Here is a 56,922-nt window from a genome sequence, read left to right as displayed (position 1 = left end):
GCCCGTCCCGGCGGCTGACGTACTGGGGCGGCAGGACCCAGGTCCGCGGCTGGCTGCCGGACGGCCGGGTGCTGGCCGTCAGCACCTACGGCCAGGCCAGCCTGCGCCGTACCTGGGCCCGCGCGATCCCGCTGGACGGCGGCCCCGCCGAGACCCTGCCCTACGGCCCGGTCGGCGACGTCGCGTTCGGCCCGCGCACCGTGCTGCTGTCCGCGCCGATGGGCCGCGAGGCCGCCTGGTGGAAGCGGTACCGGGGCGGCACGGCGGGCAAGCTGTGGATCGACGCCGAGGACGACGGGGAGTTCGTACGGCTGCACCGGGACCTCGACGGCAACATCGAGTACCCCTTCTGGGTGGGGGAGAGGCTCGCGTTCCTCTCCGACCACGAGGGCACCGGCGCGGTGTACTCCTCCCTCGCCGACGGCACCGACCTGCGCCGCCACACCCCCCTCGGGGGCTTCTACGCCCGGCACGCGGCCACCGACGGCACCCGGGTCGTCTACTCCAGCGCCGGTGAGCTGTGGACGCTGGACGACCTGGACGGCGCCGAACCCCGCCGTCTCGACGTACGGCTCGGCGGCCCGCGCGCCGACCTGCAGCCCTACCCGGTCGACGCCGCCCGCTGGTTCGGCTCCGCCTGCCCCGACCACACCGGCCGGGGCAGCGCCGTCGCCGTGCGCGGCGGCGTGCACTGGGTCACCCACCGCTCCGGACCCGCCCGCGCGCTGGCCGCCACCCCCGGCGTCCGGGCCCGGCTGCCGCGCGCCTTCCGCGCCGACGGCGAGCAGTGGGCGGTGTGGGTGACCGACGCCGAGGGCGAGGACGCCCTGGAGTTCGCGCCCGCCACCGGCCTGCTGCCCGGCGCCACCCCGCGCCGCCTGGCCGCCGGACGGCTGGGCCGCGTCCTGGGCCTGGCGATGGCCCCCGACGGCAGCAAGGCGGCCGTCGCCTCCCACGACGGCCGGGTGCTGCTCGTCGAGCGGGCCACCGGCGAGGTCCGCGAGGTCGACCGCAGCGAGGACGGCGACGCCCGGGGCCTGGTCTTCTCGCCCGACTCCGCCTGGCTGGCCTGGTCCCACCCCGGCCCCCGCCCCCTGTCCCAGCTCAAGCTCGCCAACACCACCGACCTCACGGTCGCCGAGGCGACCCCGCTGCGCTTCCAGGACTACGCCCCCGCCTTCACCCTCGACGGCAAGCACCTGGCGTTCCTGTCCACCCGCTCCTTCGACCCGGTCTACGACGAGCACGTCTTCGACCTGGGCTTCGTCGAGGGCACCCGCCCGCACCTGATCACGCTGGCCGCGACCACGCCGTCGCCGTTCGGCCCGCAGCGCCACGGGCGCCCCTTCGAGAGCTCCGACAAGGAGGGCACCCCCGACAGCGAGGGCGCCCCCACCACCCGCGTCGACCTCGAAGGACTCGCCGACCGGATCGTGCCCTTCCCGGTCGAGGCCGCCCGCTACTCCGGCCTGCGCGCCGCCAAGGACGGCGTGCTGTGGCTGCGCCACCCGGTCACCGGCGTCCTGGGCGCCTCCCGGGCCACCCCGGACGACGCCGACCCGGGCCCCGAGCTGGAGCGTTACGACCTCGCCCAGCAGCGCGTCGAGCACCTCGCCTCGGACGCCGACCGCTTCGCCGTCAGCGGCGACGGCAAGCGCGTCCTGCTGTGGACCGACGGCCGCCTCAAGGTCGTCCCCAGCGACCGCCGCGCCTCGAACGACGACGACAGCGACACCAACGTCACCGTCGACCTCTCCCGCGTCCTGGGGACCGTCGACCCGGTGGCCGAGTGGCGGCAGATGTACGAGGAGACCGGCCGCGTCATGCGGGACCACTTCTGGCGGCCCGACATGAACGGCGTCGACTGGGACGGCGTACTGGACCGCTACCGCCCCCTCCTCGACCGCGTCGCCACCCACGACGACCTGGTCGACCTCCTCTGGGAGGTGCAGGGCGAACTGGGCACTTCGCACGCCTACGTCGTCCCGCGCGGCGGCCACGGCCACGGCCCCCGGCAGGGCCTGCTCGGCGCCGACCTCTCCCGGCACGCGGACGGCACCTGGCGCGTCGACCACGTGCTGCCCTCGGAGACCTCCGACCCGCAGGCCCGCTCCCCGCTCGCCGCACCCGGCGTCGCGGTACGCGCCGGGGACGCGATCGTCGCCGTCTCCGGCCGCCCCGTCGACCCGGTCACCGGCCCCGGCCCGCTCCTGGTCGGCACGGCGGGCACCCCGGTCGAGCTGACCGTCCTGCCCGCCGGCGGCGGCGAGGCCCGGCACGTCGTGGTCGTCCCCGTCGCCGACGAGGAACCCCTGCGCTACCACGCCTGGGTCGCCGGCCGCCGGGCCCGCGTCCACGAACTGTCCGGCGGCCGGCTCGGCTACCTCCACGTCCCCGACATGCAGGCCCCGGGCTGGGCCCAGATCCACCGCGATCTGGCCGTCGAGGTGGCCCGCGAGGGCCTGGTCGTCGACGTCCGGGAGAACCGCGGCGGCCACACCTCCCAGCTGGTCGTGGAGAAACTGGCCCGCCGCATCGTCGGCTGGGGCGTGCCGCGCGGCATGCGGCCCTACAGCTACCCGCAGGACGCCCCGCGCGGCCCGGTCGTCGCCGTCGCCAACGAGTTCTCCGGCTCCGACGGCGACATCGTCAACGCCGCGGTCAAGGCCCTCGGCCTCGGCCCCGTCGTCGGCACCCGCACCTGGGGCGGCGTCATCGGCATCGACAGCCGCTACCAGCTGGTCGACGGCACGCTGGTCACCCAGCCGAAGTACGCCTTCTGGCTGGAGGGCTACGGGTGGGGCGTGGAGAACCACGGCGTCGACCCGGACGTGGAGGTGGAGCAACGCCCCCAGGACCACGCGGCGGGCCGCGACCCCCAGTTGGACGAGGCGGTACGCATCGCGCTGGAGGCACTGGAAGCGGCACCTGCGAAAACACCGCCAGGACTGCCGGCCTGAGGGGCTGGGTGAGCGGGCACGCTGCTCGTCCACGTCGTTCGCCGTGACCACTCAGTGCCCCTCGGGGTGCCGACGCATCAGGACATTGGCATCCGTGATGGTGGTCAGGTCCCCGACCGCCCGCGCGCGCTCCCGGACGTTCGCCAACTCCCGGCAACCGGCGCATCCTTCGGAAGGCGCGGGCTCCGGCCGGGTCTCGTGGTACGGGAGTTCCACGGGTGCGCCCGGGTATGTCCTCGGCTCGCTCATGTCGTCACCTCCGCGGCGTCCACGCGGCGATGACGGCGCAAGACGGCTTCGCGTTCCGCCGTACTGGCCCGCTCCCACGCGATCAGCCAGTCGACGGCCGTGCGCGCTGTCGGCGTGCTGGTCTCCGAGGGCCGGTTGCGCAAGGTGATTCCGCGCGGGTTCTTCGTGGTCTGAGCGGGAAGAACCCCGGGCGACCGCGCGACCGGCCGCCGATGACCCGCACCCGGCGACGATACGATGCCCCCCCACGACCTGACCCGCCCGAAGGAGACCCGCACATGCCAGGGGAACCCCAGGAAGACTGCCTCTTCTGCAAGATCGTCGCCGGTCAGATCCCCGCGACCATCGTCCGCGAGACGGAGACGACCGTCGCCTTCCGCGACATCAACCCCCAGGCCCCCACCCACGTCCTGGTGATCCCCAAGGCCCACTACCAGGACGCCGCGGCCCTCGCCGCCGGCGCCCCGGAGATCGCCGCCGACGTCCTGCGCGAGACCCAGGCCGTCGCCGACGACGAGAAACTCGACAGCTACCGCATCGTCTTCAACACCGGCGCCGGCGCCGGCCAGACCGTCTGGCACACGCACGCCCACGTCCTCGGCGGCCGCGGCCTCCAGTGGCCCCCCGGATAAGCCGTGTCCGTACGCGAACTCGTCGTCCTCGGCACCGCCAGCCAGGTCCCGACCCGCCACCGCAACCACAACGGCTACCTGCTCCGCTGGGACGCCGAGGGCATCCTGTTCGACCCCGGCGAGGGCACCCAGCGCCAGATGCTGCGCGCCGGGGTCGCCGCGCACGACCTGAACCGGATCTGCGTCACCCACTTCCACGGCGACCACAGCCTGGGCCTGGCCGGCGTGATCCAGCGGATCAACCTCGACCGTGTCCCGCACGAGGTCACCGCCCACTACCCCCGCTCCGGGCAGCGCTTCTTCGACCGCCTCCGCTACGCCACCGCCTACCGCGAGACGGTCGCCCTCACCGAGGCCCCGGTCGACACGGACGGGGTCCTGGCCCGCACCCCCGCCTACACCCTCGACGCCCACCGCCTCTCGCACCCCGTCGAGTCCTACGGCTACCGCCTCACCGAGCCCGACGGCCGCCGCATGCTGCCCGACCGGCTCGCCGCGCACGGCATCAAGGGCCCCGACGTCGGCCGCCTCCAGCGCGACGGCTCGCTCAACGGCGTCTTTCTGGACGAGGTCAGCGAGGTCCGCCGCGGCCAGCGGTTCGCGTTCGTCATGGACACCCGCCTGTGCGACGGCGTGTACGCGCTCGCCGAGGGCTGCGACCTGCTGGTCATCGAGTCGACCTTCCTGGACGAGGACGAGACCCTCGCCGTCGAGCACGGCCACCTCACCGCCGGGCAGGCGGCCCGCGTGGCCCGCGACGCCGGGGTGCGCCACCTCGTCCTCACCCACTTCAGCCAGCGCTACTCCGACCCGGAGGGGTTCGAGCGGCAGGCACGGGCCGCCGGGTACGAGGGCGAGCTGACCGTGGCGTACGACCTGCTCCGGGTACCGGTTCCGAAACGTCGGTAAAGTCCCCGTATCATTCCCTGATGCCCCTCCCCAAAGCCGAACTCCACCTGCACATCGAAGGCACCCTGGAGCCGGAGCTGGCCTTCGAGCTGGCCGCCCGCAACGGTGTCGCCCTGCGCTACCCGGACACCGGGGCCCTGCGCGAGGCGTACCGCTTCGCCGACCTCCAGTCCTTCCTGAACCTGTACTACGAGCTGATGGCGGTCCTGCGCACCGAGCGGGACTTCGCGGACCTGGCCGACGCCTACCTGGCCCGCGCCGCCGCGCAGGGCGTGCGGCACGCGGAGATCTTCTTCGACCCGCAGGCGCACACCGCCCGGGGCGTCCCGCTGGGCACGGTCGTCGAGGGGCTGTGGCGGGCGCTCGGCCGCAGCCGGGAGAACCACGGCGTCTCCACCCGGCTGATCCTGTGCTTCCTGCGCGACCAGCCCGCCGACGCGGCCCTTCAGACGCTGACCGCCGCCCGCCCCTACCTGGACCGCATCACCGGCGTCGGCCTGGACTCCGCCGAGGTGGGGCACCCGCCGGGCAAGTTCCGCGAGGTCTACGCCGAGGCCGCGGCGCTCGGTCTGCGCCGGGTCGCGCACGCCGGCGAGGAGGGCCCGCCGGCCTACATCACCGAGGCCCTGGACCTGCTCGGCGTCGAGCGGATCGACCACGGCCTGCGCTGCGCCGAGGACCCGGCGCTGGTGGAACGCCTGGTGCGGGACCGGGTCCCGCTGACCCTGTGCCCCCTGTCCAACGTCCGGCTGCGCACCGTCGACACCCTCGCCGACCACCCGCTGCCCGCCCTGCTCGACGCCGGGCTGCTGTGCACGGTCAACTCCGACGACCCGGCCTACTTCGGCGGCTACGCGGGCGACAACTTCGACGCCGTACGGGACGCCCTGGGCCTCGGCGAGGACCGGCTGCGGGAACTGGCCCGCAACTCCTTCCTCGCCTCCTTCCTGGAGGACGACGAGGAGCTGCGGGCGCGGTACCTCGCGGAGGTGGAGGCGTACTCCTTCCCCCCGGCCGAGTAGGGGTCAGCGCACCGCTTCGCCGGCCGTGCCGTAGTCGCCCCGGACGGGCGCGGCCGCGCCGTCTACCTCGATCTCCACCACCGGCTGCTCCGGCGCCCCGACCTCCGGCACCGCCCCGCTCGGCGTGCCGGTGGTCGCGGCGACCACGGCGGCCGCGTGACCGCCGCGCCGGCGGACCGCGCCGGGCAGCAGCGGACGCCCGCCGGTGTGCAGGGCCACGGCCGTCATCGGCACGGCGATCAGCAGCAGTCCGGCGCCGAGGACCACGCCCATGCCGGCGAACCCGGCCTGCGCGGACAGCACGCCGCCGGTCAGCGGCCCGGCCGCCGTGCCCAGCGAGGACGCCGACCCGATGAGCACCGCCCACCGGCCGCGCGGGTCGAGCGAGGCGGCGAGGCCGATCAGGTAGGACAGCACCACCGGGTAGAGCGCGTTCCAGGCGATCTCCCCGGCCGTGAAGGACACCGGTCCGGTCGCGGACGCGGTCAGCGCGATGCACCCGGCGATCAGCACCGTCCCGGCGCCCACCGGCACCGCGCGCCCCAGCCGGGCGCCGAGCGCCCCGGCGGTCAGCACGCCGACCAGTCCCGCGCCCAGCGCCGCCGCCAGGACCGCGCCGAGCGCGGCCTCGCCGAGGTGCGCCTGTTCCAGGCCGATCCGGCTGCTCACGCCCCACAGCGAGTTCTGCGCGAGCGACCAGCACACCATCGCGCCGGCGAGGACCAGCCCGGAGCGGCGGCGGGGGAGCGGGGCCCGCTCGTGGCCGGCGGTCGCGGTGCGGGCCGGGCCGGGCAGCCGGCCGGTCAGCGGCCACACGGCGAGCGCGGTCAGCGCTATGGCGGCCAGCGGCAGCCCGTGGCCGGACCCGAGGTGCGGGACGGTCAGGTAGACGGCGGCGGCCAGCGCGGAGACGGACAGCAGGCCGAGCGTGGACGCCCGGTGCGGGTCCTTCTCCGCGGCGATCCGGGTGGCGGCGACCGTCGTCGCCGTACCCGACCCGAACCCGCCCACGACCGCGCCGGCCACGACGGCCGGCACGGAGGCGGTGAGCGCGGCGGTGCCGTAGCCGAGGGCGGCCAGGGCGAGGCCCAGCCGGGCCAGGGTCCGGGCGCCGGCCCGCTCCACGCGGGAGGCGAGCAGGAAACCGGCCGACGCCGAACCGAGCAGCAGCGCGCTGCCGACGGCACCGGCCTGGGTGGCGGTCAGGGGGAGCCCGGCGTCCAGTCTGCCGACGGTGGTGGGCAGCAGGTACGGGGCGAGGTACCCGGCCGTGAACAGGGCGACGAGGGGCCAGGGGGTGGTGCGGGCGAACACGGGCGTTCCCAGGGCATGCGAAAGGAAGCGGTCAGGAAGCTGCGAAGAAAGAAGGGGCGGCGATCGTCGACGGACACGAGCGCGCGGGCAATTTGTATCAAGAGCGGGTAGCCCCCGACGAAATCAGACGATGTGATGTAGATCACCCTTCGGTTTGGGGTTCTGGGAACCGGGTACAAGAGGCGCTCCCCGCCCGGCCCGCGCGCCAAGCGCCCCGGTCCGCCCCGGTCCACTCCGGTCCGCCCCGGTGCCAGCCGCGACGGCGGACGGGCGGCCGGCGCGGTGGTGCACACTGGCCTGATCCGCACCGAGTCAGGGAGCGCACACCGTGACCGCGTCCATCGCGCCCTCCGGAGAGGGGCACCACCGGCACCCGGGTGCCGGCCCGTCGGCCGACCCGCTGGCCGCCCTGCGCGCCCCCGGCGACCCGCCCGTCGACGTCTACCTCACCGGCACCGTCTTCCTCGACATCATCTTCACCGGCCTCGACTCCGCCCCGGTGCGCGGCACCGAGTCCTGGGCCCGCGGGATGGGATCGAGCCCCGGCGGCGTCGCCAACATGGCCACCGCCCTGGCCCGCCTCGGCCTGCGCACCTCGCTCGCCGCGGCCTTCGGCGACGACCACTACGGCGACTACTGCTGGGACGCCCTCGAACAGGGCGAGGGCATCGACCTGTCCCCCTCCCGCACCGTCCCCGGCTGGCACTCGCCGGTCACGGTCTCCATGGCGTACGAGGGCGAGCGCACGATGGTCTCCCACGGCCACGAGGCCCCCGCCGGGGAACAGCCCGCCCCCGGCCGCCCCCCACGCGCGCGCGGCGCCGTCGCCTCCCTGACCCCCGGCGTCCGCGCCCCCTGGATCGCCCGGGCCGCCGCGCAGGGCACCCGCGTCTTCGCCGACGTCGGCTGGGACGACACCGGCGCCTGGGACCTGGCCGCCCTGCCCGACCTGGCGCACTGCGAGGCGTTCCTGCCCAACGCCGAGGAGGCGATGCGCTACACCGGCACCGACTGCCCGCGCGCCGCCGCCCACGCCCTCACCGAGCACGTACCGCTGGCCGTCGTCACCCTCGGCGCGCAGGGCGCCTACGCGGTGGACCGGCGCACGGGGGAGACCGCCGAGGTTCCCGCCATCGCCGTGGAGGCCCTCGACCCGACCGGCGCGGGGGACGTCTTCGTCGCCGGGTTCGTCACCGGCACCCTGGCCGGCTGGCCGCTCGCCGACCGCCTCGCCTTCGCCGGGCTGACCGCCGCCCTCTCCGTCCAGGAGTTCGGCGGCTCCCTGTCCGCGCCCGGCTGGTCCGAGATCGGCGCCTGGTGGCGCGAGGTCCGGTCGGTCGACGGCCAGGACCCGGCGGCCCTGTCCCGGTACGCCTTCCTGGCCGGCCTCGTGCCCGACGGCGGCCCCTGCCACGCGGCCCGGCCGTGGCCGCTGCGCCGCGCGGTCCCCACGATCGGCTTCCGCCGACCGCAGTGACCACCCACGGGCGCCCCCAGCGGTGCGCGACCGCGGTGATACGAAAACTCCTACGGTGTTGTCAGCCCACCGTCGTACCCTGGAACACGCGAGGCCGCCCTCAGCGGGCGGCCATGACGAGGAGGAACCGCAGGCCTTGAGCGCCGGCCCATGACTCAGACACCCACAGCTCACACCCCCGCGCAGCGGCAGGCGAGTGCACGGTTCACCGTCCCCGCCCAGCACCCCATGGTGACCGTCCTGGGGTCCGGAGACTCCTTGCTGCGCGTGATCGAGAAGGCCTTCCCGGCGGCCGACATCCACGTCCGGGGCAACGAGATCAGCGCGACCGGCGACGTTGCGGACGTCGCCCTCATCCAGCGCGTGTTCGACGAGATGATGCTGGTGCTCCGCACCGGGCAGCCGATGACGGAGGACGCAGTGGAACGCTCGATCGCCATGCTCAAGGCGAGCGAGAACGGGGAGAGCGACGGCCAGGAGACCCCGGCCGAGGTGCTCACGCAGAACATCCTGTCCTCGCGAGGCCGCACCATCCGCCCCAAGACGCTCAACCAGAAGCGGTACGTCGACGCCATCGACAAGCACACCGTCGTCTTCGGCATCGGCCCCGCCGGCACCGGCAAGACCTACCTGGCCATGGCCAAGGCCGTCCAGGCCCTCCAGTCCAAGCAGGTCAACCGCATCATCCTGACCCGCCCCGCGGTCGAGGCCGGCGAGCGCCTGGGCTTCCTGCCCGGCACCCTCTACGAGAAGATCGACCCCTACCTGCGCCCGCTCTACGACGCCCTGCACGACATGATGGACCCGGACGCGATCCCCCGGCTGATGGCGGCCGGCACGATCGAGGTGGCGCCGCTGGCCTACATGCGCGGCCGTACCCTCAACGACGCCTTCATCATCCTGGACGAGGCCCAGAACACCAGCCCCGAGCAGATGAAGATGTTCCTCACCCGCCTCGGCTTCGACTCGAAGATCGTGATCACGGGTGACGTGACCCAGGTCGACCTGCCCGGCGGCACCAAGTCCGGGCTGCGCCAGGTCCAGGACATCCTGGACGGCGTGGACGACGTCCACTTCTCCCGGCTCTCCTCCCAGGACGTCGTCCGGCACAAGCTGGTGGGCCGTATCGTCGACGCCTACGAGAAGTACGACAGCGACCACGGCACCGAGAACGGCGCGCACAAGCCGCGCGCCAAGTCCTCCGGCGCCAAGGGCACCAAGGGGAAGTAGACCAGCACGACCATGTCGATCGACGTCAACAACGAGTCCGGAACCGAGGTCGACGAGCAGGCGATCCTCGACATCGCCCGCTACGCGCTCGCGCGGATGCGTATCCACCCGCTCTCCGAGCTCTCGGTGATCGTCGTGGACGCCGACGCCATGGAGCAGCTCCACATCCAGTGGATGGACCTGCCCGGCCCCACCGATGTCATGTCCTTCCCGATGGACGAGCTGCGTCCGCCGTCCAAGGACGACGACGAGCCGCCGCAGGGCCTGCTCGGCGACATCGTGCTCTGCCCCGAGGTCGCCGAGAAGCAGGGCAAGGAGGCCGAGACCCGGCACACCATGGACGAGGAGCTGCAACTGCTCACCGTCCACGGTGTGCTGCACCTGCTCGGCTACGACCACGAGGAACCGGACGAGAAGGCCGAGATGTTCGGCCTCCAGGCGGCCATCGTGGACGGCTGGCGCGCGGAGAAGGGCCTGACCGGTCCGTCCCCGGCCCCGACCGTCTCATGAGCCTGCCGCTCGTCGCCGGCGCCGTCGCCCTGATCGTCGTCGCCTGGCTCGCCGCCAGCGCGGAGGCCGGGCTCGCCCGCGTCTCCAGCTTCCGCGCCGAGGAGGCCGTACGGTCCGGGCGGCGCGGCAGCGCCAAGCTCGCCAAGGTCGCCGCCGACCCCACCCGCTACCTCAACGTGGCGCTGCTGGTCCGCGTCGCCTGCGAGATGGCCGCCGCCGCGCTGGTCACCTACGGCTGTCTCAACGAGTTCACCAACACCACCGAGGCGCTCCTCATCGCCATCGCCGTGATGGTGCTGGTGTCGTACGTCGCCGTCGGCGTCTCGCCGCGCACCATCGGCCGCCAGCACCCGCTGAACACGGCCACCGCGGCGGCGTACGTCCTGGTCCCGCTGGCCAGGATCATGGGCCCGGTCCCGCCCCTGCTCATCCTCATCGGCAACGCGCTCACCCCCGGCAAGGGCTTCCGCCGGGGCCCCTTCGCCTCCGAGGCGGAGCTGCGCGCCCTGGTCGACCTCGCCGAGAAGGAGTCCCTGATCGAGGCCGAGGAGCGCCGCATGGTGCACTCCGTCTTCGAGCTGGGCGACACCTTGGTCCGCGAGGTCATGGTCCCGCGCACCGACCTGGTGGTCATCGAGCGCTACAAGACCATCCGCCAGGCCCTCACCCTCGCCCTGCGCTCCGGTTTCTCCCGCATACCGGTCACCGGCGACAGCGAGGACGACATCGTCGGCATCGTCTACCTGAAGGACCTGGCCCGCAAGACGCACATCAGCCGGGACGCCGAGAGCGAGCTGGTGTCGACGGCGATGCGCCCCGCGTACTTCGTGCCCGACACCAAGAACGCCGGCGACCTGCTGCGCGACATGCAGAAGGACCGCAACCACGTCGCCGTCGTCATCGACGAGTACGGCGGCACCGCCGGCATCGTCACCATCGAGGACATCCTGGAGGAGATCGTCGGCGAGATCACCGACGAGTACGACCGCGAACTCCCGCCGGTCCAGGAGCTCGGCGAGGACCGCTACCGGGTCACCGCCCGCCTCGACATCGGCGACCTGGGCGAGCTGTACGGCCTGGAGGCGTTCGACGACGAGGACGTGGAGACCGTCGGCGGCCTGCTCGCCAAGGCGCTGGGCCGGGTCCCGATCGCCGGGGCGTCGGCCCCCGTCGACCTGCCCGACGGCCGGACCCTGCGCCTGACGGCGGAGGCCGCCGCGGGCCGCCGCAACAAGATCGTGACGGTCCTGGCGGAGCCGGAGTGACCCCGCGCGCCCCGCGCGCGTCCCGCCTCTCCCGTGACGCGGCCGGGGAGGACCCCCCTTCGGCCCCGACACCTCCGTCCTCAAGGCGCCGGACAGGACGTCCGCGCTGAGAGCCCTGGGCGCGCGCCCGCACACGGCCGGCTCCGCGCGCGGGCGCGCGGAACCGGCGTCCGGGCCCGGCACCCGCGGGCCGGGGACACCACCGCCGAGCCCCTCCACGCGGCCGGAGCCGCGGAGGTCACCTCCCTCGGGCGTCCCTCCGGCGACGGACGACGCTTTCGTATGCTCACCCCATGACCGACAGCAGCGCGCTCGCCCCCCTCGCCCCCGAGGACCAGAAGATCGTCACCCTGGCCCGTTCCGCCCGGGCCCGCAACCAGGTGCCCGAGGGCGCCGCCGTGCGCGACGAGACCGGCCGTACGTACGTGGCCGGCACCGTCGCCCTGGACTCCCTGAACCTCAGCGCGCTGCGCACGGCGGTGGCGATGGCGGTGGCCTCCGGCGCGACCTCGCTGGAGGCGGCGGCCGTGGTGACCGGCGCGGAGACCGTCTCCGAGGAGGACCGGGCCGCCGTACGGGACCTCGGCGGCCCGGGGACACCGGTGCTGGTGGCCGGAGTCGACGGCGAGGTCCGGGAGACGGTCACCGCCGGCTGACCCCCTGACCCCCTGACTCCTGAGCCCCTGACCTCCGGCCCCGAAGGCGTCAGGCCCCGGACGCGCGCGTTCCGCGCGGGTGCCGGGGCACTGGTGCGGCGGGGCCCTGTGGATCAGGGACAATGGGCGCCATGAGCGTTCGCAGTCAGTCATCCGAGCCGTCGGAAATGTCCGAGGCCGCCCACCGGGCGGGCTTCGCCTGTTTCGTGGGCCGCCCCAACGCGGGCAAGTCCACCCTCACGAACGCTCTGGTCGGGCAGAAGGTGGCGATCACCTCCAACCGCCCGCAGACCACCCGGCACACCGTGCGGGGCATCGTGCACCGCCCGGACGCCCAGCTGATCCTGGTCGACACCCCGGGCCTGCACAAGCCGCGCACCCTCCTGGGCGAGCGGCTCAACGACGTGGTGCGCACCACGTGGGCCGAGGTCGACGTGATCGGCTTCTGTCTGCCCGCCAACGAGAAGCTCGGCCCCGGCGACCGCTTCATCGCCAAGGAACTCGCCGGCATCAAGAAGACCCCGAAGGTCGCCGTCGTCACCAAGACCGACCTGGTGGACGGCAAGACCCTCGCCGAGCAGCTCATCGCCGTCGACCAGCTCGGCCAGGAGCTGGGCATCACCTGGGCCGAGATCGTCCCGGTGTCGGCCACCGGCGACAAGCAGGTCGACCTCCTCGCCGACCTCCTCGTCCCGCTGCTGCCCGAGGGCCCCGCGCTCTACCCCGAGGGCGACCTCACCGACGAGCCCGAGCAGGTCATGGTCGCCGAGCTGATCCGGGAGGCCGCGCTGGAGGGCGTGCGCGACGAGCTGCCGCACTCCATCGCCGTCGTCGTGGAGGAGATGCTGCCCCGCGAGGACCGCCCCGCCGACAAGCCGCTCCTGGACATCCACGCCAACGTGTTCATCGAGCGCCCCAGCCAGAAGGGCATCATCATCGGCCCCAAGGGCAAGCGCCTCAAGGACGTCGGCGTCAAGTCCCGCAAGCAGATCGAGGCGCTGCTCGGCACCCCCGTCTTCCTCGACCTGCACGTGAAGGTGGCCAAGGACTGGCAGCGCGACCCCAAGCAGCTCCGCCGGCTGGGCTTCTGACCGCGGGCTCCTGCCTCACGCCTGGGCCCTCAGCACGTCCCGGAACCAGCCGTACGACGCCTTCGGCGTGCGCCGCTGCGTGGCGAAGTCCACATGGACCAGCCCGAACCGCCGGGTGTACCCCTCCGCCCACTCGAAGTTGTCCAGCAGCGACCACACGAAGTAGCCGCGTACGTCCACCCCGGCCGCCAGCGCCTCGTGCAGGGCGCGCAGGTGGCCGTCCAGGTAGGCGATGCGGGCCTGGTCGTCGAGGCCGTCGTAGGCGCAGCCGTTCTCGGTGATCAGGACCGGCGGGAGCCGGTCGCCGTAGCGGGCGCGGAAGCCGGTGAGCAGCTCCGTCAGCGCCTCGGGGACGACGGGCCAGCCGGAGTCGGTCACCGGGCGGCCCTCGATCTCGCGGACGGAGAAGGGGAGTCCGGCGCCGAACTGGTCCTCTCCGGCGGGGGCGCCCACCCGGGTCGGCGCGTAGTAGTTCACGCCGTAGAAGTCGAGGGGCTCGGCGATCACCGCCAGGTCGGCCGCCACGTCCCCGGGCATCAGCTCGCCGACGCCGTCCGGGTAGCGGGCCAGGAGCAGCGGGTCGGCGAACATCTGGTTGAGCAGGGTGTCGTAGAAGCCGGCGGCCTCCCGGTCGGCGGGGTCCTCGGAGGCCGGCCAGGTGGGCCCGTGCGAGTTGGCGATGCCGATGCCGGCGGCGCCCGCCGCGCGCAGCGCCCGTACCGCCAGGCCGTGCGCGAGGAGCTGGTGGTGGGCCACCGGCAGCGCGTCGAACAGCAGCCGCTCGCCCGGCGCGTGCACCCCCAGGGCGTGGCCGAGCAGGGTGTGCTCGGCGGGTTCGTTGAGGGTGATCCACGTACGCACCCGGTCGCCGAGCCGGTCCGCGACCCGCGCCGCGTACGCCGCGAACCGCTCCGCGGTGTCCCGCTCGCGCCAGTGGAGGCCGAGCGGCAGGTCCCAGTGGAAGAGGGTGGGCACCGGGCGGACGCCCGCCGCGCACAGCTCGTCCGTCAGCCGGTCGTAGAAGTCCAGCCCGCCGGGGGAGTTCACCCGCGGCCAGGACACCGAGAAGCGGTACGCGCCGACGCCCAGGCCGGCCAGCAGCGCCACGTCCTCGCGGTAACGGCGGCAGTGGTCGCAGGCCACCGCCGCCGTCGAGCCGTCCCGCACCCGGCCGGGCCGGTCCGTGAAGGCGTCCCACACGGACCGCTCGCGCGTCCCGGCGGCCCCCTCGATCTGGTGGGCCGAGGTCGACACCCCCCACAGGAAGCCGGCCGGGAACCTGGGCACCGGGTCCGTCGTCACCATGCCGGGATCATCCGCACGGTCCGCCGCTCACGTCAACAGCTACGACCCCTCCTTCAACACCCGGATGACCAGCTCCCGTTGGGCCTCGGTCAGTCCGGGCTCGGCGGCGTGGACCGTCCGGCCGTCCACGGTGATCCGGTAGCCGAACCCGTCCGGCACCCCGACGGGCGGGATGGTCCGGGCGCCCTCGACGGCCCGCTCGGCCAGCGCGTGCCACTCCCGCGCGTCCGGGCGGCCCCGGGTGTCCACCTCCGCGTGGCGTTCGACGCCCGCGAAGCCTCCTGTGCGCGTCACCTGAATCCGCATGGTCCGTGTCTAGTACGCCGGCGTCCGGTACGGAACTACTCGGCCTGTGTCCCGGCCTGTGTCCCGCTCCGTGCCTCCGCCCGCACCCCGACCCGCTCCCAGGCCTTGCCCACCGCGTCCAGTTCCTCCCCGTCGCCGTAGCGCTCCCGGGCCGCCGCCAGGGTCAGCGCGGCGAACTCCTCGAACGTCGCCTCCTGGCCCAGCTCGCCGCCGGTCAGCACGTCGTACCAGACCTGCCCGGCCCGCTCCCAGGCCTTGCCGCCGAGCGCCGTGGCGAAGAGGTAGAAGGCGTGGTTGGGGATGCCGGAGTTGATGTGCACGCCGCCGTTGTCCGAGCCGGTGTGGAGGTAGCCGTCCATCGTCGCGGGCTGCGGGTCCCTGCCGAGGACGTCGTCGTCGTAGGCGGTGCCGGGCGCCTTCAGCGAGCGCAGCGCCACCCCGGTGACGCGCGGGGCGAGCAGGCCGGCGCCGATCAGCCAGTCCGCCTGGTCGGCGGTCTGCCCGAGCGCGTACTGCTTGACCAGGGAGCCGAAGACGTCCGACACCGACTCGTTGAGGGCGCCGCTCTGGCCGAAGTAGGTCAGGTTGGCCGTGTACTGGGTGACGCCGTGGACGAGTTCGTGGCCGATGACGTCGAGGGGGATGGTGAAGTCGAGGAAGATCTCGCCGTCCCCGTCGCCGAACACCATCTGCTCGCCGTTCCAGAAGGCGTTGCCGTACTCGCGGTCGTAGTGCACGGTCGCGTCCAGCGGCAGGCCGTCGCCGTCGATGGAGTCGCGGCCGTACGCCTTCAGCAGCACCTCGAAGGTGGCGCCGAGGCCCGCGTAGGCGCGGTTGACGGTGGCGTCCTGGCCCGGGTCGTCGCCCTCGCCGCGCACCTTGGTGCCGGGCAGGTCGGTGCCGTTGCGGGCGTCGTAGACGGTGCGGTGCGGGGTGCCGGCCTCGGCGGTGGCGGGCGCGGCCGCCGCGCGGGCGCCGACCACCGTGGTCAGGCGGCGCTGGGTGCGCTCGTAGGCGTCGCGCTGGAGGGTGCGGCGGGCGGGTCCGGCGAGCACGGGGTCGTCGGCCTGGGCGAGCTTGTCCAGGACGTGCGGCGGGACGATGGTGCAGAAGACGGGCTCGAAGCCCCCGTTGTCGTTCATGCCCCACACCATCGCACTGCGTAGCGCACCTGTCACCGGTGGCAACCGTGATTGGTGAAATGGGCCGCCGCCGGGCGACCGCGGAGCCCCGGGAGTGGTATGCGGCACTTTTTGTCCCGGTCCTCCCACGGGTCCCGCATACTGATACGGACCCGCGTATCCGGCACGACTGGGCTAGGCTGCACGGCACCATGCACTTCGGGCTGCTTCTCCTTAGCTGCCGCGGCGAGGGCCTGTAGTCGAGGCCGACTCCCTCCCCGCGGAGCTTCTGCGTTGCCGTCGGCCGTCCTTCCGGACTCGCGGACATCGCGGACACATCGAGGAGCCCACGCCACCATGGCCAATCGCCAGCAGCCCAGTTCCATGCCGATCCAGAAGTACCGCGGCTACGAGCAGGTCGACATCGCCGACCGCACCTGGCCGAACCAGCGGATCACCCAGGCCCCCCGCTGGCTCTCCACCGACCTGCGCGACGGCAACCAGGCCCTGATCGACCCCATGTCGCCCGCCCGCAAGCGCGCGATGTTCGACCTGCTGGTCAAGATGGGCTACAAGGAGATCGAGGTCGGCTTCCCGGCCTCCGGCCGGACCGACTACGACTTCGTCCGCTCCATCATCGAGGACCCGGACGCCATCCCCGACGACGTCACCATCTCCGTACTGACCCAGGCCCGCGAGGACCTGATCGAGCGGACCGTGGAGTCCCTGAGGGGCGCCAGGCGGGCCACCGTCCACCTGTACAACGCCACCGCGCCGGTCTTCCGCCGGGTCGTCTTCCGCGGCTCCAGGGACGACATCAAGCAGATCGCCGTCGACGGCACGCGGCTGGTCATGGAGTACGCCGAGAAGCTGCTGGGCCCGGAGACGGTCTTCGGCTACCAGTACAGCCCGGAGATCTTCACCGACACCGAGCTGGACTTCGCCCTGGAGGTCTGCGAGGCGGTGATGGACGTCTACCAGCCCGGCCCGGACCGCGAGATCATCCTCAACCTGCCCGCCACCGTGGAGCGTTCGACGCCGTCCACGCACGCGGACCGCTTCGAGTGGATGCACCGCAACCTGTCCCGCCGCGAGCACGTGGTGCTCTCCGTCCACCCGCACAACGACCGCGGTACGGCGGTGGCGGCGGCCGAGCTGGCCCTGATGGCCGGCGCCGACCGCGTCGAGGGCTGCCTGTTCGGCCAGGGCGAGCGCACCGGCAACGTCGACCTGGTCACCCTGGGCATGAACCTGTTCTCCCAGGGCGTCGACCCGCAGATCGACTTCTCCGACATCGACGAGATCCGCCGTACGTGGGAGTACTGCAACCAGATGGAGGTCCACCCGCGCCACCCGTACGTGGGCGACCTGGTCTACACGTCCTTCTCCGGCTCCCACCAGGACGCCATCAAGAAGGGCTTCGACGCGATGGAGGCCGACGCGGCGGCCCGCGGCGTCACCGTGGACGACCTCGAATGGGCCGTCCCCTACCTGCCCATCGACCCCAAGGACGTCGGCCGCTCCTACGAGGCGGTCATCCGGGTCAACTCGCAGTCCGGCAAGGGCGGCATCGCCTACGTCCTGAAGAACGACCACAAGCTGGACCTGCCGCGCCGGATGCAGATCGAGTTCTCGAAGATCATCCAGGCGAAGACGGACGCCGAGGGCGGCGAGATCACCCCGGCGGCGATCTGGGAGGTCTTCCAGGACGAGTACCTGCCCAACCCGGACAACGCCTGGGGGCGCATCCAGGTCCGCGCCGGCCAGACGACCACCGACCGGGACGGCGTGGACACCCTCACCGTGGAGGCCACGGTCGACGGCGCCGACACCGTGCTGACCGGCTCGGGCAACGGCCCGATCTCGGCCTTCTTCGACGCCCTCCAGGCCGTCGGCATCGACGTGCGCCTGCTGGACTACCAGGAGCACACGATGAGCGAAGGGGCCTTTGCGCAGGCCGCCTCCTACATCGAGTGCGCCATCGACGGCAAGGTCCTGTGGGGGATCGGAATCGACGCGAACACGACGCGCGCCTCGCTCAAGGCGGTCGTCTCCGCCGTCAACCGAGCGGCGCGCTGACCAGCCGATCCAGTGGTCCGCCGCCCCGTCCGCCCGCCGCGCGGGGGACGGGGCGGCGTCGGGTACCGGCCATATGCGTGTGCAGGTCACGGAAAGGTCTCGTACGGGGTACTGACTCCGCGTCGGCGATGTGGCTAACATCACGCCAGTACGGCGATGTTGCCGTGCGGTTACGGAGGTGCGACGTGCTGCCTGGACGGGGACGGAACGGCCGAGCTGCCCGGCCGCCGCGCATCCTGGGGACCCGCACCGCGTGGACGGCCGTCGGCGACGGCGAGTTCTTCTGCCCCGCCTGCGGAGGGGACCGCAACTACCGGCGCCTCACCGGCCGCCGCCGGCTCGCCCTGCTCGGGATGCCCGTACTGCCCCGCGGGGACACCGGCCCGGTCGTCGAGTGCGCGGCCTGCCGGCGCCACTTCGGCACCGACGTCCTCGACCACCCCACCACCACCCGCTTCTCCGCGATGCTCCGCGACGCCGTGCACACCGTCGCCCTCGCGGTGCTGGCCGCGGGCGGCACCCGCTCCCGTACGGCGCTGACGGCGGCGGCCGGCGCGGTGCGCGCGGCGGGCTTCGAGGACTGCACCGAGGAGCGGCTGGAGACGCTGGTCGAGGCGCTCGCGGCGGACACCGGACGGGTCCGGGGCGGCCCCTGCGGGCCCGGCCTCGCCATAGAGCTGCACGAGGCGCTCGACCCGCTGGCCCCGCACCTGGCCGCCGCCGGCCGCGAGTCGATCCTCCTCCAGGGCGCCCGCATCGCCCTCGCCGACGGCCCCTACACCCCCGCCGAACACGACACCCTGGCCACGGTGGGCGCGGCCCTGACCATCTGCTCGGACGACGTGAACCGGTTGCTGACGGCGGCTGCCCGGACACCTTCGTGAGCTGACGGGCCCGCTCCCGCGGAACCAGGCCCGGCCGCGGCGCCGGCCGGTGCGTGCCCGGGCCGCGACGAGGGCCCGGCGTGCGGGACGCAGGGCGGGCGCGGCGGGGAGCCGGGGCCGTGAACCGCTACGGGCGCCGGGACGGGGCCGCGGGCCCGTCCCGGCGGTCCCCGGTGCCCCTGGGCGCGGACCCCGGTGCCCGCACCCCGTCGAATCCGGCACTCGAACACCGTCGGGCCTGGGCATCACATGATCGAACGGGACGTTTCTGCAATCCCCGGCGGCCCTCCCGAACTTCCCGCTTCACCAGCGTACTTACGGGGCGCCGGCGTCATCCGGGGCAGGTGCTGAAACGTCACCTTGGGGAGACGGCGCGCGGAACCGAAAAACAGAGGAGACGGGGGACTCGGACGGACAACGGTGACCGGCCGCAGCGAAGGGGCCGGAGGAGCGGAGGGCGTGGTGCAGGAACCCGTCGGTTCGTACGTCGTGGACACCCGGAGCGGAAGGGTGGGGATCGTCATGGGGTACGAGGGGCCGTACGTCCAGCTGCGGCCGTGCGGCGGCGGGCGGGAGTGGGACGCCGAACCGGGCGCGGTGCGCCGGGCGACGCCCGCCGAGCGGATCGGCGCGGGGACGGCGTACGCCAACGCCCGCAGCCGGGGCGAGGTGCCCTGAGACGTGGGTGACAATGGATGCCATGAGTCTGTTCCGCGACGACGGCATCGTGCTGCGCACCCAGAAGCTGGGTGAGGCGGACCGGATCATCACCCTGCTCACCCGCGGTCACGGCCGGGTACGCGCCGTGGCCCGCGGCGTGCGGCGCACGAAGAGCAAGTTCGGCGCCCGGCTCGAACCCTTCTCCCACGTCGACGTGCAGTTCTTCGCGCGCGGCAGCGAACTGGTCGGCCGCGGACTGCCGCTGTGCACGCAGAGCGAGACCATCGCGCCGTACGGCGGCGGCATCGTCACCGACTACGCCCGGTACACCGCCGGGACGGCCATGCTGGAGACCGCCGAGCGGTTCACCGACCACGAGGGGGAGCCGGCCGTGCAGCAGTACCTGCTGCTGGTCGGCGCGCTGCGCACCCTCGCCCGCGGCGAGCACGCGCCCGGCCTGGTCCTGGACGCCTTCCTGCTGCGCTCCCTCGCGGTCAACGGGTACGCCCCGACCTTCGGGGACTGCGCGAAGTGCGGGATGCCGGGGCCGAATCGGTTCTTCTCGGTCGGATCGGGCGGTTCCGTCTGCGCCGACTGCCGGGTGCCCGGCAGCGTCGTACCCTCGCCCCAGGCCCTGGAACTGCTCGGCGCGCTGCTTGCGGGAGACTGGGCCACGGCGGACGCGGCCGAGCCGCGGCACGTCCGCGAGGGCAGCGGGCTGGTCTCCGCCTACCTGCACTGGCATCTGGAGCGGGGACTGCGCTCCCTGCGGTACGTCGAGAAGTAGGAGAACCTGACATGGCCGTACGCGGGATTCTGGGGCGTCAGCGCCGGGAGTACCGGACACCCGAGCCGCACCCCTCCGGCGCCCGGCCGCCGAAGCTGCCCGGGGAGCTGGTCCCGGAGCACGTGGCCATCGTCATGGACGGCAACGGCCGCTGGGCCAAGCAGCGCGGGCTGCCCCGCACCGAGGGCCACAAGGTCGGCGCCGAGCAGGTCATGGACGTGCTCCAGGGGGCCATCGAGATCGGCGTAGGGAACGTCTCCCTGTACGCCTTCTCCACCGAGAACTGGAAGCGCTCGCCCGACGAGGTGCGCTTCCTGATGAACTTCAACCGCGACTTCATCCGCAAGTCCCGCGACACCCTCGACGGGCTGGGGGTCCGGGTCCGCTGGGTGGGCCGGATGCCCAAGCTGTGGAAGTCGGTCGCCAAGGAGCTCCAGGTGGCCCAGGAGCAGACCAAGGACAACGACCGGCTCACCCTGTACTTCTGCATGAACTACGGCGGCCGGGCCGAGATCGCCGACGCGGCGAAGGCGATCGCCGAGGAGGTGCGGGCCGGGCGGCTCGACCCGTCCAAGGTCACCGAGAAGACGGTCGCGAAGTACCTGTACTACCCGGACATGCCGGACGTCGACCTGTTCCTGCGGCCCAGCGGCGAGCAGCGCACCTCCAACTACCTGCTGTGGCAGAGCGCGTACGCGGAGATGGTCTTCCAGGACGTGCTGTGGCCGGACTTCGACCGCCGCGACCTGTGGCGCGCGTGCCTGGAGTTCGCCTCCCGGGACCGGCGCTTCGGCGGGGCGATCCCCAACGAGGAGCTGCTCGCCATGGAGGGCCGTCAGCACAGCTGATCTTCTTCGCCTACGCTTTCCGCCTCATGGTCATGGACATGGGGCGGGAGACGGGCGCGGACGCCGTGGAGCTGGCGTACCGGCCAAAGTTCGGGGACTTCACGGCGGCGCTGCGGGCGCGAAGACGGATCCGCGAGGGCGCGCGGCTGCAGCGGGTGCTGCTCGCCGTCGCGGCCGTCTGCGCGGTGGTGAGTATCGTCGTCGGGGCGGTGACGGGGGAGTTCGACTTGTTCCTCACGGTCTGGATCGTCCTGGTCACCGTGCTGCTGCTCCTGCTGCCGTGGCTCCAGGCCCGCCAGTTCCTCGCCCTGGCGGCGCGGTTCGGCGACCACCGGGCGACGGTGACGGAGTCCGGGCTGACGGTGACGAACGACGCCACCTCGACGACGGTCACCTGGGCGGCGCAGCCGCGCTACCGCGAGACCCCCGAGGCGTTCGTCCTGTTCAGCGATGACCGGAACGTCTCCTGCTTCACCGTGCTGCCCAAGCGGGGCCTCGGGGACGGCGCCGACGCCGACCGGCTGCGCGCGGTCCTGGACCGGCACCTGACCCGCCTGTGACGGGCGGGGCGGAGGTCAGTTCGCGCACTCCGCGCACGTGCCGAAGATCTCCACGGTGTGCGCCACGTTGACGTAGCCGTGCTCGGCGGCGACGGCCTCCGCCCACTTCTCCACGGCGGGCCCCTCCACCTCGACGGCCTTGCCGCAGGCGCGGCAGACCAGGTGGTGATGGTGGTCGTCGCTGGAGCAGCGGCGGTAGACGGACTCCCCGTCGGCGGTGCGCAGGACGTCGACCTCACCGGCGTCGGCGAGGGACTGCAGGGTGCGGTAGACGGTGGTGAGACCGACCGAGTCGCCCTTGTGCTTGAGCATGTCGTGCAGTTCCTGCGCGCTGCGGAACTCCTCGACCTCCTGCAGGGCCGCCGACACGGCGGCGCGCTGCCGGGTGGCACGGCCCTTCACGGGTGGTCCTGCGGTGGTCACCGGTGGCCTCCTCACGTCTGCGCTGCCGGGGCCATTGTGCCAGCCCCGGCCGCCGTCGGCCGGACGCCGATCGGATGCCGGGCACACCCCGGTCACACGCCCGCCTCCCGCCCGGCCGGGATCCGGCACTCGGCGGGGTCGGCGGCGGCGTGCGCGGCGGCGGAGGCCCGCGCGCGCCGCCGGGCCAGCGGGGCGGCCAGCACGGTCAGCGCGATGAACGCGCCGAGGGCGAGCAGCACGATCGTCGCGCCGGGCGGCACGTCCTGGTAGTACGAGGTGACCGTGCCGCCGAGGGTCGCCGCGACGCCGATCGCGACGGCGATGGCGAAGGTGGCGGCGAAGCTGCGGCTGAGCTGCTGGGCGGCGGCCACCGGGACCACCATCAGCGCGGAGACCAGCAGCAGGCCGACCACGCGCATGGCGACGGTCACGGTGACGGCGGCGGTGACGGCGGTCAGCAGGTTCAGCGCGCGCACCGGCAGCCCGGTGACCCGCGCGAACTCCTCGTCCTGGCTGACCGCGAACAGTTGCCGGCGCAGGCCCAGGGTGACCAGCACCACGAAGGCGGCCAGCAGGCAGATCGCGGTGACGTCCGACTCGCTCACCGTGGACAGCGAGCCGAAGAGGTACGAGGTGAGGTTGGCGTTGGAGCCGCCCGGCGCGAGGTTGATGAACATCACGCCGCCGGCCATGCCGCCGTAGAAGAGCATGGCGAGGGCGATGTCGCCGCGGGTGCGGCCGTACCAGCGGATCAGTTCCATCAGGACGGCGCCCAGCACGGAGACCAGGGTGGCCATCCACACCGGGGACCAGGAGAGCAGGAAGCCGAGGCCGACGCCGGTCATCGCGACGTGGCCGATGCCGTCGCCCATCAGGGCCTGGCGGCGCTGGGCCAGGTAGATGCCGATCGCGGGGGCGGTGACGCCGACCAGGACGGCGGCCAGCAGGGCCCGCTGCATGAAGGCGTAGTTCAGGATGTCCATGGCGGTCAGCTCAGCAGTCCGGTGCGGATCGGTTCGGCGCCCGAGGTGTCGTGCGGGTGGACGTGGTCGTGGCCGGGCAGGGCGTGCTGGCCGACCGCCTTCGGGGGCGGGCCGTCGTGCAGGACGCAGCCGTCGCGCAGGACGACGGCCCGGTCGATCAGCGGCTCCAGGGGGCCCAGCTCGTGCAGGACCAGCAGGACGGTCGTACCGGCGGCGGTCTGCTCGCGCAGGGTCTCGGCGAGCACCTCCTGGCTGGCCAGGTCGACGCCGGCCATCGGCTCGTCCATGATCAGCAGCTCGGGATCGGAGGCGAGCGCGCGGGCGATCAGGACGCGCTGGTGCTGGCCGCCGGAGAGGGCGTTGACCGAGTCCTTGGCGCGCTCCGCCATGCCGACCAGGTCCAGGGCGTGGCGTACGGCCCGGTGGTCGGCCTTGCGCAGGACGCCGAGGCGGGCCCGGGACAGCCGCCCGGAGGTGACGACCTCGGTCACCGTGGCGGGCACGCCGCCGGCGGCCGTGGTGCGCTGGGGGACGTAGCCCACCCGCGCCCAGTCGCGGAACCGGCGCAACGGGGTGCCGAACAGCTCGACCTCCCCGGCCGTCACCGGCACCTGGCCGATGGCGGTGCGCACGGCGGTGGACTTGCCGGAGCCGTTCGCGCCGAGCAGCGCGACGACCTCACCGCGGCGCACGGTGAGGTCGATGCCCCGCAGGACGAGGCGCGAGCCCAGTTCGGCGCGGACACCGCGCAGGGATATGACGGGCTCGTCGCTCACGAGGTCCTCCGTACGGTCAGGATCTGTCACTTGGCGCCGAGGGCGGTCTTCAGCGCTTCGAGGTTGGACTCCATGACCTCGATGTAGTCCTCGCCCTCGGACTTGTCGGTGATGCCTTCGAGCGGGTCGAGGACGTCGGTCTTCAGGTCCGCGTCCTCGGCGAGGGTCTTCGCGGTCTTGTCCGACACCAGTGTCTCGTAGAACACGGTGGTCACGCCGTCGGCCTTGGCCTCGGTCTGCAGCTCCTTGATCCGGGCGGGGCTGGGCTCGCTCTCCGGGTCGAGGCCGGAGATGGCCTCCTGGGTCAGGCCGTAGCGCTCGGCGAGGTAGCCGAAGGCGGCGTGGTTGGTGAAGAAGACCTTGGTGTCGGTGTTCTTCAGACCGTTCTCGTACGCCGTGTCCAGAGCGTCGAGCTCGGCCGCCAGCGCCTCGGCGTTCTTCCGGTAGTCGGCGGCGTGGTCCGGGTCGGCCTTCTCGAGGGCCCGGGCGACGCCCTCGGCGATCTCGGCGTACTTGACCGGGTCCAGCCACACGTGCGGGTCGAGGGCGGACTCCGCCTCCTCTTCCTCGGACTCGGCGTGCTCCTCCTCGCCGGCGTGGTCGTGCTCGACGTCGCCGTGGTTCTCCAGCTCGGTCAGCGTGGCCGCGTCGATCTTGGTCTTGACGCCGGACTGGGCGACCGCCTCGTCCACGGCGGGCTGCAGCGACTTCAGGTAGAGCACCGCGTCCGCCTCGCCCAGTTCGGCGGTCTGCTTGGTGCTCAGCTCCAGGTCGTGCGGCTCCTGGCCGGGTTCGGTGAGGGTGGTGACGCTCACGCGGTCCCCGCCGATCCGCTCGGCGAGGTACTGCATCGGGTAGAACGACGCGACGACGTCGAGCTTGCCGCCGCCCCCGCCACCCGCCTCCGCGCTGTCGCCGGAGCAGGCGGAAAGGGTGCCGAGGCCGAGCGCGGTGACCGCTGCGACCGCTATGCCGGATATGGGACGTCGTCGTACGTTCATGACACTCATTTTCAACAAATCTGGAAACGGTTGTCAACAAAGGGTGGAGCGGGGGCCGATTTGGTCGAGGGCCGGGCATCGCCGGTAACCTGAGTCATTCGCTGGAAGCATCTCGCTTCGTCGCCCGTCGTCGTAATGAAGAGAGCACCGTGGCCGCCGACAAGATCGACACCATCGTCAGCCTGAGCAAGCGCCGTGGCTTCGTTTTCCCCTGTAGTGAGATCTACGGCGGCCAGCGTGCCGCCTGGGACTACGGCCCGCTCGGTGTCGAGCTCAAGGAGAACCTCAAGCGCCAGTGGTGGCGCTACATGGTCACGTCGCGCGAGGACGTCGTCGGCATCGACTCCTCCGTGATCCTCGCCCCCGAGGTCTGGGTCGCCTCCGGCCACGTCGCGACCTTCTCCGACCCGCTGACCGAGTGCACCGCCTGCCACAAGCGGTTCCGCGCGGACCACCTGGAAGAGGGGTACGAGGAGAAGAAGGGCCGCGCCCCCGAGAACGGCCTGGCCGACATCAACTGCCCCAACTGCGGCAACAAGGGCCAGTTCACCGAGCCCAAGCAGTTCTCCGGCCTGCTCTCCACCCACCTCGGCCCCACCCAGGACACCGGCTCCGTCGCCTACCTGCGGCCCGAGACCGCCCAGGGCATCTTCACCAACTTCGCCCAGGTGCAGGTCGCCTCGCGCCGCAAGCCGCCGTTCGGCATCGCCCAGATGGGCAAGTCCTTCCGCAACGAGATCACGCCCGGCAACTTCATCTTCCGCACCCGCGAGTTCGAGCAGATGGAGATGGAGTTCTTCGTCAAGCCGGGCGAGGACGAGAAGTGGCAGGAGTACTGGATGGAGCAGCGCTGGAACTGGTACACCGGCCTCGGCATGCGCGAGGAGAACATGCGGTGGTACGAGCACCCGCAGGAGAAGCTCTCCCACTACTCCAAGCGCACCGCCGACATCGAGTACCGCTTCCAGTTCGGCGGCAGCGAGTGGGGTGAGCTGGAGGGCGTCGCCAACCGCACCGACTACGACCTCGGCGCGCACAGCAAGGCCTCCGGTCAGGACCTCTCCTACTTCGACCAGGAGGCCGGCGAGCGCTGGACGCCGTACGTCATCGAGCCGGCGGCCGGTGTCGGGCGCGCGATGCTCGCCTTCCTGCTGGACGCCTACGTCGAGGACGAGGCGCCCAACGCCAAGGGCAAGATGGAGAAGCGCACCGTGCTGCGCCTCGACCACCGCCTGGCCCCGGTGAAGGTCGCGGTGCTGCCGCTGTCGCGGAACGCCGACCTGTCCCCGAAGGCCAAGGGCCTGGCCCAGGCGCTCCGGCAGAACTGGAACATCGACTTCGACGACGCCGGCGCCATCGGCCGCCGCTACCGCCGCCAGGACGAGATCGGCACGCCGTACTGCGTGACGGTCGACTTCGACACGCTGGAGGACAACGCGGTGACGGTGCGCGAGCGCGACTCCATGAAGCAGGAGCGGGTCTCGCTGGACCAGATCGAGGGGTACCTGGCCGGCCGCCTGGTCGGCTGCTAGATCCGCGGAGCGGGTGTCACGGACGCCGGACGGGCTGGAGGGTTCAGCCCGTCCGGCGTCCGTCTGCCGTGGCCCACAGGGCGGCGAGGCCGAGGCGGGCGAGACGGATCCCGCCGGCTCCGGCCGACAGCAGACGGGCGTCGTCGGTGAGCGCGAGGGCGCGGACGCGGTACGGGGCCGGCAGCGCCGTCATCCGTCCGCTGAGCAGGTGCCACAGGTGGAGCCGCCGGTCGGACCAGGCGACGGCGAGCACGGGCCCGGCGGCGTCCGTGTCGGCCAGAGCCAGGGCGGTGGGCAGCGCGTTGCGCCGTTCCAGGGGTTCGGTGAGCGGTTGCGCGGTGGCGGAGTCCCACAGGGCGACCGTGCCGTCGAGGCCCCCGCTGACCACGAGGAGCGTGCCACCGACGTCGAGGCAGGCCAGGGAGGCCACCGGGGAGCGGTGCGGCCGGAACGTCGTGGGCGGTTCGGGGACGGGGGAGTCCAGCGGCCACAGGTGGACCCGGCCGTGACCGTCGCCGACGGCCGTGTGCCGGGCCGTCGTGGCGAGGGCGGTGGGCAGGTCCGCCGGGGCCGGGACGGAGGCCAGCGCGGCGGCGTTGTGGCCCAGGAGGAGCGACCCGAGGCCGATGGGCACCGGCGCGTCGGGGACGAGGGGGAGGGGCCGCAGGGTGCCCGAGCGGTCGAGGGCCAGCAGACAGTCGGAGGAGACCGGGGCGAGCGCCGCGGGCTGCCAGGCCGTGCCCGAGGGCAGTCTCGTACGGGTCAGCCCGTCCGCGAGGGCGTACCGGGTGGGCCGGCCCAGCGCGTCCGCCGCGACGAAGGTGCCGGCGGGGGTGAGCGTGAGGGCGGCCGTGCTGCGGGCCGGCCGCGACCAGAGCGTCGTCCACGGGCCGGCCTCGGCCAGTGGCCGCAGGTACTCGGCCAGGCGCGGTTGGGCGGCGAGCGCGGCGGAGTGCAGTACAGCGGCCCGCTGGGTGTCCGGGAGGTCCGGCGCGGACAGTACGGGGGCGGCCTCGGCCCAGATGGTCCGCAGGCCCGGCGGCAGCGGAATCCGAGGGTCGGCGAGGGCCGCGGTGATCGCCGGTACCGAGCCGTACACCAGGTAGCCCGGGTCCCGGAGGAGCTGGTGGGCGGTGCCGTTGGCCAGCGCGTGGTCGAGGGCGTGTTCGCGCTCGTCGGGGGTGGCGGTGCGCCAGTCGTGGCCGGGGGACGGAGGAACGGACGGCGACGGCAGGGCGGGCGGGGCGGTTCCGCCCGGCGGAGCCGCGGGGGCTTCCGTCCGGGTTCCCATGTCCACGACCAGTACGTCGTCCGCACCGCCGAGCAGGTCCGGGGTGTCGGACTCGACGATCAGGCGGACGCCGGGCAGGGCCCGTAACGGGGTGATCAGCTCCTCGACGAGCGTGCCCGGCAGAGCGGCGGGCAGGTCGGCCGGGCCACGTCCGGACCGGTGCAGGTCGGTGACGACCAGCAGGACGGGCCGCGGGTCGGCCGCCAGACGCCGCAGCAGCTCGTCCGGTTCGACCGGTCCGTAGCCGAGGTGCCGGCCGAGCTGCCAGGCCAGGGTGCGGGCTGTCCTGCCCTCGGCGAAGCCCACGGCGTGCACGGTGGGGTGCGGGGCGGAGGCGGGTCCGGCCGCCCCCGCCGCCCCTGCCGCTCCCGCGACGAACAGGGCCAGCAGCCGGCTCTTGCCCGCGCCGGGCGGGCCCGTGACCACGGCGGTGCGCGGTGCCGGGCCCGCCGGGGCGCCGGAAGCGACGGCCCACGACAGCAGTGACTGGGCGGCGCGGGCGGCCGGGTCGTCGTCGGTCACCGTCACCACGGCTCAGCGCGCCCCCGGAGCCTGCGGCCGGGTGGCCTCCCGCAACTGACGGATGCCCTCGGCCCGTTCGGCGGCGGTCTCGCCGTAGGAGACGTTGTGGCTGAGCGAGGCGTGGGGGAACATCAGCTCCAGCCACATCGAGCAGTAGTGGCCCGGCATGAAGCAGGCTTCCAGTTCGGTGTGGACACGGGTGACCTGTTCCGGCTCGATCCCGGCCTCGTACATCTTCGACCAGGCGCGCTGCTCGGGGTGGACGCAGAGCCCGCCCGCCTCGCTCACCAGGTGTTTCTCACCGTCCGGTGCGACGAACTCGAAGGTCGCGTACGCCTCGACGCTCGCGGTGGTGCGGATGTCCTCCAGCACCAGGGGCCACCAGTTCTCCGGGTCCTCGAAGGCGCGGGGGTCCGCGGCGCTCAGAGTGTCGTGGGTGGTGCGGAACGCCTCGGAGGCGTCGCCCGGGGTTTCGGCGGCGCCGAGCACCTCCAGGAGGATGTCCAGCTCCAGCAGTGCCTCGGCGAAGAGGGCGGGACTGGAGCTGACGAAGCGGTCGGGCTCGTCGTAGCCGAGGAGCACCGCGCGGACGTCCCCCTCGTGCGTCGCGCACATCTCGAAGGCGCGGTCCGAGCCGAGGCGGGTCCAGGACAGCTGGGCCTCCTCGTTCACGCGCTTGCCGATGGAGTCCGCGTACGCGGGGAGGGACTCCGGCTCGTCCGCGAGGACGTGGAAGTACGGCATGACGCGCAGGGGGAGGAGGAGACCACCACCCGGGACGGCGTCGAAGCGACGGGTGCCGGCGGGGCCGAAGCGGTCGGCGAAGGGGTTGCCGGTGGGGGACATGGCGGGTTCCTCGGGGTCAGTCCATCAGGGCGTTGCGCACGTAGCGCAGGACCATGTACCAGGACGAGTCGGGGTTCTCCAGGGCTATGGGATCGGTACGGCGCCAGAGGCGAGCAGGCGTTCCTCGGCTCCCTCGGGGTCGAATCCCGCGCCGGCGGCGACTTCGGCGTCGTATTCCGGGCGTTCCTTCTCCAGCGAGTACAGGAAGAAGCCCAGGGCGTCGACGCTGCTGTTGAGCCGGTGCGGTGCGCCATCCTCCGGGATGCAGTAGACGACGCCTGTGACCGTGTCGACGATGACGTCGTCCATACCGATGCCCCCCAGGGCCAGCCAGGCCGACATGTCGAACGGACAGCCCGGGTACCGCTCCTGGACCGCTTGCCAGGCCGGGCCGTCCAGGACGAGGGAGCCGTCCACGAGTTCCTGGCTCGTGAAGAACCACTGCTCCCGCTCCGGGAGGCCGACATCTCGCAGAAACGCACGGGTGGGCGCGTGCGCGATGACGGCGAGTGCCTCGTCGGTAAGGGTGACCAGCTCGTCGAACACCGACTGCATGGCAGTACGGTCGATCAGGGGACTCATGAGGGTGTCCGGCTCTCATCAGGGGCTGTGACAGGTGCGAGGTTACCAATCAGTGTTGCGGGTGCATGCCCTGGAAGTTGGTCCATGGGCTTCGCCTCGTCGGCCGTTCCCCCGGGTACATTCTGTTGAGCCGGTCCTCCATTTCCCGGTTCCCGCTCTCCGTGGTTCCAGGGCCGAAATCCACGCTGTGGGTGACATTGACATGCGGCATGTACTTCTCGATCCAGGCCGCGCAGTCGCTGCTGCCGCTGCATGGTTCGCGCTCCGTGTACAGATCCTTCATGTGCCGGCCCGTTCCGTTCTCCAGAAAAGGAACTCCAAGTACCTTTTCCGAGTGGACCGGGTTGTTGCTGCGGCCGACCAGGATGAACTCGCGCCGCTCGCCGTCCTGATCGTATTCAATGCGTGCCGCAGCGTAGTTGTTGGCAGTGAATTTTGGTTTGGGAGCTGTTTTTTTCACCTCGTAGTTTCCGTAACTGTTCTGCTCGTTCCGTGCCAGGGCGGTTGCGCGGGACAGTTTATCTTCGACATACTGTACGGCTTTTTTGACGCCTTGTTCGATGCCGTCCATCGCTGTGTTCAGGGTGCGGTTCACGGCGTTGGCTACAGGGTCCTTTACCCGAGTGCTTCCCTGTCGCGTCTTCGTGGTCCGCAGAGGGGACATGCTCTTGCCGTGGAAGTGGTCGCCGACGCCCGTGAGAGAGTTCTTCATCCGGCGGCCCGTCCGATGTCCGCGAGGCCGGCCAGGTGTTTGCCCTTGACCTTGTCCCAGTGCGCGGCCAGCGCGTCGACGGCTGGTCCTTCGTTGGCGCCCAGCATGTCCTGGACCACGGTGTGCAGGTCGGCGGTGCCGTTGTCCAGGCTGGTGGCGAACTCCCGCATGGAGTCCGCCATCGCGCGGTAGTCGTCCTCGTCGACGTTGGGCCAGGAGACGCCGATCAGATCGAGAGCCTCGTCGAGATAGCTCGGTAGTACGACGCCCATGAACGCCCCCGTGGTGGTCAGCCTGCTCGCAGGCATCATCCTTACGGGGTGACGCACGGTCAACTGTGCGAATGGTGCGTCTCTCTCGTGCGTATTCGTGCGGTTCGGTGGTCAGTAGAACATCAGGCCATTGCTGACGTAGTGCAGGACCATGTGCCAGGAGGAGTCGGGGTTCTGTAGGGCGACGGGGTCGGTGCGGTGCATGAGGGCGCGGAGGCGTTCCTCTGCGCCCACGGGGTCAAGGCCGGAATCGTCGTCGATGTCGCCGTCGTAAGCGTGCCGTTCCATTTCCAACGCGTGCAGGAAGAAGCCGAGTGCGTCAACGCTGCTATTCAGTACATGTATGGAGCGTTCCTCAGGGATGCAGTACATGACTCCTGTGACCGTGTCGACGATGACGTTGTCCATGGCGATGCCTCCCAGCGCAAGCCAGGAGGACATGTCGAACGGGCAGTCGGCGTTGCGCTCCTGAGCCGCTTGCCAACCCGGCCCGCCGATCGTGAGGTTGCCCTCGATGACGTCCTGAGACGTGAAAAACCATTGCTCCCTCTCGGGCAGGCCAACATCCCGCAGGTAGGAGCGCGTAGGAGCGTGGGCGATGACGGTCAGGGTCTCGCCATCGAGGGTGACCAACTCGTCGGCGCCGAACACCGACTCCATTGAAGCTCGATCGATCAGAGGGCTCATGAGGGGCTTCCGGCTCTCACTCGGGGGTGTACTGCTCTGAGGCTATCAATCAATGCTGCGGGTGTAGGCCCTGGAAGTTGGTCCATGGACTCTTCCTCGTGCTGCGTTCCCCGGGGAGCATTCTGTTGAGCCGGTCCTCCATCTCGCGGTTGCCGCTCTCCATGGTTCCTGGGCCGTAATCCACGCCGTGTGTTACGTTTACATGGGGCATGTACTTTTCTATCCAGGCTGCGCAGTCGCTGCTTTCGCTGCATGGCTCCCGTTCAGTGTACAGATCCTTCACATGCTGTCCCGTTCCGTTTTCCAGAAAAGGTATGCCGAGAACCTTTTCCGAGTGGACAGGGTTGTTGCTCCGGCCGACCAGTATGAACTCCTGTTGTCGACCATCGTCGTCTTCGTGCTGCACACGCGCCGCCGCGTAGTTGTTGCTGGTGAACTTGAGTTCTTTGCTTCCGCTCTGGGGCCTGTAATTTCCGTAGCTCCTTTGTTCATGCCGGGCAAGGGCGGTCGCCCGGGACAGTTCGTCCTCGTAGAAAGGTACCTTGGTGGAGGATTTCCGAGAACGTGCCGCCTTGTCTTCAGGTGTATCGTTCTTGTCCCAAGCGTAGGGGTTATCGGGATTCACTGGGCGGTCGGGAAGTTTATCCTTGTTCTTTCCGGTCAGCTTCAGTGGTATTCCCAGCAGTTCACGGTCCTTGTCCGTCAGGTCCGCCGGTCCGTTGCTGGTCAGTCGCTGGATCTTCCCCCTGTCGCCCAGGAGGTAGACCGGCTTCTCGCCCAGTTGTGCGCGCAGTTCGTCCCGGGTCGGTTCCCGCCGGTGAATCTTGTGGAGGTTCTGCGCGATGCTGTCATCGTTGTTCCGATGGTTGTCGCGCATCGTCCCGACGCCGTCCTTCATGTCCTTTCCGACATGCTGTACGGCCTTCTTGACGCCTTGTTCGATGCCGTCCATCGCCGTGTCCAGGGCGCTGTTCACGGCGTTGGCTATGGAGTCCTTTCCGCGGGTGTTCCCCTGTCGCGTCCTCGCGGTCCGCAGATGGGACATGCTCTTGCCGTCGAAGTGGTCGCCGGCGCCCTTGAGGGCGTTCTCCAGCGCGGTGTAGGACTCCAGGTCGACGCCGATCTTCCCCGTGCCGCCGCCGGAACCGCCTCCGCCGCCCGATCCCGCGGAGGCGATCTGCATCGACGTCTTCCCCGCGTCCTGCACGGACTCCTTGCCCGCCTGCACGGACTCCTTGCCCGCCTGCACGGTCTCGCCGAGGTCCACGTCGTCCTGGAGGCCGAGCGCCTTCGACCCCGTCTGGACCACCAGGTCGCCGACCATCGCCCCGACGGCTTCCTCGATCGGGGCCGTCACCCGGGACATGATCTCGTCGACGACCTGTTCCTGGACCTCCTTGAAGATCCGTTTCACCGCGATGCGGCACGCCTGGGTGCCCGCCAGGCCCATCAGCGACGACGCCCCCAGGGTCACTGGCGCCGCGGCGACGGCGGCGGCGATCTCGGCGGCGAGGATGCCGAGTTGGGCGATCGCCGCGAGCTTGGCGCCCTCGATCAGTACCGCGACCGCGTCCAGTCCGTCTCCGGCGGCCCGTCCGATGTCCGCGAGGCCGGCCAGGTGTTTGCCCTTGACCTTGTCCCAGTGCGCGGCCAGCGCGTCGACGGCCGGTCCTTCGTTGGCGCCCAGCATGTCCTGGACCACGGTGTGCAGGTCGGCGGTGCCGTTGTCCAGGCTGGTGGCGAACTCCCGCATGGAGTCCGCCATCGCGCGGTAGTCGTCCTCGTCGACGTTGGGCCAGGAGACGCCGATCAGATCGAGAGCCTCGTCGAGGTAGCTCGGTAGTACGACGCCCATGAACGCCCCCGTGGTGGTCAGCCTGCTCGCAGGCATCATCCTTACGGGGTGACGCACGGTCAACTGTGCGAATGGTGCGTCTCTTTCGCGCGTATTCGTGCGGTTCGGCGGTCAGTAGAACATCAGGCACTTCTCCACGTAGTGCAGGATCACGTGCCAGTAACAGTCGGGCTTCTCCAGGAGGGCGGGCTCGGTTTGACGCATGAGGGCGAGGAGGTCGTCCTCGGGGTTGCCGGGGCCCAGGTCCTCGTCGCAGTCGATCTCGGGGTCGTACTCCGGCCGCCTCAGTTCGAGTGCGTGCAGGAAAAAGCCGAGCGTGTCGACGCTGCTGTTCAGGACTTGGACGGGGTGGTTCTCCGGCACGCAGTACACGACGCCGGTGACCGTGTCGACGATGAAGTCGTCCATGCCGAATCCGCCCAGCGTCAGCCAGGCCGACATGTCGAACGTGATGTCCGGGTGCTTCTCGGCGAAGGCCCGCCATCCCTCGCCGCCCACTTCGAGGTCGCCGTCGACCAGGCGTCGGTCCGCTTCGAACCACAGCCCCTGGGACGGCAGGCCGACGTCTCGAAGGAACGCTCGCGTGGGTGCGTGGGCGATGACGGACAGTGTCCTGTCGTCCAGGGTGAACAACTCGTCGGCGCCGAACGCCGACTCCATCGCGGCTCGGTCTGTCAGGGGGCTCATCGGGGCAGCGTAGGGCAGTGGTGAATGACAGATATTGAAATCTGTCAGCTGTCATGCCATGGTGGGTGGCATGACGATGCCAACGCGCTCTCTCGGAACCACCGGTCCCCGCGTCTCCGCCCTCGGCCTCGGCTGCATGGGGATGTCCGCGCTCTACGGAGAGGCGGACCGGACCGAGTCCATCGCCACCGTCCATGCCGCTCTCGACGCCGGGATCACGCTGCTCGACACCGGTGACTTCTACGGCATGGGGCACAACGAGATGCTGATCGGCGAGGCCCTGCGCGCCGCTCCCGCCGCCGCGCGGGAGCGGGCGCTGATCAGCGTGAAGTTCGGGGCGCTGCGGGACCCGGACGGCGGCTGGGCGGGGTACGACGGGCGGCCCGCCGCCGTGAAGAACTTCGCCGCCTACTCGCTCCAGCGCCTGGGCGTCGACCACATCGACGTCTACCGCATCGCCCGCCTCGACCCCGACGTGCCCATCGAGGAGACCGTCGGCGCCATCGCGGAGCTGGTCGAGAAGGGGTACGTACGGCACATCGGCCTCAGCGAGGTCGGGGCCGGGACCGTCCGGCGGGCCGCCGCCACCGCGCCCATCAGCGACCTCCAGATCGAGTACTCGCTCATCTCGCGCGGCATCGAGGACGAGATCCTCCCCGCCGTGCGGGAGCTGGGGATCGGTGTCACGGCGTACGGCGTCCTCTCGCGCGGGCTGATCTCGGGGCACTTCACCCCCGACCGGCAGCTCGCGGCCACCGACTTCCGCGCCCACTCCCCGCGCTTCCAGGGCGACAACCTCAAGCACAACCTGGACCTCGTCGAGGCCTTGCGGGAGATCGCCGAGGGCAAGGGCGTGAGCGTCGCGCAGGTCGCCATCGCGTGGGTGCTGTCGCGCGGTACGGACATCGTGCCGCTGGTCGGCGCCCGTACCCGGGAGCGGCTCGGGGAGGCGCTGGGCGCGCTGGAGGTGACGCTGGACGCCGCCGACCTCGCCGCGATCGAGGAGGCCGTGCCGGCCGGTGCCGCCGCCGGCGAGCGCTACCCGGCGGCCCAGATGGTCCACGTCGAGCGCTGATCCGTGCCGGGTACGGTCTAGGACATGGCACCGACCTCCGAGACCCTGACCGCCGAGCGCATCCTCGAAGCCACCGAGGAGGTGCTGCGCCGCCACGGCCCGGCCAAGGCCACCGTGGTGGACGTGGCCCGCGCGCTCGGCGTCAGCCACGGCAGCGTCTACCGGCACTTCCGGACCAAGGCGGCGCTGCGCGAGGCGGTCACCAAGCGGTGGCTGGACCGTACCTCCGAGGCGCTGGCCGGGATCGTCGCCGCCGACCGCGACCCGGAGGCCCGGCTGCGGGACTGGATACGGGCCCTGTTCGAGGCCAAGCGCCGCAAGGCGGGTGACGATCCAGAGCTGTTCGCCACGTACTCGGTCCTGGTGGGGGAGAGCGGCACGGTGGTCGGGGAGCACCTCGAGGACCTGACCGCCCAGTTGACCCGGGTCATACGGCTCGGTACGGAGGCGGGCGCCTTCGCCGCCGGTGACGCGGAGACCGCCGCCCGAGCGTTCTTCCAGGCCACCGCCCGCTTCCACGACCCCTGCCACGCGGCCGAGTGGCGGCGGCCGGAGATCGACGAGGAGTTCGAGGCCGTGGTGGGGCTGCTGGTGCGGGGGCTGCGGGCCTGACAGGGGGCCGGACGGCAGGACCGGGCGCGCTCAGCTCACGTTCCGGGGCAGCCGCAGACTCAGGACGCCCGTCAGGACCACGCCCGCCAGCTGCGCCAGGAGCGTGACCAGCAGGGCGTCGCGCATGCCCGTGCCCGGGGTCAGTGTCAGGAACAGGGTGCCGAGCGTGGCCACGCCCAGGGCCAGCGCCGACTGCTGAGCGGTGACCATGACGCCGCCGCCGACGCCCGCCCGGGCCTGCGGCACCTCCGACAGCACGACGCGGAAGACGACGGGCAGTTGGAGCCCCTGGCCGGCCCCCGCCACGGCCGCGCCCGGCAGCAGTACGGCGAAGCCCAGGTGCGGCCAGTACCGCCAGGCGGCCAGGGCCAGCAGCGCCACCCCGACGGCCTGGAGGGCGGCGCCCGCGGGCACCACGCGCGTGCCGTACCGGGACACCAGCCGGGGACCGGCCAGCGAGGCCAGGAAGAACGTCACCGCCAGTGGCGCCAGCGTCAGGCCCGCGGCCACCGGAGTCAGCCCCGCGCCCTGTTGCAGGGCCACCGCGATCACGAACATGAAGCCGCTGAACCCGATCGAGAACGGCAGGACGAGCAGCAGCCCGCGCCGCAGCGACACCAGCGCGAACAGGCTCGGCGGCACCAGCGGCGTACGGCCCCGCCGGTCCGCCCCGCGCTCCACCGCCCAGAACGCCGTCGCCGCGCACGGGAACGCCGCCAGCGACAGCCACGTCCACAGCGGCCAGCCCGCCGCCCGGCCCTCGGTGAGCGGGAGCAGCAGCGCGATCAGGGCCGCCGCCAGCAGCAGGGTGCCGGGGACGTCCACGGGTTCCGGGCGGGCGGACCGCGTCTCCGGTACGGCGCGGGCGGCCAGGGGCAGAGCGGCCAGCACCACCGGGACGTTGATCAGGAACACCGACCGCCAGCCCGTACCGGCGGGGTCGGCGGTGACCAGGACGCCGCCCAGGACCTGCCCGGCCACCATCGCCAGCCCGGCCGTCGCCCCGTACAGGCTCATCGCCTTCGCGCGCCGGGGGCCCGACGTGGTCGCCTGGATGGTGGCCAGCACCTGCGGCAGCATCGCGGCGGCCGACGCGCCCTGCCCCACCCGCGCCGCCACCAGCCACCACGCGCCGGGCGCCAGCCCGCACGCCAGTGAGGTCAGCCCGAAGGCCGCCAGGCCGGCCAGGAACAGCCGTCGCCGGCCGAACAGGTCGCCCAGCCGCCCGCCGAGGACCAGCAGGACGGCGTACGCCACCCCGTAGCCGGCGACGACGAGTTCCAGTACCGCCTCGTTTGCCGACAGGCCGGTGGCGATGGCGGGCAGGGCGACGTTGACGACGAAGAAGTCGACGAGGGGAAGGGCCGCGCCCAGCAGCACGGTGAACAGGCCCGTGCCGCCGAGTACCGGTGATGGTGGAGCGGTCGGCCGGGCGGGAGGGGGAGTCAGGGTCTCGGTCACGTCACCGAGGCTGCGGCCCCGCCCAGCCGGGTACCAGAGTGTCCTTGTCCTGGTAGCAGGAGTACCCGGCAACAGGGTACGGGTGGCGGCACGGTCGCGGTCATGCTGGGCGCATGACGATTACGGACCAGGAGAACGCGTCCGTGACGCGGCCCCGGCAGGCGGTGTCCGCCGTCCGGCGCCGCGAACTCGCCGCGTTCCTGCGCAGCCGCCGGGAGCGGATCAGCCCCGAACAGGTCGGCCTCGTACGCGGCCGGCGGCGCCGGACGCCGGGGTTGCGGCGCGAGGAGGTCGCCCAGCTCTCGGCGGTGGGCGTGACCTGGTACACCTGGCTGGAACAGGCCCGCGACATCCAGGTCTCCGCGCAGGTCCTCGACGCCCTCGCCCGCGCCCTGCTGCTCGACCCGACCGAGCGCGCCCACCTCTTCCGGCTCGCCGGGGCGGTCGACCCGACGCCGGCGACCGTGTGCCCGTCCGTCACCCCGGCGCTGCGGGCCCTGCTGGAGCGGATCGAGCCCTTCCCGGCCTGCCTCCAGAACAGTCGGTACGACATCCTCGCCCACAACCGCACCTACGGGCTGCTCCTGTGCGACCTGGACGCGGTGCCGCCCGAGGACCGCAACTGCGTGCTCCTGTCCTACACCCATGAGGAGTGGCAGTCCTCGATCGTGCACCTGGAGGAGACCCAGCGGCTGATGGCGGCCCGGTTCCGTTCCGCGATGGCCGGGCACCTCACCGAGCCCGTCTGGAAGACGCTGCTGAAGCGGCTGCGCGACCAGTCGCCCGCGTTCCGCGAGGTGTGGGAGCGGCACGACGTCCTCGCCCACCGCGGCAAGCGCAAGGAGTTCCACAACCGGCACGTCGGCCGCCTCGTCCTCGACCACACCGACCTGTGGCTCGGCCCGGAGAACGGTCCCCGGATGGTGACGTACGTCCCGGCCGACGACGCCACCCGGGGGCGGCTGGAGGCGCTGCACGCGCTCGCGCTGGCGAGGCGGCCCGTGGCACAGGAGTGATCCGGTGTCCCGAGGATGGCCGTCCGAGGTGCGGGAACCCGGCGCATACCGGAAGGTGATGTTGCCAAGGGCGAGCACGCGCGTGGAGGACGGTCATGGCTGAGCAGAAGTCGGCGACACACGGACTGCCGGGACCGCTCGGCGCCGCCGTCACGGTGCTGGAGCGGGTGCCGGGTGCCGGGACGGTCGGCAAGGTGGCCGGCGGAGTGCTGGAGCGGGTGCCGGGTGCCGGGACCGTCGGCAAGGCGGCGGGCGGGGTGCTGGAGCGGATCGGCGCGGTGTCGCCCCGCGGGCGGCGGCTGGCGGTGTACACCGGTGCCGGGGTGGCGGGCGTCGCCGGTCTCGTGGAGTGGCCCGTCGCGCTCACCGGGGCGGCGATCGCCTGGCTGACGCAGTCCCGGCGGCGGGAGCCGGAGGCGGCGGAGGCGCACACGGACGGTACGGGCGCGGGTGCGCGCGCGAAGAAGAGGGCGGGGGCGGCCGGGGCCGTGGCCACGGCGGTGGGTGCCGGGGCCGGTGAGGCGGTCCGGGGCGGTGCGTCGAGGACCGCCGCCGAGGCCGGGACGGCGGCCGGAGCCCGTAAGGCGGCGGCCGGGGTCCGCAAGACGGCGGCCCGGTCCGCCACGACGGCGGCGGGGGCCGGGAAGACCGGCGCCGGGGCGCGCAAGACCGCCGGGGCGGCCAGGACGGCGGCCGCCGCTCGGACGACGGGCACCGCCGGGTCCAAGGCGGCTGCGGCTGCGGCTCGTAAGACGGCCGCCGCCGCGACGGGGAGAACGCCTGCCGCCGCGGGGAAGAAGACGGCGACCGCCGCGGCGAAGAAGACGCCTGCCGTCGCGACGAAGAAGACGGCCGCCGCAGCGACCCAGCAGGTCGCCGCCGCCACGACCAAGAAGACGGCGTCCGCCCGTACCGGGCCGGCCACCACCCCCACCGCGAGCACCGGCACCGGGATGACCAGCGGCATCCGGGCGAAGAACACGGCCGTGGCCAAGGGCGCCGGTGCCGTGGCCCGGAGCGGGGCCGCGACGAAGAGCGGCTCGCCGGCGACCACCCGCACCGCCACCGCCCGGAAATCCGCGCAGAAGAAGACCACCGGGACCGCAGAGACCACCGGGAACGCGAAGACCGCCGAGCCGGGCAAGGCGGATAAGGCGAGCAAGGCGAGTAAAACGGGCAAGACGGGCAAGGCGGGTAAGGGAGGTAAGTCGAGCAAGGCGGGCAAGGCGGCCGGAACGAGCCGGAAGGCAGGCTGAGGGGCGTTGACGATGGGGCCTGGACTTCTGAACCGTACGTCCGGGGCCGCGGCCGGGTTCGTCCTCGCCGGGCCCCGGCTGCTCGCGCGCACAGCCGCGCCCGCGGCCGGCCTCGCGGCCGGTGCCGTGGCGGGCGGCGCGCGGGCCGGCGTACGGACCGCGGACTTCGCGGCGCGGGCGGCCAGGGTCGCCCGCGCCGCGCTGCCGGGCGGCACCGGCGACTGGCGGGCCGGCGCCCGCGCCCACCTCGCGCTGCGGCCTGTCGAGGAAGGGAAGGTGCGCCGGGCGGGCGGCGTGGCGGGGGCGGCCCGGCGGGTGGCGGCGGCGCTGGCCGACCACCCGGACGTGGCATTCGCCTACTGGGACGAGGGGCTGGCCCGCCTGGTGGTGACCGCCGCCGAGGAGGCGCTGACCGACCGGGTGGTGGACCGGGCCACCGACCTCGCCGAGGAGCACGGGCTGACCCGCGCCGGACCCGCCGGACCCGCCGAGTCCGCCGGACCCGCCGAGCCCGTCGAAGAGCTGTCCCACCCCGGCGACCCCACCTCCGTGCGGGTCGCCGCGGCGGCCCTCGGCGCCGACGTGCTCGGCGTCGCCGCCGCACTGACCGCCTCCGCGCTGCGGCTGCCGCCCTCGCCCCGGCTGGTGACGGCCGTGGCCACCCTGCTGCGCGAGAACCCCGCCTTCCGGTCCTGGCTGCGCGGCCGGCTCGGCACCGCCCGGATGGACGTGGCGCTGGCCGCCGCCAACGCCGCCGTGCACGGCGCGGGCCAGAGCCCGGCCTCGCTGGTCCTCGACGGGGCGCTGCGCGCCTGCCAGTTGGCGGAGGCGGTGGCCCGGACGGCCGCGTTCGAGGTCGTGCACGACCGGCTGTGCGCCCCGGAGCGGGGCGGGCTGCCCGGCGACCCGGCGCTGCGTCCGCCGCTGCGTTCCTCGCCCGCCCTCACCTACGCCGCCCACGCCTCCACCGGCAGCGTGGCGGGCGCGCTGGCCACCCTGCTGGTCAAGCACGACCTGAACGAGGCGGCCGAGGCGGTGCTGGCGGGGTCGCCGAAGGCCGCCCGGTACGGGCCCGCCGCCTTCCACGCCGTCCTCGGCGGCGCGCTGTCCCGCTCCGGCGTGCTGGTCCGCGACCCCGAGCGGCTGCGGCAGCTGGAGACGGCCGGCACGGTCGTCCTGCACCCGAGCGCGCTGCGGCGGCCGGGCGAGGGCGCGGACCCCTGGACCGAGGACGTCCTGGACGCGGCCCGCCGCGCCGGACTGCGCGTGGTGATGGTGGAGGACCCGGCGCTGGCCGACTTCACCGGCCTCGCCGACCAGGTCGTCGGCGCCGGCCGGCCGCTGCGGGAGGTGGTGGACGCCCTGCGCGAGGAGGACGGCGGCGTCATCACCGTCGTACGGCCCGGCCCCGACGCCGGTGACCCGCTGCTCGCCGGGCTGCTCGGCGGAGACGTGGCCGTCGCCCTCGCCGACGGGGACGGGCCGGTCGCCTGGGGCGCCGACGTACTGGCCCCGCACGGCCTGGCCGACGTGTGGCGGCTGCTGCGGGCGGTGCCGGCGGCCCGCGGGGTCGGCCGGCGGTCGCAGGTGCTGGCCCGGTCCGGGGCCGCGCTGTCGGGGCTGCTGGTGGCGGTCGGGGAGGCCCGCGAGGAACGCGGTTCACCGCTGCTGCCGGGGCTGCGGCACGCCCCCGTCGACGCGAGCGCGCTGGCCGCCCTGGTGTCCGGGGCGCGCGCCGCGCTCACCGTGGCGGCGGCCCGCGCCCCCCGCCCCCGGCCCCGGGTGGCCTGGCACGAACTGGACCCCGACGACGTACGGGAGAGGCTGGCCGGGCAGCGGGAGCCGGAGCCGTCGGCCGCCGAGCAACTGACCGCGCGGCTGCGGGCGGTGTCCCGGAAGGCGGCCCGGACGCCCGCGCTCAAGCCGGTCGTCTGGACGGCGCAGCTGGCCGGCGCGGTACGGGGCGAGCTGGACGATCCGCTCACCCCGGTCCTGGCGGTCGGCTCGGCCGCCGAGGCGATCCTCGGCTCGGTGATGGACGCCGCGCTGGTCGTCGGCGCCCTCGATCTCAACGCGCTGGTCGGCGGGTTGCAGCGGCTGCGCGCCGAACGGGCGCTGGCCGGACTCCTCGCCCAGCAGAAGCAGAAGGCCCGGGTGAGCACGGGGAACGACGGCTCCGAGGAGCGGCCGGTCCGGGTCGTGGACGCCGCCAGGCTCCGCCCGGGGGACGTCATCGCGCTGAACACCGACGACGTGGTGCCCGCCGACGCCCGGCTGCTGTGGGAGGACGGCCTGGAGGTCGACGAGTCGGCGCTGACCGGGGAGTCGCTGCCGGTGGACAAGGGCCTGGACCCGACACCGCACGCGCCCGTCGCGGAGCGGCACTGCATGGTCTTCGAGGGCACCACCGTGGTCGCCGGGCGGGCCCGCGCCGTCGTCGTCGACACCGGGGACCGTACGGAGGCGGCCCGTGCCGTGTCGCTGGCCTCCCGCACCCCGGCCGCCGCGGGCGTACAGGCCCGGCTCCAGGAGCTGACCGGCAAGGCGCTGCCGCTCACCCTGGCCGGCGGCGCCGCGGTGACCGGGCTGTCGCTGCTGCGCGGCACGCCGATCCGGCAGGCGGTCAGCGGCGGGGTGTCGGTGGCGGTGGCCGCGGTGCCCGAGGGGCTGCCGCTGGTGGCGACGGTCGCGCAGCTCGCGGCGGCCCGGCGGCTCGGGCGGCGCGGCGTCCTGGTGCGCACCCCGCGCACGCTGGAGGCGCTGGGCCGGATGGACACCGTCTGCTTCGACAAGACCGGCACGCTCACCGAGAACCGGCTGCGGCTGGTCAAGGTCACGGACGCGGAGGGCACCGTACACCGGACGTCCGCGCCGGAGGCGGCCGAGACGGTACGGGTCGCCGCCCGCGCCTGTCCCCGGCTGGACGGCGACGGCACCCGGCCCACCCACGCCACCGACGAGGCGGTCCTCGACGCCGCCGGGGACGACGCGGAGTGGGAACAGACCGAGGGGCTGCCCTTCGAGACCTCGCGCGGTTACGCCGCCGCCGTCGGCCGCGCCGGGGACGGCAGCCCGGTCCTGGTCGTCAAGGGCGCCCCCGAGACGGTGCTCCCGGCCTGTCCCCGCCTGCCGGACCACGCGCACGACGGCGCCCACGACCTGGCCGCCGCCGGACTGCGCGTCCTGGCGGTCGCCCACCGCCCGCTGACCGGCGGCGAGGACCCGGCCGCCCTGCTCGAACGCCCCCTGGACGAGCTGGACCTGCGCTTCACCGGGCTGCTCGGCCTGTCCGACGTCGCCCGCGAGACGTCCCCGGCGCTGGTGCGGGGGCTGCGCGAGGCGGGCGTACGGCCGGTGGTGCTGACCGGCGACCATCCGCAGACCGCCCGCGCCATCGCCGCCGAACTGGGCTGGCCCGAGGACGCGGTCGTCGTCACCGGCGACGAACTCGCCGCCGCCGATCGCCGGGGCCGCTCCCGGATGCTGCGCGACGCCGATGTCGTGGCCCGTGTCGCGCCCGAGCAGAAACTCCAGGTCGTCGAGTCGCTGCGGGACGCCGGGCGGGTCGTCGGCATGGTCGGCGACGGCGCCAACGACGCCGCCGCGATCCGCGCCGCCGACATCGGCGTCGGCATCAACGCCCGCGGCTCGGCCGCCGCCCGCAACGCCGCCGACCTGGTCGTCACCGGCGACGACCTGCTGGTCCTGGTGGAGGCGGTGCGCGAGGGCCGCGCCCTGTGGCACAGCGTCGCGGACGCCATCGCCATCCTGATCGGCGGCAACGCCGGCGAGGTCGGCTTCGGCATCCTCGGCACGGTGCTCGGCGGCTCCGCTCCCCTGTCGACCCGGCAGATGCTGCTGGTCAACCTGTTCACCGACCTGTTCCCGGCGATGGCCGTGGCGGTGACGGAGACCGGCGACCCGGAGCGGGAGGACGCCGACGCGGGCGCCCCGCTGGGTACGGCGGTCCTGGGCGCGCCCCTGATCCGGCAGATCCGGCACCGGGCGCTGACCACGGCGCTGGGCGCGACGATCGCCTGGCTGTTCGGCCGGTTCACACCGGGCACGCGGCGCCGGTCGACGACGATGGCGCTGTGCGCGGTGGTCGGCACCCAGCTCGCCCAGACCCTGGTCGACCGGCGCGGCAGCCGCCTGGTGCAGCTGACCTCGCTCGGTTCCGCCGCCGCGCTGGTCGCCCTGGTGCAGACGCCGGGCGCCAGCAACCTCTTCGGCTGCACCCCGCTCGGTCCGCTGGCCTGGGCGGGCGTCGCCCTCGCCATCACCGCCGCGCTGGCCGGGCAGCGGGCCCTGCCGCGGGTGGAGGCGGCGGTGACGCGGGTGTGGCCGAAGGTGACGGAGCAGGTGACGGCACGACTGCCGGAGTTCGCTCGCTGAACGCGCTGGCCCTGCTGGTCCGGCCTCTGGGAACCATGGAACAGCGGTCGACTCCAGGGAATGTTCTCGTCCTGGTCGGAGCCTCGGCAGCGTGAGGTGGAGGCGTCCATGGTCGCCCTGGGGCGTGGCGGCGACCTGGCCCTCCAGGGTCTTCTCCCGTGTGCAGTTCCGGTCGAGCTGGGCGGCGACGGTGAGGACGGCGAAGAACACGGCGCGCATGCCGTTGGGGGCGTGGGCGCCAGGGGGCGGACCGGTGAGGAGTTCGAGTCGGACTCCGGCCTTCTGGAGCTGGTGGAACAGGGGCGTCGGCTCGGAGGCGTTGCGGGCCGGGCGCTTGAGCTCGTGAGTGGTGAGGACGACCTCCTGGTCGGGGGCGGCCTCCTTGAGGTCGTACACCGACTGCGGCGCCGCCTCCAGTTTCGGCCGGGCCTTGTCCCGGGTGGAGGTCTCCCCGGAGAAGACCCGCTTGCAGACCGGTCCAAGCACGTCGGGCCGGCCCTGCACATCCTGCTGCGCGGACGAGCAGCGGGCACACCCGATCCGGATCGGCTTGGCCGCCCGCGGAGGCCCGCGCCGCCTCCACGGGCGGACCCTGTTTCCGGGAGCGTCCCGGGCCGCGGTTCTCCGGCACGAGGACGTCGAGTTCCTCGCGGAGCGAGGGCACGAGGACGAAGCGGGCGGTGTAGTACTTCGTCGTGGTTTCCCGCCACGGGCGCGGCAGGCACTGCCCGCAGGGGCTTCACACTTCGGACAGTCGTTTCGTCCTACCGCGACGCGGCTTGACCGGGCGTCAGGTCCACCCTGGGAGCCCGCCAGAACTCTCGCAACTGTTCATTCATGAGAACGCGGTGTGCGCCCGTGCGCCCTCCCAATGCAACACTGCGCTGACAGCATGACGGTGTCAGCATGGCGCTGTGTCGCGAGAGTGGAAGGCATGACGAACACCGACAAGCCGACTCGTCCGCCTCGGCCGGTCCCGTACGTGATGGACGAGGAGCAGGCCGGACTGCTCGCCCGTCTGTCCGAGGACTACGCCGACGCTGTGCGGGAGATCCGGGACCGTACGCCGCATGCGTCGATCGTCGCGCTGCTGCACGCGGTCCATGCCCATCAGGCGCAGCGAGTGCTCGCCTGTGACCCGCGTTGGCGGGAGACCGCAGGCATCACGGAGGTACCCGAGGACCGTGCGGACGACATCGCTGCCGCGCTCGCGCTGCTCCAGGTCGCCCGCGATGACCTGGAGGGCCTGGAGGCTGCCCTGCTGCTGGCCGCCCGTACGGCCAGTACCCGCACGGGCAAGCCGCTGCTGACGTTCAAGAAGATCGCTGCCGCGCTCGGCGTCGAGTCCGAACAGGCCGCCCAAGGCCGCTACCGCCGCAAGGTCGGCAACCTCGACGGCACCGATTCCGGACTCGACGGCACGCCGTAGGGGCTGCCGGATCAGGCGGCGGGCTGTCCGCCGCCGGGGCTGGTCGTCTGCTCGTTCACCCACCGCTGGGCTTCCGTGAGGTTCGCGGCGGTGCCTGCGGGCTCGTACGCGAACCCGTTCCACTCCTCCAAGGCTCGCGGCTCGTCTGGCCGGAGGTGACCTCCGCCACCATGGAGGGGGCGGTGCCGGCGCCAGACGTCCAGGGGTGGGCGGCGCCGCTTGTGGTACGCGGCCAGTGGGTCACTGTCGTCCGCGCGCGGGACGGCGCGGGACGGCTGGTTCGGTGGTCCGGGTCGGGAGTGCTTGCCCATGGGTCCGATGGTCTCAGGCGGTGACGGCGGTCGGCCGGACCGCGGCGAGATCCCTCGCGCGGGTGCGGACCTCGTCCACCGCGGCGGTGCGATACGGGCGGGCGGCGTCCAGCAGCGTGTTGAGGCGAGAGGCGACCAGGGTGGAGTCGATACGGGCGGCCTCGTCCAGCGCCCGGTGGGCGGCGGCGGTGCCCTGTTCCGGCTCGTCCTCCGTGAACAACGAGGCGGCCAGCCCGATGCGGTCCATGACCTTGACCCGGTCGAAGCCGGGCCCGCGCAGGGCGAGCGCGTCCGTGAAGTGAGCACTGGCACGGCGGGGCCGGCCGATGCCGGTGAGATCGCGGGCGGAGACCGCGCGGGCGCCGGCGTGCTCGGCGGCGTCGAAGTACGCCGCCCATTCCGGGACCTCGCCGAGGCCGCCCGCGACCAGTTCGTCCGCGGCGCCAAGGTGCCGCTCGGCACTCCGCTCGTCGCCGAGGGCCGCATGCACGCGGCCGGTCTGGGAGACGACCAGTGCCCTGGTCGCGGGGATGGTCGTCTTCTTCGCGGCGACGCTGAGGAGGCCGAGGGCGTCGCCGGGGTGGCCGAGGTAGATCATCTGGTGGGACATACGGGTGACGATCTCCACTCCGCGGTCCGGCTGCCCGGCCTCGGAGGCGGCGTGGATGCCGTATGACCAGTACCGCTGAGCGGTGGCGTACCGGCCGCAGTCGTGGCTGACCCACCCGGCCAGCGCCGCTAGGTCGGCGGTTGCCGCGAACACCCGGGCCTTCAGCGACGGCGGGACGCCGTCCTGGATGCGCCGGGCGACTTCGGCGAGCTGGGCGACGATCGCGGAGCGGTACAACCCACCGCCTTTGGAAGCGTCGGCCTTCGTGAAGAACGCGGTCACCTCTTCCAGCGCCGTGGTGGTGTCGGCGTCGAAGCCCTTGGTCGCGAGGTTCAGATGACGGACGGTGCCGCCCAGCATCCGCTCGGTGGCCAGGATCAGCGGGGCGCCGAGGGCGAGCTTGAGGGTGCCGCGGCGGTCGAGGAAGAGGTCCATCTGGGTCCATCCGGCCAGGGTCTGGGCGGCTGCCTCAGTCAGCAGCGGGAGCTGGATGCTGTCCAGCGTAGGCCCGGCGGCCGTCAGCCCCAGATCACCCGGTGTGAGCGGCTGGCCGACCACGTCGGAGACGACGGCCGTCAGCAGGGCGGGAACCGGCGGGCGGGGACGTTCGCCGTCGATCCAGCGCCGGATGCGGGTGGCGTCCGGGGCGACCTGCCGGTGACCTCGGGCTTTCGCTTCGGCGACGATCCGGCGGGCGATCTCACCGTGGGACAGGCCCGTGGCCGCGATCCACAGCGCAAGGTGCGGGTTGCTCGGTCTGCCGGTCATCGCGTCTCTCACCCTTCCCGGCTCCACCATCACGGAGCGTGTCGGTTTCGCCATGTTTCGCGACACCCGCGGTACTGGTCAAGACCCTGGCCGGGGGCGGATTCTGCTCAGGCGGCGGCCGCTCGGCTGTCCGTATGAGGCAAGGGGAAGGAAACTCGTATGGCGACGCTCGCACCCCAGGCGCCGTGGGCGATGAGGTTGGTCACCGATCGGCTTCCGGCCGGCCCGCCGTCGTACGCCGCGGTGACGCTCGACGCGGCGACGCAGACCGCCCGTTACACCGACGCCGCCGGCCGGGTGGTGGAGATGGGCAGGCACGGCACGAGCAAGACCACCGGTACGGCCTCGATGTCCGGCGGTGGCGACGGGCAGAACCCGCAGCCGCAGACGCAGGACGACCACACCACCGACTACGAGTCGGACTGATCCGATGACCTCCACCGTCCTGGTCGTCACCGCGCTGGAAGACATCACCGCGGACTGGGTCATCGCCGCGCTGAACGAGCGCGAGGTGCCCGTCGTACGGATCGACCCGGTCGACATCGGCCCCGGCCTCGCCTTCGGCGCCCGCATCGGCGCCGAGGCGCCGGCCTGGAGCGGACGGCTGGTCACCGGCAGCCGGGAGGTGGAGCTGGGGGAGGTGGCGGCGGTGTACTACCGCCGCCCCACCCCCTATGCTGCCCGGTTCGAGCACCTGCCTGCCCAGCAGCGCGACTTCGCCGCCGCCGAGGCCCGGCACGGGCTCGGCGGCATCCTGAACCACCTGCACGGTGCGACGTACGTGAACCACCCCGGCGCGGTAACGGCCGCAGATTTCAAGCCCGCCCAGCTCCAGACAGCCGCCCAGCTCGGCCTGGCCATCCCATCGACGCTGGTCACCAACGACGTGGAGCAGGCGCGGAAGTTCGCGGCCGGTCATGGCTCCGTGATCTACAAGACGTTCCGCGGCCTGCCCCGTGATGAGGACGGGCACACCGGCGCGATCTGGGCCCAGCACGTCGAGCCCGACACCTTCGACGACACGCTCGCGGTGACTGCCCACCTGTTCCAGGCGGAGATTCCCAAGACCGGCGACGTGCGCGTGACCGTGGTCGGCAGGAAGGTGTTCGCCCAGCGGATCGCGGCCCCGGACGGAGCTCTGGACTGGCGCCGCGGCGACTGGGACGCCCTGCTGCACACCCCGATCGCCGTGCCGACGCCCATCGAGGCCGCGCTGCACAGCTACCTGTCGGCGTTCGGCCTGGTCTTCGGCTGCTTCGACTTCGCCCTCCTCGGCGACGGCCGCGAGCCTGGCGACTGGGTGTTCATCGAGTGCAACCCCAACGGCCAATGGGGCTGGTTGCCCGACGCCGACGACATCACGACGGCGTTCGCCGACATCCTGAGCACAAGCGTGGAAGGAGGCGGACGATGATGCCCGCCGACCTGGAGACCGACGCCGAGCGGTTGCGCGAGGCGATGGCGAAGGCCCTCACCGAGGAGGGCGTCCTTGCCGATCCCGGCTGGCGGGCGGCTGTGGAGACGGTGCCCCGGCACCGGTTCATGCCGGGGTTCTACCTGCCCGCCGATGGGCGTGACGGGCAGGGGCTGAGGGTGTGGGAGCCGGTCACCGCCGAACTCGACCATGGCCGCTGGCTGGCCGCCGCGTACTCCGACACGACGCTTGTCACGCAGTTCGACGGCGATGAACCCGACTGGAAGAACCCCCGGGTGCGGCACGGCGGGGCGCCCACCTCGTCGTCCACGTTGCCGTCACTCGTCGTACGCATGTGGGCGGACGCCGACGTGCAGGAAGGCCACACGGTGCTGGAGGTCGGCACCGGCACCGGCTACTCCACCGCGCTCGCCTGCGAGCGCCTCGGCTCCGCGGACGTCACGAGCATCGAGGTCGATCCGCACCGGCTGGAGCAGGCGGCCGATGCCCTGTACGGCTGCGGGTACACCCCCACGCTGGCGGTGGCGGACGGCCTGTACGGCTACTGGCCGGAGGCGTCCTTCGACCGGATCGTGGCCGCGTGCTCCTTCCGCGCCGTCCCGCCCGCGCTGCTCGCGCAGGCCCGGCCGGGCGGGAAGCTCCTGCTCACCCTGTCGGGCTGGCTCCACGGCTACGCCCGCGTCCTGCTCACCGCGAACGGCGACGGCACCGCCGAAGGGCAACTGCTGGGCGGCACGGTGTCGTTCATGCCCGCCCGCACCCACGCGGCGCCGGCGTTCGGCAACCCCGCCCACTGGGCCGCTGGGCTCCCGGAGACGGGCCGGGCGGCCCGGCACTCCCCGGAGCAGATCACCGCCGGGACCGAGGAGGCGTTCCACCTGCGGTTCCTCGCCCAGTGCGCCACGCCGGACGCCCAGATGACGACCGTGGGCGAGACGGTGCACCTGGTCGACGTGGTCACCGGCTCCGCCGCCACCCTCACCCCCGTCGAAGACCACTGGGAAGTGCGCGAGGGCGGCCCCGTGCGGCTGTGGGAGCGGATCGAGCGCGTGCTGTCCGCGTACGACGAGGCGGGCCGGCCCGGGCCGGAGACGTTCACGCTGCACGTCCACGACGGCGGGCAGCACCTGCGCCACCCGCGTCTGCTCGGCCTGCCGCTCCCCAGGCCCTGACGGGCCCGTGGTCTCCAGGCGCCCGGACGGAGGGATATGACGGATCTCCGGCCGGGCGCCTGGCTTTGTGTGTCTCAGCCGCCGTTTCCGGCCTCGTACACATCGCGTACGGCGTCGCGGATGTCCAGGATCATGACCCGTCGATCTTCTCGATGCCGCCGGAGCCGAAACGGACCCACAGCGGGTAGGCAACGACATCGCGGGTGAAGGCGAGCTTCTGCTGGACACCCCCTCCTCGCGCTCACGGGTCGGGTCCTCCCCGGCCCGGCGTCTCACTCGGTCAACGACCCGCAGGGCCGCTGGAGACGCCCAGCGCCAGCCTCACGGCTTCGTCGTCCTCGTCCAGACCGCCCGTGGCCGGGTCGCGCACGGACGCAGGCCCCCGCCGACCGGGACGGTGACCCGGAAGCTGTAGCGGCCCAGGCAGTTGAGATTCGCGTGACGCGGCGGCGAAAGCCGGACGACGTCCTCGTCCAGGATGTCGTGCCCCCGCTCCTCGGCGGGTAGGGCCCGCAGCTCCCGCACGGTGACGTCCAGGTAGCGGGTGGTCCACGGCACGGCGGCGTTCAGGACCGGACCGAGCGCGCCGAGTTGGTCCTCCTGCCCCTCGCGGTACGCCTGCATGATCTGCCCGCGCTTGCCGTGGCCGATGTCCCGGACCGGCTCGTGGCGGGACTTCCACACGGTGAGCTGCCGGTTCATCTGCCGCCGGTAGGTGTCGTCCGCCGGGTCCACCACGCGCAGCAGGTGCAGCGTCTTGGCGGTCCGCCCGTACTCTGCGAACGCCTGCCCCGTCGGGAGCGGGCGCCCCTCACGGCCGAACATCCGCAGCGGGCCGTACGCGCGGACCTGTCCGGTCACCAGAGAACCGGTCACCCGCAGCATGTCCGGCCAGTGCGTGATCGCCTTGCCCATCCGGAGGCCATAGCTGCCGGTCTCCACGCCGGGTGCCTCCGCCTGCCGGAACCGCTGGTCGGCCAGGTCCGCCGAAGGCGCCTACGCGAGGTCGGCGAGGTCCTCCTCGGTGAGGGTGATGCCGCCGGCCGCGACGTTCTCCTCCAGGTGGGAGACGGACCCCGTGCCGGGGATGGCCAGGGTGACGGGGGAGGAGGCCAGCAGCCAGGCCAGCGCGATCTGCGGGACCGTCGCCCCGTGCCGGTCGGCGACCTTGGCCAGCCGGTCGCCTGCGGCGAGGTCGTCGTGGCCGCCGCCGAGGGGGAAGTAGGGCACGAAGGCGATGCCGGCCTCCTCGCACGCGCGCAGCAGCGCCACGTCGTCGCGCCTGGCGGCGTGGAAGTGGTTCTGGACGGCCGCGACGGGCGCGATCGCGCGGGCCTCGGCGAGGTGCCCGGCGTCGATGTGGCTCAGCCCGAGGTGCCGGATCAGGCCCTCCTCGCGCAGCGCGGCCAGCGCCTCGAAGCGGGCGGCGACGGACTCGCCGCGCGGCGGCGGCGCGATGCCGCCGATCCGCAGGTAGACCAGGTCGAGGCGGTCCAGCCCGAGGGTCTCCAGGTTCTCCTCGACCAGGGCCCGCAGCCCCGCCGGGTCGGTGATCGCCCGCGCCGCCCCGTCCGGGGTGCGCACCGGGCCGACCTTGGTGGCGATGACCAGACCGGCCGGGTAGGGGTGCAGGGCCTGGCGGATCAGGTCGTTGGCGCGGACGCCGCCGTCGTCGCTGGTGTAGAAGGCGGCGGTGTCGATGTGGTCGACGCCGAGTTCGACGGCGCGGCGCAGTACGGCGCGGCCGGTGGCGGGGTCACGGGCCGGACCCAGGAAGGAACCGGTGGGCAGACGCATCGCGCCGAAGCCCATGCGGTTGATCACGAGGTCGCCGCCGAGGCGGAAGTCGTTGCTCATGTGGTCCAGCCTCCGCGGCGGCACCCGCGGAGGCGAGGCGGTGGCCACTTGCTGCCAGGGGGCAGTATGGACGGGTGGCAGAAACCATGACCATCCGCGGCGACCTGGAGTTCCTGACCCGCACCGGGCACCTGTTCTCCTCGGTGCGCGAGGAGTTCGTCTGCGCCGCCCGCGACCTTCGCACCTGGCCGCGCCCCGAGACCGGCCGGGCGGCCCGTGCCCGGGTGCGCGACAGCGGGGTGCGGCACGTGCGCAAGCTGATGAGCCCGCTCGCGCTGGCCGACGAAGCCGGCCGCGAGCACCTGCGCGCGCTGGCCGACGCGGGCGCCCGGGTGCGGATCGCCGCCACCGCGCTGCCGCACGAGACGATCATCATCGACCACCGGTACGCGATCCTCGCCGGGCCGGCCGCGCCGGCCGGTCCCGACAGCCGTGAGTACACGGTGACCAGCGTGCCCGCCGTGGTCGGCGGGGTCCACTCCCTGTTCGAGGCGGTCTGGGACGCGGCGACCGACCTCGCCACGTTCCTGCGCGCCGAACGGCCCCGCCTCGACGCGGACAGCCGTACGGTCCTGCGCGCCCTGGGCTCGGGCGCCACCGACGCGAGCGCCGCCCGCGAACTCGGCATGTCCCTGCGCACCTACCGCCGTCGCGTCGCCGGCCTGCTCGCCGCCCTCGACGCGGACTCCCGCTTCCAGGCGGGGCTGCGGGCGGGGGAGTTGGGGCTGGAGGGCTGAAGAACCGAGGAGCTGGAGGGCTGAAGAACCGAGGGACCGAAGGGCTGAAGGGCTGAAGGACTGAGGGAGCGAGGGCTGAAGGGCTGAGGGACCGAGGCGGCAGGGACCGGGAGCCGTGTCACGTCCCCGTCCGGGCCGCCTCGTGTGCCTCCGGCTCCGACGACGCCAGCCGCGCTGCCGCCCGTTCCGCGCTGCCGCGCGCCCACCGGCCCGTCGTCACCGCGCCGAGCACCAGCACCGTCAGACCGCACCCGGCCAGGATCCACCAGCCGGGCCGGGCGGCGAAGACGAAGGCGTCCGCGTACGACGACCCGCCCACCCCCGCGGCCAGCACCGCGCCGACCACCGCCACGCCGAGGGTCTGGCCCAGCTGCCGGCTGGTGGAGGCGACGGCGGCGGCCACGCCGGCCTGGGCGCGCGGCATGCCGGAGACGGCCGTGTTGGTGATGGGCGCGTTGACGAAGCCGAAGCCGACGCCGAACAGGACGAAGCCGAGGAGGAGGGTGACGTCGGAGGTCTCGGCCTCGAAGGCGGCGAACAGCACCCCGCTCACCGTCATCGCGCCGCCCGCGACCAGCAGCGGCAGCCGTGGCCCCCGGCTGCCCACCAGCCGCCCGGACAGCGGCGCGCACAGGAACGTCGGCAGCGCCATCGGCAGCATCCACAGCCCGGCGTGCAGCGCGCCGAGCCCCCGTACGTTCTGGAGGTACAGCGTGGACAGGAACAGGAACCCGCCCAGCGACGCGAACGCGCCGATCGCTATGAACGTCGCCCCGCTGAACGGCGCCGAGCGGAAGAACCGCAGGTCGATCAGGGGCTCGCGGCGGCGCGGCTCGTAGGCCAGCAGCCCGGCCAGCGCGACGACGGCGACGGCCGCGTACGGCAGCACGGCCGCGAGACCGGCGTTCGGCGCCTCGATGATCGCGTACGTCAGGCTGCCGAACAGGGCGATCACCAGCACCTGGCCCAGCGGGTCGGGGCGGCGTGCCCTCGGGGCGCGGGACTCGGGTACGTGGCGCAGGGTGAGCAGCAGGGCGGCCAGCCCCACCGGGAGGTTGACCCAGAAGATGGAGCGCCAGCCGACCGACTCCACCAGCACCCCGCCGACCAGGGGGCCGGCGGCCATCGAGATGCCGACGACGGCGCCCCACACCCCGATCGCGCGGGCGCGTTCGCGCGGGTCGGTGAAGGTGTTGGTGATGATCGACATGGCGACCGGGTTGAGCATCGAACCGCCCACCGCCTGCACCATCCGGAACACCACCAGCGACGGCAGGTCCGGGGCGAGGGAGCACAGCACCGAGCCGGCGGTGAAGACGGCCAGGCCCGTCATGAACACCTTCTTGCGGCCGATCCGGTCGGCCGTCGACCCCGCGAGCATCAGCAGCGCGGCGAGGACGAGGGTGTAGGCGTCGACGGCCCACTGCAGGCCGGAGGTACTCGCGTCCAGGTCCCGTTGCAGCGCGGGCAGGGCGACGTTCAGGACCGTGTTGTCGATGCTCACGATGAGCAGGCTCATGCAGCAGATCGCGAGCACGAGCAGACGGCGGCGACGGGTCGGCTCGGGCATGGGTTCATCGTACGCCGATTTCGATAGTGTGGCTAACTAATGAATTTTGCCATTTCATTGCACGGCACAATGGAGGAATGTCCACGACCGGCCCCGCGCCCCTCAAGATCGGCCCGCACACCGTCCAGCCGCCCGTCGTCCTGGCCCCGATGGCCGGGATCACCAACGCGCCCTTCCGCACCCTGTGCAGGGAGTTCAGCGGCGGCAAGGGGCTGTTCGTGAGCGAGATGATCACGACGCGGGCGCTGGTCGAGCGCAACGAGAAGACCATGCAGCTGATCCACTTCGACGCGACCGAGAAGCCGCGCTCGATCCAGCTCTACGGCGTCGACCCGGTCACCGTCGGCAAGGCCGTCCGCATGATCGTGGACGAGGACCTCGCCGACCACATCGACCTGAACTTCGGCTGCCCGGTCCCCAAGGTGACCCGCAAGGGCGGCGGCTCCGCCCTCCCCTTCAAGCGGCCCCTGCTGCGCGCCATCCTCCGCGAGGCCGTCACCGCCGCCGGTGACCTGCCCGTCACCATCAAGATGCGCAAGGGCATCGACGACGACCACCTCACCTACCTCGACGCCGGCCGGATCGCCGTCGAGGAGGGCGTCACCGCCGTCGCCCTGCACGGCCGTACCACCGCCCAGCACTACGGCGGCACCGCCGACTGGGAGGCCATCGCCCGCCTCAAGGAGCACGTCCCGGAGATCCCGGTGCTCGGCAACGGCGACATCTGGTGCGCCGAGGACGCGCTGCGGATGGTCCGCGAGACCGGCTGCGACGGCGTGGTCGTGGGCCGCGGCTGCCTGGGCCGGCCGTGGCTCTTCGCGGACCTGGTGGCCGCGTTCGAGGGCCGGGAGGACCGCGCGCGCCCCACCCTCGGCCTGGTCGCCGACGCCATGGTCCGGCACGCCACCCTGCTCGGGGAGTGGATCGGCGACGAGGCGCGCGGCGTGATCGACTTCCGCAAGCACGTCGCCTGGTACCTCAAGGGGTTCGCGGTCGGCTCCGAGATGCGCAAGCGACTCGCGATCACCTCCACCCTGGCCGACCTGCGGGCCGGGCTCGACGCACTGGACCTCACCCAGCCCTGGCCGGCCGGCGCCGACGGCCCGCGCGGCCGCACCTCCGGCAACAACCGCGTCGCCCTCCCGGACGGCTGGCTGAAGGACCCCTACGACTGCGCGGGCCTGGGCGAGGACGCGGAACTGGACACCTCCGGCGGCTGATCAGCTCCCGGAGGGCGTGGTGCCGTAGGCCGTCAGGAAGCGGTCGCGGAAGGCGCTCATCTTCCAGACCGGGGCGTCGTGGGCGGGCCTGAGGCCCTCCGTCCAGTTCCAGTCGTCGATGGCGTCCAGCACCGCCGGGTCCTTGGCCACGATGGAGACGGGCACGTCCCGGCCGGCGTGGTCGCCGCTGACCCGGGCGAGGGGCTGGTGGTCGCCGAGGAAGACCAGGACGGTGTCGTCGGTGCCGTAGCGCTCCAGCCACTGGGTGAGACTGGTGACCGAGTACTGGACGGAGCGGCCGTACGCCCGCTTGGACCGGGTGCTGTCGGCGACGACGTCAGCCGCCTCCTCGCCCGCCGCCTCGATCGGGCCGAAGACCCGCCCGTCGCCCAGGTCGTCCCAGCCGACCAGCTCCGGGAGCGGCGCCCACGGCTGGTGACTGGAGGTCAGCACGATCTCCGCCATCAGCGGCCGGTCGCGCTCGCGTCCGTGCTCCAGGCGCTGGAACGCCTCCAGGGCGTACTGGTCCGGCATGGTCGACCAGCTGAACTTCGGTCCCCGGTAGCCCAGCCGGGACGCGTCGTAGACCGTGTCCAGGCCGAAGAACCCCGCCTCCGGCCAGGCCCTCTGCACGCCCGGCATGACCCCGACCGTGTCCCACGCCCCCGTCCGCCGGAACGCCTCGGTCAGGGTGAGCCTCCGGCTCGACGTCACCGTCCGGTAGCGCTGCTGGTCGTCGACCCACAGGCCGGACAGGAACGTGGAGTGACCGAGCCAGCTGCTGCCGCCGTACGTCGCCGACGTCAGCCAGCCGCTCCTGGCCGAGAACCCCGCCTCCGCCAGCGCCGCGGTGCTCGCGGCCAGCGTCCGGTCCACGCCGGGCGCGATCAGCGGGTCCTCGAGCGCGGTGCGGCCGTAGCTCTCGATGAAGGTGAACAGCACGTCCTTGCCGCGCAGGTCCGGCACCAGCTCCGCGGCGGGGGTGGCGCCGAAGGCGTCGTTCCCCGCCTCCTTCTCGAACGCCGCCTCGTCCCGCACGGTCGCCACCACCCGCCGGGCCTGCGCCTCCAGCGCCCCGGTGGCCCGGTCCGAGGCCAGGGGCGTCCCGAACGGCTGGAGACCCAGCGCCGAGCAGCTGATCCACACCGTGGCGGCGACCAGTACGCCCCGCCCCGCCCGCTCCCGGTGCGCGGCCAGCGCCTCGCCGAGCCGGACCGCCGCCAGCGCCATGACCGCCGGCACCAGCACCGCCAGGGCGACGGCGCCGGCCGTCGCCCAGGCCGCGGTGGCCCCGCCCAGCGAGTCCGCCACGTACGCCCGCGCGTCGTCCAGCAGCCCCCAGTCGAGGACCGGGTTGAAACCCCGGCCGAGGTACTCCCCGAACCCGATGTCGAGCAGGTTCAGCAAGGTCAGCGCCCCGAGCAGGGCCCCGGCCGGCGCGGCCACCGCGCGGCGGGCCCGGCGCGGCAGGGCGAGCAGCACCACGGCACCGACGATCGCCTCCGCCGGGAGGCGGGCGAAGTGGTCCGGCCGCAGCGCGGCCAGGGTGTTCGGCAGCAGCAGCGCCCCGAGGACGAGCAGGGCGGCCAGCGCGGTCACCGTCCGGCGGGCGGCGCGGGCCGCCGCCGGGTGCCGCGCGGGCCAGGCACGCCAGTGGGCGAAGCGGGAGCGGGCGGCACCGAGCGGCACCGCCCGCGCGAACCGCGTGAACACAGACACCCGGGGATTCCCTCCGTACGACACCGGTCCGGCGGCGGACCCGGCGTGGGGGGCCGGGTCCGCCGCACCTCAGTACGGGCCCCGGCGGACCGGCGTTCACCCCGGGGCGGCCCCGGACTGCCCCGGGCCCCCTCCGACGGCCGGGTGATCAGCTGGGGGTGCCGTTCCGGTGGGCCGTGCCCCACCGCCCCGTGCCGCGCGGGGCCGGGTCCGGGGGCCGGCCCCCCCCCGCGGCCGGCGCGGGG

General features: G+C 72.9%; 50 protein-coding genes and 2 pseudogenes (1 of these 52 only partly in view). 28 read left to right on the top strand and 24 right to left on the bottom strand.

All coding sequences use genetic code 11. The annotated features are described in order from the left end of the window. The 4 genes from ACY1JF_RS02225 to ACY1JF_RS02210 form a co-directional block, all read left to right on the top strand. Nucleotides 1-2,960, top strand: the 3' portion of a protein-coding gene (locus ACY1JF_RS02225; RefSeq protein ID WP_462703234.1) for a S41 family peptidase. It extends 238 nt beyond the left edge of the window; the window shows 2,960 of its 3,198 coding nt (coding positions 239-3,198); its start codon lies off the left edge, out of view; its stop codon occupies nt 2,958-2,960. A gap of 527 nt (nt 2,961-3,487) precedes the next feature. Then, nucleotides 3,488-3,841, top strand: a complete 354-nt coding sequence (locus ACY1JF_RS02220; protein ID WP_462703233.1) for a histidine triad nucleotide-binding protein — start codon at nt 3,488-3,490, stop codon at nt 3,839-3,841. Between the two features lie 3 nt (nt 3,842-3,844). Next, nucleotides 3,845-4,750 (top strand): ribonuclease Z, encoded by a 906-nt coding sequence (locus ACY1JF_RS02215; RefSeq protein ID WP_462703232.1) that lies wholly within the window; start codon nt 3,845-3,847, stop codon nt 4,748-4,750. Nucleotides 4,751-4,770: 20 nt separating this feature from the next. After that, on the top strand, nt 4,771-5,772 hold the full coding sequence (locus tag ACY1JF_RS02210; RefSeq protein WP_462703231.1) for an adenosine deaminase: 1,002 nt from the start codon (nt 4,771-4,773) through the stop codon (nt 5,770-5,772). A gap of 3 nt (nt 5,773-5,775) precedes the next feature. On the opposite strand, the gene ACY1JF_RS02205 is transcribed toward ACY1JF_RS02210, so the two are convergent. Beyond that, entirely contained in the window at nt 5,776-7,086 is a 1,311-nt protein-coding gene (locus ACY1JF_RS02205; RefSeq protein ID WP_462703230.1) for an MFS transporter, read from the bottom strand. A gap of 328 nt (nt 7,087-7,414) precedes the next feature. On the opposite strand from ACY1JF_RS02205, the gene ACY1JF_RS02200 reads away from it, so the two are divergent. From ACY1JF_RS02200 to era, 6 genes are all read left to right on the top strand, one after another. Next, nucleotides 7,415-8,563 carry a carbohydrate kinase family protein gene (locus ACY1JF_RS02200; RefSeq protein WP_462703229.1) on the top strand — a complete coding sequence of 383 codons (1,149 nt, stop codon included), beginning with the start codon at nt 7,415-7,417 and terminating at the stop codon, nt 8,561-8,563. A gap of 150 nt (nt 8,564-8,713) precedes the next feature. Next, nucleotides 8,714-9,793, top strand: coding sequence for a PhoH family protein (locus ACY1JF_RS02195; RefSeq protein ID WP_462703228.1), 1,080 nt, complete (start codon nt 8,714-8,716; stop codon nt 9,791-9,793). A gap of 12 nt (nt 9,794-9,805) precedes the next feature. Continuing rightward, on the top strand, nt 9,806-10,303 hold the full coding sequence (gene ybeY / locus ACY1JF_RS02190) for an rRNA maturation RNase YbeY (protein ID WP_215169129.1): 498 nt from the start codon (nt 9,806-9,808) through the stop codon (nt 10,301-10,303). Next, on the top strand, nt 10,300-11,568 hold the full coding sequence (locus ACY1JF_RS02185; protein ID WP_462703227.1) for a hemolysin family protein: 1,269 nt from the start codon (nt 10,300-10,302) through the stop codon (nt 11,566-11,568). Before ybeY ends, ACY1JF_RS02185 begins: the two co-directional genes overlap by 4 nt. A 293-nt stretch (nt 11,569-11,861) precedes the next feature. Then, nucleotides 11,862-12,224, top strand: coding sequence for a cytidine deaminase (locus ACY1JF_RS02180; protein WP_462703226.1), 363 nt, complete (start codon nt 11,862-11,864; stop codon nt 12,222-12,224). A 131-nt stretch (nt 12,225-12,355) separates the two neighbouring features. Continuing rightward, entirely contained in the window at nt 12,356-13,315 is a 960-nt protein-coding gene (gene era / locus ACY1JF_RS02175) for a GTPase Era (RefSeq protein ID WP_462703225.1), read from the top strand. Between the two features lie 15 nt (nt 13,316-13,330). Here the strand turns inward: era and ACY1JF_RS02170 are convergent, their stop codons facing one another. From ACY1JF_RS02170 to ACY1JF_RS02160, 3 genes are read right to left on the bottom strand one after another with little or no spacing between them, the layout of a single operon-like run. Then, nucleotides 13,331-14,620: a GH1 family beta-glucosidase gene (locus ACY1JF_RS02170; RefSeq protein WP_462703224.1), complete on the bottom strand. Its 1,290-nt coding sequence runs from the start codon at nt 14,618-14,620 to the stop codon at nt 13,331-13,333. A gap of 39 nt (nt 14,621-14,659) precedes the next feature. Next, nucleotides 14,660-14,926, bottom strand: a complete 267-nt coding sequence (locus ACY1JF_RS02165; RefSeq protein ID WP_462703223.1) for a protealysin inhibitor emfourin — start codon at nt 14,924-14,926, stop codon at nt 14,660-14,662. A gap of 35 nt (nt 14,927-14,961) precedes the next feature. After that, complete coding sequence (locus ACY1JF_RS02160; protein ID WP_462703222.1) at nt 14,962-16,068, bottom strand: M4 family metallopeptidase; 1,107 nt, start codon at nt 16,066-16,068, stop codon at nt 14,962-14,964. A gap of 336 nt (nt 16,069-16,404) precedes the next feature. Here ACY1JF_RS02160 and leuA point away from each other — a divergent pair, with 336 nt between their 5' ends. The 6 genes from leuA (at nt 16,405) to ACY1JF_RS02130 (ending at nt 21,865) form a co-directional block, all read left to right on the top strand. Then, the gene (leuA, locus tag ACY1JF_RS02155; protein WP_462703221.1) at nt 16,405-18,126 is read left to right on the top strand and encodes a 2-isopropylmalate synthase; all 1,722 of its coding nucleotides are present in this window, start codon (nt 16,405-16,407) and stop codon (nt 18,124-18,126) included. Nucleotides 18,127-18,311: 185 nt separating this feature from the next. Further along, on the top strand, nt 18,312-19,010 hold the full coding sequence (locus ACY1JF_RS02150) for a TerB family tellurite resistance protein (RefSeq protein WP_462703220.1): 699 nt from the start codon (nt 18,312-18,314) through the stop codon (nt 19,008-19,010). Between the two features lie 462 nt (nt 19,011-19,472). Further along, complete coding sequence (locus tag ACY1JF_RS02145) at nt 19,473-19,688, top strand: hypothetical protein (RefSeq protein WP_462703477.1); 216 nt, start codon at nt 19,473-19,475, stop codon at nt 19,686-19,688. A gap of 22 nt (nt 19,689-19,710) precedes the next feature. Further along, a complete protein-coding gene (gene recO / locus ACY1JF_RS02140) occupies nt 19,711-20,457 on the top strand; it encodes a DNA repair protein RecO (RefSeq protein WP_462703219.1) in 747 nt (248 codons plus the stop codon). 11 nt (nt 20,458-20,468) lie between these two features. After that, nucleotides 20,469-21,305 carry an isoprenyl transferase gene (locus tag ACY1JF_RS02135; RefSeq protein ID WP_462703218.1) on the top strand — a complete coding sequence of 279 codons (837 nt, stop codon included), beginning with the start codon at nt 20,469-20,471 and terminating at the stop codon, nt 21,303-21,305. 26 nt (nt 21,306-21,331) lie between these two features. Continuing rightward, nucleotides 21,332-21,865: a YcxB family protein gene (locus ACY1JF_RS02130; RefSeq protein WP_462703217.1), complete on the top strand. Its 534-nt coding sequence runs from the start codon at nt 21,332-21,334 to the stop codon at nt 21,863-21,865. Nucleotides 21,866-21,880: 15 nt separating this feature from the next. Here the strand turns inward: ACY1JF_RS02130 and ACY1JF_RS02125 are convergent, their stop codons facing one another. The 4 genes from ACY1JF_RS02125 to ACY1JF_RS02110 all read right to left on the bottom strand — a co-directional run bounded on the left by ACY1JF_RS02125 (nt 21,881) and on the right by ACY1JF_RS02110 (nt 25,048). Beyond that, on the bottom strand, nt 21,881-22,288 hold the full coding sequence (locus tag ACY1JF_RS02125; RefSeq protein ID WP_462703216.1) for a Fur family transcriptional regulator: 408 nt from the start codon (nt 22,286-22,288) through the stop codon (nt 21,881-21,883). 92 nt (nt 22,289-22,380) lie between these two features. Continuing rightward, complete coding sequence (locus ACY1JF_RS02120) at nt 22,381-23,271, bottom strand: metal ABC transporter permease (protein WP_462703215.1); 891 nt, start codon at nt 23,269-23,271, stop codon at nt 22,381-22,383. Between the two features lie 5 nt (nt 23,272-23,276). Then, nucleotides 23,277-24,047, bottom strand: coding sequence for a metal ABC transporter ATP-binding protein (locus tag ACY1JF_RS02115; protein WP_462703214.1), 771 nt, complete (start codon nt 24,045-24,047; stop codon nt 23,277-23,279). 26 nt (nt 24,048-24,073) lie between these two features. Continuing rightward, a complete protein-coding gene (locus ACY1JF_RS02110; RefSeq protein ID WP_462703213.1) occupies nt 24,074-25,048 on the bottom strand; it encodes a metal ABC transporter solute-binding protein, Zn/Mn family in 975 nt (324 codons plus the stop codon). 149 nt (nt 25,049-25,197) lie between these two features. Here ACY1JF_RS02110 and ACY1JF_RS02105 point away from each other — a divergent pair, with 149 nt between their 5' ends. Continuing rightward, a complete protein-coding gene (locus ACY1JF_RS02105; RefSeq protein ID WP_462703212.1) occupies nt 25,198-26,580 on the top strand; it encodes a glycine--tRNA ligase in 1,383 nt (460 codons plus the stop codon). A gap of 43 nt (nt 26,581-26,623) precedes the next feature. On the opposite strand, the gene ACY1JF_RS02100 is transcribed toward ACY1JF_RS02105, so the two are convergent. From ACY1JF_RS02100 to ACY1JF_RS02065, 8 genes are all read right to left on the bottom strand, one after another. After that, nucleotides 26,624-28,399 carry a WD40 repeat domain-containing protein gene (locus ACY1JF_RS02100; protein ID WP_462703211.1) on the bottom strand — a complete coding sequence of 592 codons (1,776 nt, stop codon included), beginning with the start codon at nt 28,397-28,399 and terminating at the stop codon, nt 26,624-26,626. Between the two features lie 6 nt (nt 28,400-28,405). After that, on the bottom strand, nt 28,406-29,239 hold the full coding sequence (locus ACY1JF_RS02095) for a nucleic acid/nucleotide deaminase domain-containing protein (RefSeq protein WP_462703210.1): 834 nt from the start codon (nt 29,237-29,239) through the stop codon (nt 28,406-28,408). 84 nt (nt 29,240-29,323) lie between these two features. Then, complete coding sequence (locus ACY1JF_RS02090) at nt 29,324-29,821, bottom strand: SUKH-4 family immunity protein (RefSeq protein ID WP_462703209.1); 498 nt, start codon at nt 29,819-29,821, stop codon at nt 29,324-29,326. Between the two features lie 49 nt (nt 29,822-29,870). Next, nucleotides 29,871-30,416 (bottom strand): nucleic acid/nucleotide deaminase domain-containing protein, encoded by a 546-nt coding sequence (locus ACY1JF_RS02085; RefSeq protein ID WP_462703208.1) that lies wholly within the window; start codon nt 30,414-30,416, stop codon nt 29,871-29,873. Nucleotides 30,417-30,529: 113 nt separating this feature from the next. Beyond that, nucleotides 30,530-30,841 carry a WXG100-like domain-containing protein gene (locus ACY1JF_RS02080; RefSeq protein WP_462703207.1) on the bottom strand — a complete coding sequence of 104 codons (312 nt, stop codon included), beginning with the start codon at nt 30,839-30,841 and terminating at the stop codon, nt 30,530-30,532. 75 nt (nt 30,842-30,916) lie between these two features. Next, complete coding sequence (locus ACY1JF_RS02075) at nt 30,917-31,492, bottom strand: SUKH-4 family immunity protein (RefSeq protein ID WP_462703206.1); 576 nt, start codon at nt 31,490-31,492, stop codon at nt 30,917-30,919. A gap of 49 nt (nt 31,493-31,541) precedes the next feature. Beyond that, on the bottom strand, nt 31,542-33,347 hold the full coding sequence (locus tag ACY1JF_RS02070; protein ID WP_462703205.1) for a WXG100-like domain-containing protein: 1,806 nt from the start codon (nt 33,345-33,347) through the stop codon (nt 31,542-31,544). A 111-nt stretch (nt 33,348-33,458) separates the two neighbouring features. Continuing rightward, on the bottom strand, nt 33,459-34,034 hold the full coding sequence (locus ACY1JF_RS02065) for an SUKH-4 family immunity protein (RefSeq protein WP_462703204.1): 576 nt from the start codon (nt 34,032-34,034) through the stop codon (nt 33,459-33,461). A gap of 76 nt (nt 34,035-34,110) precedes the next feature. Between ACY1JF_RS02065 and ACY1JF_RS02060 the strand changes: the two genes are divergently transcribed. Both ACY1JF_RS02060 and ACY1JF_RS02055 read left to right on the top strand, forming a co-directional pair. Then, complete coding sequence (locus tag ACY1JF_RS02060; RefSeq protein WP_462703476.1) at nt 34,111-35,109, top strand: aldo/keto reductase; 999 nt, start codon at nt 34,111-34,113, stop codon at nt 35,107-35,109. A 24-nt stretch (nt 35,110-35,133) separates the two neighbouring features. Beyond that, nucleotides 35,134-35,721, top strand: coding sequence for a TetR family transcriptional regulator (locus tag ACY1JF_RS02055; protein ID WP_462703203.1), 588 nt, complete (start codon nt 35,134-35,136; stop codon nt 35,719-35,721). Between the two features lie 30 nt (nt 35,722-35,751). Here ACY1JF_RS02055 and ACY1JF_RS02050 read toward each other — a convergent pair whose 3' ends face one another. After that, entirely contained in the window at nt 35,752-37,182 is a 1,431-nt protein-coding gene (locus ACY1JF_RS02050) for an MFS transporter (protein WP_462703202.1), read from the bottom strand. 113 nt (nt 37,183-37,295) lie between these two features. Between ACY1JF_RS02050 and ACY1JF_RS02045 the strand changes: the two genes are divergently transcribed. The 3 genes from ACY1JF_RS02045 to ACY1JF_RS02035 all read left to right on the top strand — a co-directional run bounded on the left by ACY1JF_RS02045 (nt 37,296) and on the right by ACY1JF_RS02035 (nt 43,849). Further along, nucleotides 37,296-38,198 carry an MmyB family transcriptional regulator gene (locus ACY1JF_RS02045; RefSeq protein WP_462703201.1) on the top strand — a complete coding sequence of 301 codons (903 nt, stop codon included), beginning with the start codon at nt 37,296-37,298 and terminating at the stop codon, nt 38,196-38,198. A 95-nt stretch (nt 38,199-38,293) separates the two neighbouring features. After that, a complete protein-coding gene (locus tag ACY1JF_RS02040; protein ID WP_462703200.1) occupies nt 38,294-39,454 on the top strand; it encodes a hypothetical protein in 1,161 nt (386 codons plus the stop codon). Between the two features lie 12 nt (nt 39,455-39,466). Next, complete coding sequence (locus tag ACY1JF_RS02035) at nt 39,467-43,849, top strand: HAD-IC family P-type ATPase (RefSeq protein WP_462703199.1); 4,383 nt, start codon at nt 39,467-39,469, stop codon at nt 43,847-43,849. A gap of 123 nt (nt 43,850-43,972) precedes the next feature. Here ACY1JF_RS02035 and ACY1JF_RS02030 read toward each other — a convergent pair. Then, nucleotides 43,973-44,389 (bottom strand): annotated as a pseudogene (locus tag ACY1JF_RS02030) (recombinase family protein); the annotation flags it as partial. 394 nt (nt 44,390-44,783) lie between these two features. Here ACY1JF_RS02030 and ACY1JF_RS02025 point away from each other — a divergent pair. Continuing rightward, nucleotides 44,784-45,278 (top strand): hypothetical protein, encoded by a 495-nt coding sequence (locus ACY1JF_RS02025; protein WP_462703198.1) that lies wholly within the window; start codon nt 44,784-44,786, stop codon nt 45,276-45,278. Nucleotides 45,279-45,289: 11 nt separating this feature from the next. Here the strand turns inward: ACY1JF_RS02025 and ACY1JF_RS02020 are convergent, their stop codons facing one another. Then, on the bottom strand, nt 45,290-45,589 hold the full coding sequence (locus ACY1JF_RS02020) for a DUF6087 family protein (RefSeq protein ID WP_462703197.1): 300 nt from the start codon (nt 45,587-45,589) through the stop codon (nt 45,290-45,292). 13 nt (nt 45,590-45,602) lie between these two features. After that, a complete protein-coding gene (locus ACY1JF_RS02015) occupies nt 45,603-46,967 on the bottom strand; it encodes a Tat pathway signal protein (RefSeq protein WP_462703196.1) in 1,365 nt (454 codons plus the stop codon). A gap of 159 nt (nt 46,968-47,126) precedes the next feature. Here ACY1JF_RS02015 and ACY1JF_RS02010 point away from each other — a divergent pair, with 159 nt between their 5' ends. From ACY1JF_RS02010 to tgmC, 3 genes are read left to right on the top strand one after another with little or no spacing between them, the layout of a single operon-like run. Further along, nucleotides 47,127-47,393 (top strand): putative ATP-grasp-modified RiPP, encoded by a 267-nt coding sequence (locus ACY1JF_RS02010; RefSeq protein ID WP_462703195.1) that lies wholly within the window; start codon nt 47,127-47,129, stop codon nt 47,391-47,393. A gap of 4 nt (nt 47,394-47,397) precedes the next feature. Next, nucleotides 47,398-48,381, top strand: a complete 984-nt coding sequence (gene tgmB / locus ACY1JF_RS02005; protein ID WP_462703194.1) for an ATP-grasp ribosomal peptide maturase — start codon at nt 47,398-47,400, stop codon at nt 48,379-48,381. Continuing rightward, complete coding sequence (gene tgmC / locus ACY1JF_RS02000) at nt 48,378-49,574, top strand: ATP-grasp peptide maturase system methyltransferase (RefSeq protein ID WP_462703193.1); 1,197 nt, start codon at nt 48,378-48,380, stop codon at nt 49,572-49,574. The genes tgmB and tgmC overlap by 4 nt, the downstream gene beginning before the upstream one ends. A 280-nt stretch (nt 49,575-49,854) precedes the next feature. On the opposite strand, the pseudogene ACY1JF_RS01995 reads toward tgmC, so the two are convergent. Together ACY1JF_RS01995 and ACY1JF_RS01990 are read right to left on the bottom strand one after the other, a co-directional pair. After that, a pseudogene (locus ACY1JF_RS01995) lies at nt 49,855-50,558 on the bottom strand (Tn3 family transposase); the annotation flags it as partial. Nucleotides 50,559-50,570: 12 nt separating this feature from the next. After that, nucleotides 50,571-51,431 (bottom strand): aldo/keto reductase, encoded by an 861-nt coding sequence (locus ACY1JF_RS01990; RefSeq protein WP_462703192.1) that lies wholly within the window; start codon nt 51,429-51,431, stop codon nt 50,571-50,573. Between the two features lie 74 nt (nt 51,432-51,505). On the opposite strand from ACY1JF_RS01990, the gene ACY1JF_RS01985 reads away from it, so the two are divergent. Continuing rightward, nucleotides 51,506-52,168 (top strand): DNA-binding response regulator, encoded by a 663-nt coding sequence (locus ACY1JF_RS01985; RefSeq protein ID WP_462703191.1) that lies wholly within the window; start codon nt 51,506-51,508, stop codon nt 52,166-52,168. Between the two features lie 118 nt (nt 52,169-52,286). On the opposite strand, the gene ACY1JF_RS01980 is transcribed toward ACY1JF_RS01985, so the two are convergent. Next, the gene (locus ACY1JF_RS01980; protein WP_462703190.1) at nt 52,287-53,738 is read right to left on the bottom strand and encodes an MFS transporter; all 1,452 of its coding nucleotides are present in this window, start codon (nt 53,736-53,738) and stop codon (nt 52,287-52,289) included. 77 nt (nt 53,739-53,815) lie between these two features. Between ACY1JF_RS01980 and dusB the strand changes: the two genes are divergently transcribed. Continuing rightward, nucleotides 53,816-54,958, top strand: a complete 1,143-nt coding sequence (gene dusB, locus ACY1JF_RS01975) for a tRNA dihydrouridine synthase DusB (protein ID WP_462703189.1) — start codon at nt 53,816-53,818, stop codon at nt 54,956-54,958. Here the strand turns inward: dusB and ACY1JF_RS01970 are convergent, their stop codons facing one another. After that, a complete protein-coding gene (locus ACY1JF_RS01970) occupies nt 54,959-56,677 on the bottom strand; it encodes an alkaline phosphatase family protein (RefSeq protein WP_462703188.1) in 1,719 nt (572 codons plus the stop codon). It abuts the gene before it with no gap. Nucleotides 56,678-56,922: the final 245 nt, after the last annotated feature.

Source organism: Streptomyces sp. SYSU D01066-1, from assembly GCF_054956795.1.
This window is presented reverse-complemented; position numbering and strand designations above follow the sequence as displayed.

Coding starts and splice junctions, on each gene's coding strand:
- ACY1JF_RS02220 (WP_462703233.1), top strand. CDS start 3,488: ATGCCAGGGGAACCCCAGGAAGACTGCCTCTTCTGCAAGATCGTCGCC.
- ACY1JF_RS02210 (WP_462703231.1), top strand. CDS start 4,771: ATGCCCCTCCCCAAAGCCGAACTCCACCTGCACATCGAAGGCACCCTG.
- ACY1JF_RS02195 (WP_462703228.1), top strand. CDS start 8,714: ATGACTCAGACACCCACAGCTCACACCCCCGCGCAGCGGCAGGCGAGT.
- ybeY (WP_215169129.1), top strand. CDS start 9,806: ATGTCGATCGACGTCAACAACGAGTCCGGAACCGAGGTCGACGAGCAG.
- ACY1JF_RS02185 (WP_462703227.1), top strand. CDS start 10,300: ATGAGCCTGCCGCTCGTCGCCGGCGCCGTCGCCCTGATCGTCGTCGCC.
- ACY1JF_RS02180 (WP_462703226.1), top strand. CDS start 11,862: ATGACCGACAGCAGCGCGCTCGCCCCCCTCGCCCCCGAGGACCAGAAG.
- era (WP_462703225.1), top strand. CDS start 12,356: ATGAGCGTTCGCAGTCAGTCATCCGAGCCGTCGGAAATGTCCGAGGCC.
- ACY1JF_RS02170 (WP_462703224.1), bottom strand. CDS start 14,620: ATGGTGACGACGGACCCGGTGCCCAGGTTCCCGGCCGGCTTCCTGTGG.
- ACY1JF_RS02165 (WP_462703223.1), bottom strand. CDS start 14,926: ATGCGGATTCAGGTGACGCGCACAGGAGGCTTCGCGGGCGTCGAACGC.
- ACY1JF_RS02160 (WP_462703222.1), bottom strand. CDS start 16,068: ATGAACGACAACGGGGGCTTCGAGCCCGTCTTCTGCACCATCGTCCCG.
- leuA (WP_462703221.1), top strand. CDS start 16,405: ATGGCCAATCGCCAGCAGCCCAGTTCCATGCCGATCCAGAAGTACCGC.
- recO (WP_462703219.1), top strand. CDS start 19,711: ATGAGTCTGTTCCGCGACGACGGCATCGTGCTGCGCACCCAGAAGCTG.
- ACY1JF_RS02135 (WP_462703218.1), top strand. CDS start 20,469: ATGGCCGTACGCGGGATTCTGGGGCGTCAGCGCCGGGAGTACCGGACA.
- ACY1JF_RS02130 (WP_462703217.1), top strand. CDS start 21,332: ATGGTCATGGACATGGGGCGGGAGACGGGCGCGGACGCCGTGGAGCTG.
- ACY1JF_RS02120 (WP_462703215.1), bottom strand. CDS start 23,271: ATGGACATCCTGAACTACGCCTTCATGCAGCGGGCCCTGCTGGCCGCC.
- ACY1JF_RS02110 (WP_462703213.1), bottom strand. CDS start 25,048: ATGAACGTACGACGACGTCCCATATCCGGCATAGCGGTCGCAGCGGTC.
- ACY1JF_RS02095 (WP_462703210.1), bottom strand. CDS start 29,239: ATGTCCCCCACCGGCAACCCCTTCGCCGACCGCTTCGGCCCCGCCGGC.
- ACY1JF_RS02090 (WP_462703209.1), bottom strand. CDS start 29,821: ATGAGTCCCCTGATCGACCGTACTGCCATGCAGTCGGTGTTCGACGAG.
- ACY1JF_RS02080 (WP_462703207.1), bottom strand. CDS start 30,841: ATGCCTGCGAGCAGGCTGACCACCACGGGGGCGTTCATGGGCGTCGTA.
- ACY1JF_RS02075 (WP_462703206.1), bottom strand. CDS start 31,492: ATGAGCCCTCTGATCGATCGAGCTTCAATGGAGTCGGTGTTCGGCGCC.
- ACY1JF_RS02070 (WP_462703205.1), bottom strand. CDS start 33,347: ATGGGCGTCGTACTACCGAGCTACCTCGACGAGGCTCTCGATCTGATC.
- ACY1JF_RS02065 (WP_462703204.1), bottom strand. CDS start 34,034: ATGAGCCCCCTGACAGACCGAGCCGCGATGGAGTCGGCGTTCGGCGCC.
- ACY1JF_RS02060 (WP_462703476.1), top strand. CDS start 34,111: ATGCCAACGCGCTCTCTCGGAACCACCGGTCCCCGCGTCTCCGCCCTC.
- ACY1JF_RS02055 (WP_462703203.1), top strand. CDS start 35,134: ATGGCACCGACCTCCGAGACCCTGACCGCCGAGCGCATCCTCGAAGCC.
- ACY1JF_RS02045 (WP_462703201.1), top strand. CDS start 37,296: ATGACGATTACGGACCAGGAGAACGCGTCCGTGACGCGGCCCCGGCAG.
- ACY1JF_RS02040 (WP_462703200.1), top strand. CDS start 38,294: ATGGCTGAGCAGAAGTCGGCGACACACGGACTGCCGGGACCGCTCGGC.
- ACY1JF_RS02035 (WP_462703199.1), top strand. CDS start 39,467: ATGGGGCCTGGACTTCTGAACCGTACGTCCGGGGCCGCGGCCGGGTTC.
- ACY1JF_RS02025 (WP_462703198.1), top strand. CDS start 44,784: ATGACGAACACCGACAAGCCGACTCGTCCGCCTCGGCCGGTCCCGTAC.
- ACY1JF_RS02020 (WP_462703197.1), bottom strand. CDS start 45,589: ATGGGCAAGCACTCCCGACCCGGACCACCGAACCAGCCGTCCCGCGCC.
- ACY1JF_RS02015 (WP_462703196.1), bottom strand. CDS start 46,967: ATGACCGGCAGACCGAGCAACCCGCACCTTGCGCTGTGGATCGCGGCC.
- ACY1JF_RS02010 (WP_462703195.1), top strand. CDS start 47,127: ATGGCGACGCTCGCACCCCAGGCGCCGTGGGCGATGAGGTTGGTCACC.
- tgmB (WP_462703194.1), top strand. CDS start 47,398: ATGACCTCCACCGTCCTGGTCGTCACCGCGCTGGAAGACATCACCGCG.
- tgmC (WP_462703193.1), top strand. CDS start 48,378: ATGATGCCCGCCGACCTGGAGACCGACGCCGAGCGGTTGCGCGAGGCG.
- ACY1JF_RS01990 (WP_462703192.1), bottom strand. CDS start 51,431: ATGAGCAACGACTTCCGCCTCGGCGGCGACCTCGTGATCAACCGCATG.
- ACY1JF_RS01980 (WP_462703190.1), bottom strand. CDS start 53,738: ATGCCCGAGCCGACCCGTCGCCGCCGTCTGCTCGTGCTCGCGATCTGC.
- dusB (WP_462703189.1), top strand. CDS start 53,816: ATGTCCACGACCGGCCCCGCGCCCCTCAAGATCGGCCCGCACACCGTC.